At 74.8% G+C, this 43442-nt stretch carries 44 protein-coding genes and 3 pseudogenes; 19 read left to right on the top strand and 28 right to left on the bottom strand.

Features of this window, described 5'->3' with window-relative positions; translation table 11 throughout:
* The first annotated feature begins 99 nt into the window (after positions 1-99).
* A complete protein-coding gene (locus OO57_RS32020; RefSeq protein WP_033256243.1) occupies positions 100-1029 on the top strand; it encodes a DMT family transporter in 930 nt (309 codons plus the stop codon).
* Between the two features lie 294 nt (positions 1030-1323).
* On the opposite strand, the gene OO57_RS32015 is transcribed toward OO57_RS32020, so the two are convergent.
* Complete coding sequence (locus OO57_RS32015; protein ID WP_033256242.1) at positions 1324-1749, bottom strand: arsenate reductase ArsC; 426 nt, start codon at positions 1747-1749, stop codon at positions 1324-1326.
* A gap of 74 nt (positions 1750-1823) precedes the next feature.
* Between OO57_RS32015 and OO57_RS32010 the strand changes: the two genes are divergently transcribed.
* Together OO57_RS32010 and arsB are read left to right on the top strand one after the other, a co-directional pair.
* Positions 1824-2129, top strand: a complete 306-nt coding sequence (locus OO57_RS32010; protein ID WP_033256241.1) for an ArsR/SmtB family transcription factor — start codon at positions 1824-1826, stop codon at positions 2127-2129.
* Positions 2129-3232: an ACR3 family arsenite efflux transporter gene (gene arsB, locus OO57_RS32005; protein ID WP_033256240.1), complete on the top strand. Its 1104-nt coding sequence runs from the start codon at positions 2129-2131 to the stop codon at positions 3230-3232. Before OO57_RS32010 ends, arsB begins: the two co-directional genes overlap by 1 nt.
* On the opposite strand, the gene OO57_RS32000 is transcribed toward arsB, so the two are convergent.
* Positions 3222-3581, bottom strand: a complete 360-nt coding sequence (locus tag OO57_RS32000) for an ArsR/SmtB family transcription factor (protein WP_033256239.1) — start codon at positions 3579-3581, stop codon at positions 3222-3224. The two genes, arsB and OO57_RS32000, sit on opposite strands and share 11 nt — an antisense overlap.
* Positions 3582-3704: 123 nt before the next feature.
* On the opposite strand from OO57_RS32000, the gene OO57_RS31995 reads away from it, so the two are divergent.
* Positions 3705-5081 (top strand): NAD(P)-binding domain-containing protein, encoded by a 1377-nt coding sequence (locus tag OO57_RS31995; protein ID WP_033256238.1) that lies wholly within the window; start codon positions 3705-3707, stop codon positions 5079-5081.
* Between the two features lie 227 nt (positions 5082-5308).
* Here the strand turns inward: OO57_RS31995 and OO57_RS31990 are convergent, their stop codons facing one another.
* Complete coding sequence (locus tag OO57_RS31990) at positions 5309-7234, bottom strand: NAD-binding protein (RefSeq protein ID WP_324606810.1); 1926 nt, start codon at positions 7232-7234, stop codon at positions 5309-5311.
* 671 nt (positions 7235-7905) lie between these two features.
* Between OO57_RS31990 and OO57_RS31985 the strand changes: the two genes are divergently transcribed.
* The 3 genes from OO57_RS31985 to OO57_RS31975 are packed head-to-tail and all read left to right on the top strand — an operon-like array spanning position 7906 to position 10902.
* Positions 7906-9147: a cation:proton antiporter gene (locus OO57_RS31985; RefSeq protein WP_051778515.1), complete on the top strand. Its 1242-nt coding sequence runs from the start codon at positions 7906-7908 to the stop codon at positions 9145-9147.
* Positions 9134-9607: a CBS domain-containing protein gene (locus OO57_RS31980; protein ID WP_033256237.1), complete on the top strand. Its 474-nt coding sequence runs from the start codon at positions 9134-9136 to the stop codon at positions 9605-9607. Before OO57_RS31985 ends, OO57_RS31980 begins: the two co-directional genes overlap by 14 nt.
* A complete protein-coding gene (locus tag OO57_RS31975) occupies positions 9604-10902 on the top strand; it encodes an ArsB/NhaD family transporter (protein ID WP_033256236.1) in 1299 nt (432 codons plus the stop codon). Before OO57_RS31980 ends, OO57_RS31975 begins: the two co-directional genes overlap by 4 nt.
* 35 nt (positions 10903-10937) lie before the next feature.
* Here OO57_RS31975 and OO57_RS31970 read toward each other — a convergent pair whose 3' ends face one another.
* Positions 10938-11450: a MarR family winged helix-turn-helix transcriptional regulator gene (locus tag OO57_RS31970; RefSeq protein WP_033256235.1), complete on the bottom strand. Its 513-nt coding sequence runs from the start codon at positions 11448-11450 to the stop codon at positions 10938-10940.
* A 157-nt stretch (positions 11451-11607) separates the two neighbouring features.
* Here OO57_RS31970 and OO57_RS40000 point away from each other — a divergent pair, with 157 nt between their 5' ends.
* The gene (locus OO57_RS40000) at positions 11608-11928 is read left to right on the top strand and encodes an STAS domain-containing protein (RefSeq protein ID WP_051778514.1); all 321 of its coding nucleotides are present in this window, start codon (positions 11608-11610) and stop codon (positions 11926-11928) included.
* Positions 11929-11940: 12 nt separating this feature from the next.
* Here OO57_RS40000 and OO57_RS47470 read toward each other — a convergent pair.
* Together OO57_RS47470 and OO57_RS31960 are read right to left on the bottom strand one after the other, a co-directional pair.
* Positions 11941-12289 (bottom strand): annotated as a pseudogene (locus OO57_RS47470) (PP2C family protein-serine/threonine phosphatase).
* 667 nt (positions 12290-12956) lie between these two features.
* Positions 12957-13871: an AraC family transcriptional regulator gene (locus OO57_RS31960; protein ID WP_033256234.1), complete on the bottom strand. Its 915-nt coding sequence runs from the start codon at positions 13869-13871 to the stop codon at positions 12957-12959.
* Between the two features lie 142 nt (positions 13872-14013).
* Here OO57_RS31960 and OO57_RS31955 point away from each other — a divergent pair, with 142 nt between their 5' ends.
* A complete protein-coding gene (locus OO57_RS31955) occupies positions 14014-14424 on the top strand; it encodes an organic hydroperoxide resistance protein (RefSeq protein ID WP_033256233.1) in 411 nt (136 codons plus the stop codon).
* A gap of 362 nt (positions 14425-14786) precedes the next feature.
* Here OO57_RS31955 and OO57_RS38760 read toward each other — a convergent pair.
* Positions 14787-16011 (bottom strand): annotated as a pseudogene (locus OO57_RS38760) (SulP family inorganic anion transporter).
* A 420-nt stretch (positions 16012-16431) separates the two neighbouring features.
* Between OO57_RS38760 and OO57_RS31945 the strand changes: the two are divergent.
* Entirely contained in the window at positions 16432-16842 is a 411-nt protein-coding gene (locus OO57_RS31945) for a MerR family transcriptional regulator (RefSeq protein WP_199811368.1), read from the top strand.
* 19 nt (positions 16843-16861) lie between these two features.
* Here OO57_RS31945 and OO57_RS31940 read toward each other — a convergent pair whose 3' ends face one another.
* The 6 genes from OO57_RS31940 to OO57_RS47045 form a co-directional block, all read right to left on the bottom strand.
* Positions 16862-17695 carry a hypothetical protein gene (locus OO57_RS31940; RefSeq protein WP_033256231.1) on the bottom strand — a complete coding sequence of 278 codons (834 nt, stop codon included), beginning with the start codon at positions 17693-17695 and terminating at the stop codon, positions 16862-16864.
* Between the two features lie 46 nt (positions 17696-17741).
* Positions 17742-18254, bottom strand: a complete 513-nt coding sequence (locus OO57_RS31935) for a SigE family RNA polymerase sigma factor (protein ID WP_033256230.1) — start codon at positions 18252-18254, stop codon at positions 17742-17744.
* A gap of 242 nt (positions 18255-18496) precedes the next feature.
* Positions 18497-18718 carry a hypothetical protein gene (locus tag OO57_RS31930; protein ID WP_033256229.1) on the bottom strand — a complete coding sequence of 74 codons (222 nt, stop codon included), beginning with the start codon at positions 18716-18718 and terminating at the stop codon, positions 18497-18499.
* A gap of 421 nt (positions 18719-19139) precedes the next feature.
* On the bottom strand, positions 19140-19520 hold the full coding sequence (locus OO57_RS31925) for a hypothetical protein (RefSeq protein ID WP_158715300.1): 381 nt from the start codon (positions 19518-19520) through the stop codon (positions 19140-19142).
* A 96-nt stretch (positions 19521-19616) separates the two neighbouring features.
* Positions 19617-20390, bottom strand: coding sequence for a peptidyl-tRNA hydrolase (locus OO57_RS31920; RefSeq protein ID WP_033256227.1), 774 nt, complete (start codon positions 20388-20390; stop codon positions 19617-19619).
* Between the two features lie 17 nt (positions 20391-20407).
* Positions 20408-21325, bottom strand: coding sequence for a hypothetical protein (locus tag OO57_RS47045; protein WP_158715299.1), 918 nt, complete (start codon positions 21323-21325; stop codon positions 20408-20410).
* 143 nt (positions 21326-21468) lie between these two features.
* Here OO57_RS47045 and OO57_RS31910 point away from each other — a divergent pair, with 143 nt between their 5' ends.
* Positions 21469-21840 carry a YbjQ family protein gene (locus OO57_RS31910; RefSeq protein WP_033256226.1) on the top strand — a complete coding sequence of 124 codons (372 nt, stop codon included), beginning with the start codon at positions 21469-21471 and terminating at the stop codon, positions 21838-21840.
* 70 nt (positions 21841-21910) lie between these two features.
* Here OO57_RS31910 and OO57_RS31905 read toward each other — a convergent pair whose 3' ends face one another.
* Complete coding sequence (locus tag OO57_RS31905) at positions 21911-23014, bottom strand: vWA domain-containing protein (RefSeq protein ID WP_033256225.1); 1104 nt, start codon at positions 23012-23014, stop codon at positions 21911-21913.
* A gap of 338 nt (positions 23015-23352) precedes the next feature.
* Entirely contained in the window at positions 23353-24696 is a 1344-nt protein-coding gene (locus tag OO57_RS31900; RefSeq protein ID WP_106974159.1) for an MFS transporter, read from the bottom strand.
* Between the two features lie 217 nt (positions 24697-24913).
* Here OO57_RS31900 and OO57_RS31895 point away from each other — a divergent pair, with 217 nt between their 5' ends.
* A complete protein-coding gene (locus OO57_RS31895) occupies positions 24914-25822 on the top strand; it encodes an ATP-grasp domain-containing protein (RefSeq protein WP_051778512.1) in 909 nt (302 codons plus the stop codon).
* 80 nt (positions 25823-25902) lie between these two features.
* Complete coding sequence (locus OO57_RS31890; RefSeq protein ID WP_033256224.1) at positions 25903-26979, top strand: NAD(P)-binding domain-containing protein; 1077 nt, start codon at positions 25903-25905, stop codon at positions 26977-26979.
* 98 nt (positions 26980-27077) lie between these two features.
* On the opposite strand, the gene OO57_RS31885 is transcribed toward OO57_RS31890, so the two are convergent.
* Positions 27078-28052, bottom strand: coding sequence for a helix-turn-helix transcriptional regulator (locus tag OO57_RS31885; protein WP_033256223.1), 975 nt, complete (start codon positions 28050-28052; stop codon positions 27078-27080).
* 202 nt (positions 28053-28254) lie between these two features.
* Here OO57_RS31885 and OO57_RS31880 point away from each other — a divergent pair, with 202 nt between their 5' ends.
* Positions 28255-28944: an alpha/beta hydrolase gene (locus tag OO57_RS31880; protein WP_033256222.1), complete on the top strand. Its 690-nt coding sequence runs from the start codon at positions 28255-28257 to the stop codon at positions 28942-28944.
* Between the two features lie 12 nt (positions 28945-28956).
* Here OO57_RS31880 and paaE read toward each other — a convergent pair whose 3' ends face one another.
* The 6 genes from paaE to OO57_RS31850 form a co-directional block, all read right to left on the bottom strand.
* Positions 28957-30024, bottom strand: a complete 1068-nt coding sequence (gene paaE, locus OO57_RS31875; protein WP_033256221.1) for a 1,2-phenylacetyl-CoA epoxidase subunit PaaE — start codon at positions 30022-30024, stop codon at positions 28957-28959.
* A complete protein-coding gene (gene paaD / locus OO57_RS31870) occupies positions 30024-30515 on the bottom strand; it encodes a 1,2-phenylacetyl-CoA epoxidase subunit PaaD (protein WP_033256220.1) in 492 nt (163 codons plus the stop codon). Before paaD ends, paaE begins: the two co-directional genes overlap by 1 nt.
* The gene (paaC, locus tag OO57_RS31865) at positions 30509-31390 is read right to left on the bottom strand and encodes a 1,2-phenylacetyl-CoA epoxidase subunit PaaC (RefSeq protein ID WP_033256219.1); all 882 of its coding nucleotides are present in this window, start codon (positions 31388-31390) and stop codon (positions 30509-30511) included. The genes paaD and paaC overlap by 7 nt, the downstream gene beginning before the upstream one ends.
* Positions 31391-31433: 43 nt before the next feature.
* Complete coding sequence (paaB, locus tag OO57_RS31860; protein WP_030913761.1) at positions 31434-31727, bottom strand: 1,2-phenylacetyl-CoA epoxidase subunit PaaB; 294 nt, start codon at positions 31725-31727, stop codon at positions 31434-31436.
* Positions 31724-32719, bottom strand: coding sequence for a 1,2-phenylacetyl-CoA epoxidase subunit PaaA (gene paaA / locus OO57_RS31855; RefSeq protein WP_051778511.1), 996 nt, complete (start codon positions 32717-32719; stop codon positions 31724-31726). Before paaA ends, paaB begins: the two co-directional genes overlap by 4 nt.
* Before the next feature lie 233 nt (positions 32720-32952).
* Positions 32953-34263, bottom strand: a complete 1311-nt coding sequence (locus OO57_RS31850; protein ID WP_158715298.1) for a M20 family metallopeptidase — start codon at positions 34261-34263, stop codon at positions 32953-32955.
* 711 nt (positions 34264-34974) lie between these two features.
* On the opposite strand from OO57_RS31850, the gene OO57_RS31845 reads away from it, so the two are divergent.
* On the top strand, positions 34975-35892 hold the full coding sequence (locus OO57_RS31845) for an ADP-ribosylglycohydrolase family protein (protein ID WP_033256217.1): 918 nt from the start codon (positions 34975-34977) through the stop codon (positions 35890-35892).
* Between the two features lie 44 nt (positions 35893-35936).
* On the opposite strand, the gene OO57_RS31840 is transcribed toward OO57_RS31845, so the two are convergent.
* The 4 genes from OO57_RS31840 to OO57_RS31820 form a co-directional block, all read right to left on the bottom strand.
* Entirely contained in the window at positions 35937-36941 is a 1005-nt protein-coding gene (locus OO57_RS31840; RefSeq protein ID WP_158715297.1) for a terpene synthase family protein, read from the bottom strand.
* Positions 36942-37287: 346 nt separating this feature from the next.
* A complete protein-coding gene (locus OO57_RS31830; RefSeq protein WP_081974106.1) occupies positions 37288-37614 on the bottom strand; it encodes a hypothetical protein in 327 nt (108 codons plus the stop codon).
* Positions 37615-37646: 32 nt separating this feature from the next.
* Positions 37647-38207, bottom strand: coding sequence for an RNA polymerase sigma factor (locus tag OO57_RS31825; RefSeq protein ID WP_033256214.1), 561 nt, complete (start codon positions 38205-38207; stop codon positions 37647-37649).
* 288 nt (positions 38208-38495) lie between these two features.
* Complete coding sequence (locus tag OO57_RS31820; RefSeq protein ID WP_033256213.1) at positions 38496-38864, bottom strand: VOC family protein; 369 nt, start codon at positions 38862-38864, stop codon at positions 38496-38498.
* A 100-nt stretch (positions 38865-38964) separates the two neighbouring features.
* Between OO57_RS31820 and OO57_RS31815 the strand changes: the two genes are divergently transcribed.
* The 3 genes from OO57_RS31815 (at position 38965) to OO57_RS31805 (ending at position 41876) form a co-directional block, all read left to right on the top strand.
* Positions 38965-39381 (top strand): DUF4440 domain-containing protein, encoded by a 417-nt coding sequence (locus OO57_RS31815; RefSeq protein ID WP_033256212.1) that lies wholly within the window; start codon positions 38965-38967, stop codon positions 39379-39381.
* 306 nt (positions 39382-39687) lie between these two features.
* Positions 39688-40395, top strand: coding sequence for a response regulator transcription factor (locus OO57_RS31810; protein ID WP_033256211.1), 708 nt, complete (start codon positions 39688-39690; stop codon positions 40393-40395).
* On the top strand, positions 40392-41876 hold the full coding sequence (locus OO57_RS31805; RefSeq protein WP_033256210.1) for a sensor histidine kinase: 1485 nt from the start codon (positions 40392-40394) through the stop codon (positions 41874-41876). The genes OO57_RS31810 and OO57_RS31805 overlap by 4 nt, the downstream gene beginning before the upstream one ends.
* Here OO57_RS31805 and OO57_RS46215 read toward each other — a convergent pair.
* The gene (locus tag OO57_RS46215; protein WP_418909932.1) at positions 41873-42175 is read right to left on the bottom strand and encodes a transposase; all 303 of its coding nucleotides are present in this window, start codon (positions 42173-42175) and stop codon (positions 41873-41875) included. The two genes, OO57_RS31805 and OO57_RS46215, sit on opposite strands and share 4 nt — an antisense overlap.
* Before the next feature lie 181 nt (positions 42176-42356).
* Positions 42357-42623, bottom strand: a pseudogene (locus OO57_RS47465) (transposase); the annotation flags it as partial.
* Positions 42624-42949: 326 nt separating this feature from the next.
* Between OO57_RS47465 and OO57_RS31795 the strand changes: the two are divergent.
* Positions 42950-43348, top strand: a complete 399-nt coding sequence (locus tag OO57_RS31795) for a hypothetical protein (RefSeq protein WP_033256209.1) — start codon at positions 42950-42952, stop codon at positions 43346-43348.
* Positions 43349-43442 lie beyond the last annotated feature (94 nt).

The following is a 43442-nucleotide window of genomic DNA, read 5'->3' as shown; positions in this document are numbered from 1 at the left end:
AGGCAAATGCACGGCCGAGCCAGGTTCCCTCTGCTCCGCCACCGCATCCTCCTCCAGTGACCACCACAGAGCGCTACCACCGATTACGGGACAGAGCCCGTGTTCTCGTTGCGTTCCTCCGCCCTGCCCGCGCGGCGGGGCCTGCTGTACGTCGCCCTCGCCGCCACCGCCTGGGGCACCGCCGGGGCGGCGGCCGCGCTGCTGTTCCAGCGCAGCGGCCTGGGCCCGCTCGCCCTGACCTTCTGGCGCTCGGTCGGCGGCGCGGCGGTGCTGCTGGCCCTGCGCCCGTTCACCGGCCGGGCGGCGCGGCCCGCGCGGCCGTCCGTGCCGCGGATCCTGCTCAACGGCCTGGGGCTGACGCTGTTCCAGGCCGCGTACTTCCTGGCGGTCCGGCACACCGGGCTGGCCGTCGCCACCGTCGTGACGCTCGGGTCGGCGCCGGTGCTGGTGGCGCTCGGCGGGCGGCTGCTGATGGGTGAGCGGCTGGGCCGGGCCGGGCTGGCCGCGGTGGCCGGGGCGGTGCTCGGCCTGGGCGTGCTGGTGCTCGGCGGTGCTGCCGCGGGCTCCGGCGGCGGGGTCGAACCGGTGGGCCTGGCCTGGGCGTCGGCCTCGGCGGCGGGCTACGCGGCGATCACCGTCGCCACCCGCCACCGGGCCTCGCGCACCGGCGCCGCCGACGATCCGGCGGCCACCACCCTGTGGTCGTTCGGGGTCTGCGCGGTCTGCCTGTTCCCGTTCGCGCTGGCCGAGGGCCCGCTGCCGTCCACCGGTTCGCTCCCCGCGACGCTGCTGCTGCTCGGCTACCTGGCGACCGTCCCGACCGCGTTCGCCTACGCGCTGTACTTCGCGGGCGCGGCCGTGGTCCGGGCGGCGACGGCCTCCGTGGTGGCGCTGATCGAGCCGCTCAGCGCCACCGCGTTCGCGGCGGCGGTGCTGGACGAACCGCTGACCCCGGCGGCCCTGTTGGGCACCGCGGTGCTGCTGCTCTCGGTGACGGCCCTGGCCCGGTCCGAACTGCGCACGTCCTGACCGCCGGTGGTGGGCCGCTGCTTCAGCGACGGGCCGCCCCGGGCCGGGGCCGATCCGTCGGCGCAGCAGCCGCGCGCCGTCGGGCTGGACGAGTTCCCGCCCCGTGCGGTGGCGGTGGGTCGGGCGGAAGCCCGGGAGCGCGGCGAGGCGGGCGCCGTCCGCGGGGTCCCGGACCTCCGGGCCGTGCGGGGACGCCGAGAGGAGCGGGCCGTCGGCGCCGGAGAACCGGCCGTCGGGTCCGCCGGACGCGGCGGTCCCGGCGGCCCGCCCGCGGCCCACGCCGCCGGACCGGGCTCAGCCCTCCCGTCCGGCGGCGGCGTCGATCTCGGCGATCAGGCCTTCGATGCGGGTGCGGATGGCGTCGCGGATCGGGCGGACGGCGTCGACGCCCTGGCCTGCCGGGTCCTCCAGGGTCCAGTCGCGGTAGTGCTTGCCGGGGAAGTAGGGGCAGGCGTCGCCGCAGCCCATGGTGATGACGTAGTCGGAGGACTCGACGGCCTCGGTGGTGAGGATCTTCGGCTGCTGGTCGGAGATGTCGATGCCGACCTCGGCCATCGCGGCGACGGCGGCCGGGTTGACCTCGCGGCCGGGCGCGGAGCCCGCGGAGCGGACCTCGACGCGGTCCCCGGCCAGGTGGGCGAGGAAGCCGGCGGCCATCTGGGAGCGGCCGGCGTTGTGGACGCAGACGAAGAGCACGGAGGCGAGCGGCGCGGCGGTCATCGGGGATGCTCTTCCTGGGGAGGGGTGGGCCGACACGGTCGCACCGGCCCCGGCTGACGTGAAAGTATCAGCCCATGGTGATGTCAGTCGACACTGAACTGTTGCGCGTGCTGTCCGACCCGCTCAGGCTGCGGATCGTGACCCTGCTGGCCCGCGAGACCCTGTGCACCACGCACCTGGTGGAGGAGACCGGCGCCCGCCAGACCAACCTCTCCAACCACCTGAAGGTGCTCCGGGACGCGGGCGTCGTGGACACCGAGCCGTGCGGGCGCTTCACGTACTACCGGCTGCGCCCGGAGGTGCTGGAGTCGCTGTCCGCGCAGTTCGCCGACCTCGCCGCCACCGCCCGCGCCAACGCCGACACCAAGAGGTCCTGCTGATGCCCCGCACCGTCCCCGTCCCCGACCCCGCGACCGGACCCGAAGCGGCGTCGGTCGCCGGGAAGCTGTCCTTCGTCGACCGCTACCTGGCGGTGTGGATCCTGGTCGCGATGGCCCTCGGCCTCGGGCTGGGCCGCCTGGTCCCCGGACTGGACGACGCCCTCGCCGAGGTCGAGATCGGCGGGATCTCGCTGCCCATCGCGCTCGGCCTGCTGGTCATGATGTACCCGGTGCTGGCGAAGGTCCGCTACGACCGGCTCGACACCGTCACCGGCGACCGCCGCCTGATGGCCTCCTCGCTGGTGATCAACTGGCTGGTCGGGCCCGCGGTGATGTTCGCCCTCGCCTGGCTCTTCCTGGCCGACCTTCCCGAGTACCGCACCGGCCTGATCATCGTCGGCCTGGCCCGCTGCATCGCCATGGTCATCATCTGGAACGACCTCGCCTGCGGCGACCGCGAGGCCGCCGCCGTCCTCGTCGCGCTGAACAGCGTCTTCCAGGTCGTGATGTTCGGCGTGCTGGGCTGGTTCTACCTCGACCTGCTCCCGGGCTGGCTGGGCCTGGGCGAGGGCGAGCACCTCGACGTCTCGATGGGGAAGATCGCCCTCAACGTCGTCGTCTTCCTCGGCATCCCGCTGATCGCCGGATTCCTCACCCGCCGCCTGGGCGAGAAGAAGCTCGGCCGCGAACGCTACGAGAGCGACCTGCTGCCGAAGATCGGCCCCTGGGCCCTGTACGGCCTGCTGTTCACCATCGTGATCCTGTTCGCCCTCCAGGGGAGGACGATCACCTCGCAGCCCCTGGACGTCGCCCGCATCGCCCTCCCCCTGCTCGCCTACTTCGCGCTCACGTGGTTCGGCACCTTCGCCCTCGGCAAGGGCCTCGGCCTCGGCTACGACCGCACCGCCACGCTCGCGTTCACCGCCGCGGGCAACAACTTCGAACTCGCCATCGCGGTGGCCATCGGCACCTTCGGCGTCACCTCCGGCCAGGCCCTCGCGGGCGTCGTCGGCCCGCTGATCGAAGTCCCGGTGCTGATCGCCCTGGTGTACGTCTCCCTCGCCTGGCGCAGGAAGTTCGCCGCGGGGCGGGTCAGCGGTTGAGGTCGAGGAGCTGGGCCAGGCCCGCGAGGACGGACGGCTCGACGCGGTAGTACACCCAGGTGCCGCGCCGTTCGGAGGCGAGCAGTCCGGCCTCGCGGAGCTTCTTCAGGTGGTGGGAGACGGTCGGCTGGGAGACGCCGACGTCCTGGATGTCGCAGACGCACGCCTCGCCGCCCTCGTGCGAGGCGACCTTCGAGAACAGCCGCAGCCGCACCGGGTCGCCGAGCGCCTTGAACATCGCGGCCATCGTGACCGCGTCCGCCTCGGAGAGTTCCGCCGAGGTCAGCGGCGGGCAGCACGGCACCGCCTCCGGCGCGAGCACCGGCAACTCCATCCTCGAATTCGACATACGTCTATGTTGACATCCATCGATCCAGCGGGCAAGGTCGGAGCCGACAGCACATCGACGTCCGTCGAATCAGGCGGGTCGCGGCGAGGCCGCACCGCCCAGCGCGAAGAGGAGAGAACCGCCATGACCTCCGACACCACCGGCCTGCCCGTCCTCGTGATCGGCGCCGGACCGATCGGCCTGGCCGCCGCCGCCCACCTGCTGGAGCGCGGCCTCGAACCGCTCGTGCTCGAAGCCGGGCCGTCGGCCGCCACCGCCGTCCGCGGCTGGTCGCACGTGCGGCTGTTCTCCCCGTGGGCCGAGGTCGTCGACCCCGCCGCCGAGAAGCTGCTCACCCCCACCGGCTGGACCCGGCCCGACGGCGCCGCGTACCCGACCGGCGGCGACTGGGTCGCCCGCTACCTCCAGCCGCTCGCCGACGCCCTCGGCCGCCACGTCCGCTACGACGCCCGCGTCACCGGCGTCGCCCGCGCCGGGCGCGACCGCATCGTCGACGCCGACCGCGAGCAGCAGCCCTTCACCGTCCACGTCACCCGCGCCGACGGCACCGAGGAACGCCTCCTCGCCCGCGCCGTCGTCGACGCCTCCGGCACCTGGTCCACCCCCAACCCGCTCGGCGCCGACGGCCTGCCCGCCCTCGGCGAGCGCGCCGCCGCCGACCGCATCTCCTACCGCGTCCCCGACCTGCGCGACCCCGCCGTCCGCGCCCGCCACGCCGGCAAGCGCACCGCCGTCGTCGGCACCGGCGCCTCCGCGTTCACCGCCCTCGCGGCCCTCGCCGACCTGGCGGAGCAGGAGCCCGGCACCCACGCGGTGTGGGTGCTGCGCCGCGGCCTCACCGGCTCCACCTACGGCGGCGGCACCGCCGACCAGCTCCCCGCCCGCGGCGCCCTGGGCCTCGCCGCCAAGGCCGCCGTCGAGCACGGCCACGCCACCGCCCTCACCGGCTTCCGCACCGCCGCCGTCGAACCGTCCGCCGACGGCCGCCTCACCCTCGTCGCCGAGGACGGCACCCGCACCGAAGGCCTGGACGAGGTCGTCGTCCTCACCGGCCTGCGCCCCGACCTGTCCTTCCTCACCGAACTGCGCCTGGGCCTCGACGACCGCCTCCAGGCCCCCGTCGCCCTCGCCCCGCTGATCGACCCCAACCAGCACTCCTGCGGCACCGTCTACCCCCACGGCGCCGCCGAGCTCTCCCACCCCGAGCAGGACGCCTACCTCGTCGGCATGAAGTCCTACGGCCGCGCCCCGACCTTCCTCGCCCTCACCGGCTACGAACAGGCCCGCTCGGTGGCCGCCGCCCTCGCGGGCGACCACGAGGCCGCCGCCCGCGTCGAACTCACCCTCCCCGAGACGGGCGTCTGCGGCGGCGCCGGCCTCTACGACGCACCCGCCGAGGAGCAGAACGACGGCTGCTGCGGCGCCCCCGCCGCCCCCCAGCTGATCACCCTCGGCACCGGCCCCTCCGGCCCGTCCTGCTCCCCCACCGGCGGCTGCTGACCCGGCGCCGACCCTCTCCCCGCCCTGGCCGCACACGCCCTCCTCGCCGGCACGGCGCGGGTGGCCCCGGCCACGAGCAGCGGCACCGGCCCGCCCTCCGCGCTGCTCCGCCGTACGCGCCGCGGCCGGGCCCGGCGCGCCTCGCCCGCCGCGGGTTGCGCTCAGATGTGCCCGGCTGCTTCGGCGGTGCCGGAGAGGACTCGGACGCCCCCGCGGCACGCACGACCTCACCCGGGCCGTCCCGGGTGCCGGTGGGGTGGTCGCTGTCGGCCCACCGCGGGGGTCCGGCCGGTGGTGAGGTGGCTGAGTCCTTCGCGGGTGGTGGCGACGACGACGCGGTCGCCGTCGGCCAGGACGCGGGCGGGGTCGGGGTTCCAGAGGAGTTCGGGCGTGGTGGTGTAGGGGTCGGCGAGGTCGGGGCTGCGCCGGTCGGGGTGGGCGAGGTCGAGGGCCAGGATGCGCCAGGCGCCGGGGCGGTGGGCCCGGGCGACGGTGCGGCCGGACAGGTGGGGGTTGGCGGTGGTGTCGAGGGCGGCGACGAGCAGGACTTCGCGGCCGACGGCGATGGCGCCCAGGACCTGGCGGCCCATCATGGCGGAGGCGAAGGCGGGGGCGGCGAGGAAGGAGACGCTGCGGCTGCGGGTCTCGGCGTGCGGGTAGGAGTCGCGCAGGGCGCGGTAGATGTCGCCGGCGAAGTCGTCGTCGAACAGGCGCAGGACGACGCGCAGGCGGGGGTCGGACTCGCGGGCGGCGAGGGCGGTTTCGAGGTTGGTGCCGTCGTCGCTGGTGAGGGCGAGCAGGGCGCGGGCCCGGCCGGCCTTCGCGGCGTCGAGGACGCCGTCCTGGGTGGCGTCGCCGATCACCACGGGGACGTCGTGGGTGCGGGCGCGGGCGACACCGGCGGCGGTGGGGTCGCGGTCGACGCAGACGACGGGGACGTCGAGTTCGCGCAGCCGGTCCAGGACGCGGCTGCCGACCCGGCCGAGGCCGACCAGGACGACGTGGCCGGACAGGTTGCGCGGGGGGCGGCGCAGGGCGGTGGCGGTGCGGAAGGTGCCGAGGGCCTCCAGGGCCAGGGCGATCAGGAACGGCATCAGGAGCATCCCGGCGACCGCGGAGGCGATCTGCAGGGTCTTGCCGGTCGGTCCGGCGTCCTCGGCGGGGTCGGCGATGCCCAGGACGTCGAGGACGACGAGCCAGGCGGCGTGCAGCGGGGGCCGGCCGGTGAGCCGCCAGCTCGCGGTGGTCAGGGCGAGGACCAGGGCGGTGAGGGCGGCCAGCGCCCAGCGCAGGCGCGGGGTGAACAGGTCGGCCAGGGGCAGGCCCGCGAGGGCGGGACGGCGGCGGGGCCGGGGCGGCGGTTCGGCGCGGCCGAGGAGTTCCAGGACGGCGCGGGGCCGGTCGGCCCCGACGGTGCCGGGGTCGGGCAGCAGGTGGTCGGCGGGGTCGGCGCCGGGGTGGGGCGGGGCGGCGAGGACGGCGAGTTCGGTGCCCTCGGGGCGGGCGCCGGGGTCGAGTTCGGCGACGCGCAGCAGGCGGCCGTCGATGTGCAGGGCGTGGGAGCGGCCGCCGAGCGCGGCGGCGACCAGGGCGGGGGTGGCCGTGGCGGAGGCCGACAGCACGGTGGTGGACGCCTCCAGCGCGGCGGCGGACAGGCCGGGGTGGCGGGCCAGGACGGCGCGGTCGAGGAGCTGTTCGACGCGTCGGCCCAGGCGCCGGTTGAAGACCCGCACCACCAGGCGCAGGTCCGGGTTGAGGCGGCGGGCGCGCAGGGCGGCGTGCAGGTTGGCCTGGTCGTCCTCGGAGGTCAGGGCGAGCGCGGCGGCGCGCTCGACACCGGCCGCGGCCAGGGCCGCCTCGTCGATCTCGCCCGCTTCGACGACCTCCACGGTGCGTTGCGGGTCGGCGGCGAGCGCGGCGATCCTCGGCCCGTGGCCGTGCAGCAGCGAGGGGACGAGCACGACGACGCGCTGCCCGTAGCGGTCGGCGAGTTCGACCGCCAGGCGGTGGGCGAGCGCGTCGCCGCCGCAGACCACCATGTGCCCGCCCGGTGGCGGAGCGGCGCTGGTGGCGCTGGTGGCGCTGGTGGCGGCGCGGGGGCCGGGCCGCGGTGCGGGGCGGGCGTGGCCGGTGGTGCCGGGTGGGGTGCTCACCGGTGCAGTCTCCTCACTCGGCAACCCGGGTGGTCGGCTCCGCCGGGATCGTTGACGACCTGTCACTTCGACGGACGGCGCTCCGAAGCCGCCGCCCGGCCGTAGGCGCGGCCGGGCTCCCGCATCCCGGCGGCGACCGGCACTCCGAGGGCGGTAGGACCTGCCGGACGGCCGGGCGGCGCCGCGGACCACGGTCGGGGTGTGCGCCCGCAGCGCTGCGCGCAGGCCGACAGCGAGTGCCCGGGCCTCGCTCGCAGCAAGCGAGTTCACCCCGGCGAGGTCGACGACGAACCGGCCGGGGCGGCGGTGCAGGGCGGTCGGCAGGCGGTGCGGTGTGCCGGGGCGGTTCACCGGCCACCGGCCGGAAGCCGGCAGCGGAACGGCGGGATGGCAAGGGCGTGGTGAGGGGGCATCGGGTCTCCGGGCATGAGGGGGTCCTCGTGCCGACCAGGCTTCCCGGCTCACCTGGCGGCGATCGTAGCCGGTGGCGGTGACGGCGGCGAGGGGCTGTGCGGGCGGCCGTGCGGGCGGCTGCCCGGCCGTGTTGGCCGCAAAGGGTCTGTCAAGGAGCCGTAAGAGTCGTATAAAGTCACTCCCGGTGTGCCGGGAAGCCTGGTCGGCGAGCAAGGGGACAGCCCTCTTGTTCCCCAGCCGATCCGGGGGTTCCCTTCGTGGTGCTCGTCGTCGTGTTCGGGGCCGCGCTGCTCGTCGCGGTCCTGCTGTCGGGCCTGGCCGCCCGCACCGTGCTCTCCACCTCCCTGCTGTTCCTCGCCGCGGGCGCCCTGGCGGGCGACGGCTTCCTGGGCCTGATCCACGTCGCCCCGAACAGCCCGGTCGTCGCGGTCACCGCGGACCTGGCGCTGTTCGCGGTGCTGTTCACCGACGGCATGCACGTCGCCTTCCCCGCGCTGCGCGCCGCCTGGCGCGACCCCGCCCGGGCGCTGGGCCTGGGCATGCCGCTGGCGTTCGTCGGGATGGCGCTGGTGGCGCACCTGCTGGTCGGGCTGGACTGGACGACGTCGTTCCTGGTGGGTGCGGTGCTGGCACCGACCGACCCGGTGTTCGCCTCGGCGATCGTGGGCCGCAAGGAAGTCCCGGCGCGGCTGCGGCGGTTGCTGAACGTCGAGTCCGGGCTGAACGACGGGCTGGCGCTGCCGGTGGTGCTGGTGCTGATCGCCGCGGCCGGTCCCGCCTCGCCCGACTTCGAGGCGTCGCTGCCCGCCATCGGCCTGGAACTCGTCGGCGGCCTGGCCCTGGGCGTCGTGCTGCCGCTCGCGGTCAACGCCCTGGTGCGGGTGCCCGGGCTGGGCGCGGAGACGAAGCTGCAGCCGCTGCTGCCGCTGGCCTGCGGCGTGATCCTGTACGCGGCCTGCCACCTCACCCACGCCAACCCCTACCTCGCCGCGTTCTCCGCCGGAGCCGTCCTCGCCTCCGTCGCACCCGAGTCGAAGACGTCGTTCGAACCGCTGGGCGAAGCCCTCGCCGAACTGGCGAAGTTCGCCGCCCTGCTGGTCTTCGGCGCCCTGCTCACCCCGCACCTGTTCGGCAGTCTGCCGCCGGGCGGGTACGCGGCGGTGCTGCTGGCGATCGTGCTGATCCGCCCCGCCTCGCTGCTGCTCTCCCTGGTGCGCTCCCGGATCGACCGGCGCGAGCAGCTGGTGGCGGCCTGGTTCGGCCCCAAGGGCTTCGCCTCCGTCGTCTACGGGCTGCTCGTCCTGCAAGCAGGAATCCCGCAGGGCGAGCGGGCCTACACGCTGATCGCGGTGTGCATCGCCGCCTCGATCGTCGTGCACTCCAGCACCGACGTCCCGATCGCCCGCCTCTTCCACGTCGACGAACCCGAGCCCGGAGCGGCCCCGCTCCCGGCACAGCCCCGCACCCGCACCCCGGAGGCGCCCGATGCGCGCACGTGACCTCGCCGAACCCTTCCCCACCGTCGCCCTGGACGACCAGGCCCTGGACGCCGCCCGGCTGCTGGCCGAGCACCGACTGCCCGGCGTGCTGGTCGTCGACGGCCCCGGTGCGCCCCGCGCCGTGCTGCCCGCCTCCCAGCTCGTGCGCCTGCTCGTCCCCGGCTACGTCATCGAGGACCCCTCGCTGGCGGCGGTGATCGACGAGGCGCACGCCGACCGGCTCTGCGAGGAGCTGACCGGGGTGCGGGTGCGCGAGTGCCTGCCCAAGGACGCGCCCGCGCCGCCGGTCGCCGACGCCGAGGACACCGCGGTGGAGGTCGCCGCGCTGATGGCCCGCACCCGCAGCCCGCTGGTCGCCGTCGTGGAGCGGCCCCCCGGCAGCCGGACGGCCGCCACCGGACGGCTGCTCGGCGTGATCACCGCCTCGAACCTGCTGCACCGACTCCTGGGGGCCTCGTGAACGACTGGCACGCCTGGGCGGCGCTGGCGGTCTTCGCCGCCGCCTACGTCCTGATCATCACCGAATGGGTCCACCGCGTCGCCGCCGCCCTCGGCGGCGCCGCCGCGATGCTCGCCCTCCGCGCCACCGACGACGAAGCCGCGTTCTTCTCCACCGACTCCGGCATCGACTGGAACGTCATCTTCCTGCTGATGGGCATGATGATGATCGTCGGTGTCCTCAAGCGCACCGGCCTGTTCGAGTACCTGGCCGTCTGGTCCGTCAAACGCGCCCGTGCCAAACCCTTCCGCGTGATGGCGATGCTGGTGGTCATCACCGCCGCCGCCTCCGCGCTGCTGGACAACGTCACCACCGTGCTCCTCGTCGCCCCCGTCACGCTGCTGGTGTGCCAGCGCCTGGGACTGAAGGCCGCGCCGTTCCTGATCGCCGAGGTCTTCGCCTCGAACATCGGCGGCACCGCCACCCTGGTCGGCGACCCGCCGAACATCATCATCGCCAGCCGGGCCGGGTTGAACTTCAACGACTTCCTGGTCCACCTCGCCCCGCTCGCCGTCGTCCTGACCGCCGTCCTGCTGGTGATGTGCCGCTTCCTGTTCCGCGCGCACTTCACCTACGACGAGCGGCGCGCCGCCGAGGTGATGGCCCTCAACGAGCGCGAGGCGATCCACGACCGCCGCCTGCTCGCCCAGGGCCTGGCCGTCCTCGCCCTCGTCATCGCCGGGTTCGTCCTGCACCCCGTCGTCCACTACGCGCCGTCCGTGGTCGCCCTGCTCGGTGCCGGGATCCTGGTCGCGATCTCGAAGGCCGAGGTCAAGGACGTCCTCGCCGAGGTCGAGTGGCCGACCCTCGCCTTCTTCGCCGGACTGTTCGTCATGGTCGGCGCCCTCATCGAGACCGGCGTCATCGAAACCGTCTCCGAGGCCCTGGCCGACGCCACCGGCGGCAGCCCGCTGGGCGCCGTCATGCTGCTGCTGGTCGCCTCCGCGATCCTGTCCGGCGTCGTCGACAACATCCCCTACGTCGCCACCATGGCCCCCATCACCGCCGACCTCGCCCACACCGTCGGCCAGCCCTACGGCACGGTGCTCTGGTGGGCCCTGGCCCTGGGCGCCGACCTCGGCGGCAACGCCACCGCCATCGGTGCCTCCGCCAACGTCGTCGTCCTCGGCATCGCCGAACGCAACCGACAGCCCATCAGCTTCTGGACCTTCACCCGCTACGGCCTCCCCGTCACCGCCGTCACCGTCGCCGTCTCGGCCCTCTACCTGTGGCTGCGCCACTTCGCCCTCGCGTGAGCGCCTCCGGCCCGCCGGGGGTGGAGGACCGCCGCCTACCAGCCGAGCGGTTCGGGCTGCTTGCTGGGGGCGGCGGGTTCGGCTCCGGCGTCGGCGAAGGCGCGCAGGGCCTGGACGAGGCCGGTGCGCTGGCGGGCGGGCATGGCCTGGACGATGCGGCGGATCTCCTCGCGGCGGCGCTCGGTGGCCTCGACGACGGTGCGGGCGCCCTGCTCGGTGAGGGCGGCGCGCACCTCGCGCCGGTCCTCGGGGCGGGTGTCGCGCACGACCATGCCCGCGGCGGTGAGCCGTTCCAGCATCCGCATCGCGGTGGACGGGTTGACGGCGAGGTGCTCGGCCAGCCGCGAGAGGCTCATCGCACCTCTGGAGTGCAGCAGCACGAGCATCCGGAACTGAGGGAGCGTCAGCGACTCGGCGACCTCGCCGAGCGAGCGCGCCGAGATGGCGACCAGGACCCGGGAAGCGGTCAGGACCGCGGTGACCAGGTCCTCCTCGAGGCCTCCCGGGTGCGGGGCGTCGGGGTCTGATGGCGAGTGATCGTCCGGCATGGGTCCTTTCTACATCCTGACCCCCGGCGTGCGGAGCCCGGAGTGCGCCCCGTGCGCCCTCCCGAAATCCGCCTTTCCGGGTGTCGTGTCTGGTGCGCCCGGCATTTTCTTTGCATAATGCAAAGGTCTTCTTGGCGCCGGCCGTCCGCTCGCACGGGTGCTCCACCGGTCGCGGCCTCGGGGACCGGGCTTCCCCCTGGAGCGGTGCGACGCCGCCGGGTTCGCGGTACTGGTCGCCACCCGCCGCCACCTCGTCTCCCGGAACGGCGAACTGCGCCTGGTCCTGCCCGCCGCGGGCGCCCCGGTGCGCTCGGCGCTGTCCGCGTTCGGCGCGCACCAGGTGTTCGACATCCACCCGAGTGCGCAGGCGGCCGTCCTGGACTCCCGGCCGGCCGCTCCCGTCCAGCGCCGCGCCGCCGCGCGGGAGCACCGGGCCCGGGCCTCCGTACCGGGTGCCATACCCCGCCAGCGCGGCTGAACAGCTCCGCCCTCAGGCCGACTCGTCCGAGCGGCGGCGCAGCAGCATCATCGCGGCGTCGTCCTTGAGCGGTCCGGCCGCGTAGGCGGCCACGTCGCGGCGCAGCGCCTCCAGCGCGCCGTCCGGGTCGTCGACCGCCAGCAGGCCGGCCCGCTCCAGCAGCGGGTAGAACTCGCCGGTGTGGTCGCGGGTCTCGGTGACGCCGTCGGTGTAGAGCAGCAGTTGGGTCGGCGCGCACGACCAGCGGTGGCGGGTGGCCGTAGTTGAGGAGGGTGACGGTGCCGTCGGCGGTGATCTCGGCGAGGATCGCGCTGACGAACTCCTCCCCTTCCAGGCGCCGGTTGAGGGCGGCGCCGAGCACGACGGCGGCGGTCTCCACCGCGTCCGGCGAGGGCGACGGTGGCGCGCCTGCCGCCGAGCATGCCGTCGTAGCAGGCGGCGGCCGTGCACAGGACGAAGGCCAGCGCGCCGACCAGCAGGGCGCGGCGGACGGTGCCGCTGACGCAGGCGAAGGCCGGGCCGATGGAGAACAGGGCGAGGTAGCCGACCTCCGGTCCCGCCGAGAGTTCGACCGCGGCGACCGCCGCCATCGCGGCGAACGGCAGCACGGGCAGCAGCAGGTCCACTCCGGTTCCGCGGGGCTGCATGATCCCCCTTTCCGGCGGCCTGGTTCACCGCCACCGCTACTTTTGCACTATGCAAAGTGACTGCACAAGGCCCGTCGCCGGTTCCCGTGCGTCAGCGCGGGGGCGGTCCCGAGCGGTGGTGGAGGGCTGCCAGGACGGTCCGGCCGGCGACCCGGCCGAGCGCTTCGGCCACCGGTGCGGCGGGGCTGACGGCGGCCATCGGCGACAGGTGTCGGCGTACGGGTCGACGTGCACGAGCGTGTACGGGGACACGTGCACAGCTCCAACGGTCTCGCGCCGTGGGGACCTTCGGATTGCGACCGCGGTGGACATCGAGCGGTCAGCGGGAGATCGGGCTCGCGTCCGACAGGAGGCCGTCGACGTCAAGGTGTGCTGACCGGACTACCTCCGCGACTGTTGGCGGTACCGACCGGGGGCCAAGCCGTACTCCCGTTTGAACGCTTTGGCGAAGGCGAATTCGGAGGTGTATCCGGTGCGCTGCGCGACGGTCTGCACCGGCTTGTCGCTGTCGCGCAGCAGTCGCGCCGCCAGCGTCATCCGCCACCAGGTCAGGTAGCCCAGCGGCGGTTTGCCGACCAGCGAGGTGAACCGGCGGGAGAAGGCCGCCCGCGACAGTCCGGCTTTCGCGCCCAGCGCTTCGACCGTCCACTGTGCGGCGGGTTCCTGGTGGATATGGCGCAGCGCTTCGGTGATCGCTGGATCGCGCAGCGTCGCGGCCCATCCGGTGGCCGGGCCGTCGTCGGTTTGCTCGTCGAGCCAGGCCCGCAGGATGTACAGCAGCATGATGTCCAGCAGGGCCGATACGACCGCTTCGGTTCCGTGGTCGGGGTTGGCGATCTCGTCGCCGAGCAGGTTGACGGCAGCGCGTAGCGGCGTGCGGTGGCCGAGACGTGCCGGAAGGTGGATGACTTCGGGAAGCTCTTCGAACAGCGGATGCGGCCGGGTCCGGTCGAGCGTGTACGCGCCGCACAGCAGGACCGTCGGAGCCCCTTTGCCGTCGTCGGCACTGGGCGCCGTCTCCCCCAGGGACGCCGAGCGTGCGCCGGTCAGGGGCGTCGACGGACTGTCGGCCAGAGCGTGCCCGCAGCCGTGCGGAAGGCACACCACATCGCCCACGCCCAGGGCGATCGCGGCGCCCGTCGGCGGGATCAGCCAGCACGTCCCTTCCAGCACCACGTGGAAGCCGGCCCCGGAGAACGGCTCGGCCCGCACTCCCCACGGAGCGTGCTTGCGGATTTCAGTGGAATGCGGGCGCCCCATACGCATGACGCCGATCGCGTCGCTGAGCACATCCATCGTCAGATCGTATCGCCAGGCCGCTGCACGCAAGACGACCAGACAGGAAACGGAGACGGTGGGCCATGGAGAGCGGCACCTGGCCTCCATACGCTGAGTGCGCCAGACAGATTGACCGATCGGTCTACCAGAAGGGCAGCACATGAGCCTGTACACCGCCGTCGCGACCGCGACCGGCCGCGACGGCCGCGCCGTCAGCTCGGACGGCAAGTTGGACGTCGAGCTGGCCCTCCAGGAGGAGTTGGGCGGGACCGGAGTGGGCACCAACCCCGAGCAGCTCTTCGCGGCGGGCTACGCGGCCTGTTTCGCCACCTCCATGCAGCTGGTGGCGCAACAGAAGGAGATCGACGTCTCGGGCATGTCGGTCACCGCCGAAGTCGGCCTCGTCCCCAACGGGCAGGGCGGCTACCAGCTCGAAGTCAGCCTGCGGACGAAGCTGCCGGACAGCCTGCCCCGAGAAGTCGGTCGCACGCTCATCGAGGCCACCCACCGGGTTTGCCCGTACTCCAACGCCACGCGCGGCAACATCCCGGTCGAGCTGCTCGCCGAGTGACCGCCGCCCGCTGAACGCCACCTGGACCGCAACCGCCGGAGTGCGCGGTCCAGGTGGCGTCGTCCTACCCGCCTGCCCCACGGCGCGGGGCAACGCCCATCGGTCCTGAGACCAGCTCGTTTCGCACCGAGACCCCTGTGTGCGTTCGGGCCCACCCGGCTGTGCACGTTCGCCTGTACGCCGACAGCAGGATGATCGCGGCGGCGGCCGGGGCGCGGGCCGCACCCGCGAAGACCGCGCCCGGCATCGCGCCCATGAACGGGGACGGCGCGAACACGCCCCCGCGGGTGGGAACCGGTCGGACGCGGCCCTCCGTCGCCCCGCGCGGAGGTGCGGTGCGGAAGCGGAGGTGCGGTGCGGAATCAGTGGGCGCCGGCCAGCTCTCCGGAGAGCCTGCCGTGCAGGTCGGCGCTGGGGGTGTTGAGGCCGGTGATCTCCACGGTCTTGCCGCGCTGCCCGTACTTGGTCTCGACGGCGTCGAGGGCGGCCACCGAGGAGGCGTCCCAGACGTGGGCGTCGGTGAGGTCGATGACGACCCTGTCGGGGTCGTTCGCGTAGTCGAACCGGCCGACGAGGTCGTTGCTGGAGGCGAAGAACAGCTCGCCGGTGACCCGGTAGACCACGGTGCCGCCCTCGGGGTCGGCGTGGGCGGTGACGGTGGCGAGCGCCCGCGAGGAAGGTGGACAGGCGGGTGCGGGCGCCGGACACCTTCACGTTGATCATGGTCTGGCCGATCATCGCGCAGCCGCCCATGCCGCCGAAGAAGCCGGTGACGATGTTGGCGATGCCCTGGCCGATCGACTCGCGGGTCTTGTCGGAGCGGGTCTCGGTGATGTCGTCGACCAGCTTGGCAGTCATCAGCGACTCCATCAGGCCCACCAGTGCCATGGCGAGGGCGTAGGGGGCGATGACGGTGAGGGTGTGCAGGGTGAACGGCACGTCGGGCAGGCCGGGCACCGGCAGGGAGGAGGGCAGCTTGCCCTCGTCGCCCACGGTGGGCACCGCGATGCCCGCCCCGACCGTCATGACGGTGAGGACCACGATGGACACCAGCGGCGCCGGAACCACCTTGGTGACCCTCGGGAACAGCACCATCAGGGCCAGGCCGCCGACGACCAGCGGGTAGACCGCCCACGGCACGTCCACCAGGTTGGGGATCTGCGCCATGAAGATCAGGATCGCCAGGGCGTTGACGAAGCCGACCATCACCGAGCGCGGCACGAACCGCATCAGCTTGGCGACGCCGAGCGCACCGAGCACGATCTGGAAGACACCGGCGAGGATGACGGCGGCCACCAGGTAGCCGAGGCCGTGCTCGCGGTTGAGCGGGCCGATGACCAGGGCCACGGCACCGGTCGCGGCGGAGATCATCGCGCGGCGGCCGCCGACGACCGCGATGGTGACGGCCATGGTGAACGAGGCGAACAGACCGACCCTCGGGTCGACCCCGGCGATGATCGAGAACGAGATCGCCTCGGGGATCAGCGCGAGGGCGACGACCAGGCCGGCCAGCACCTCGGTGCGCCAGACCTTCGGGTCGGACAGCCAGTCGGGCTTGAGACCGGCGAGGCGCGCGGCCGGGGACACGGTGGGAGAGGACAAGGACGGTTACCTGTCGTGCTCGGGCACCCCTTCGGACAGGGCCGGGGCGCGAGGAAGGGCGACGCGGAGGGCCGGGCCGGCGCGCCGCGCGCGGCCCCGCGGGGGCGCGGGGCCGGAAGTCTGGAGGGGGAGGAGCCGGTGCCTGCGCGAGCGGGCGCGGCCTCGCCTCAGCGGAGGCGGAGCATCACGGCGGGCAGGCGGCGCCGGGCGGCACGGGCTCGCGCACGCGTCCCTCCTGCGGGGATCGGGTCTTCACCGGGGCGGCGTCGGCCCCGGCACGGCGAACGGCGGGGCAGCGGTCGGCCACCCTCACCACCGGGAACTCTACCCTAACGTTAGAGTAGGAAGCGGGGAGCCGGGTCGGAACCGACCGGCCGCGACGAGAAGGGTCAGGAGACCACGGGCGTGGACGGCACACACATGCAGATCGGCGAGGTCGCCTCACGGACCGGACTGTCCCTGCGCACCATCCGCCACTACGAGGAGACCGGCCTGGTCGTCCCCTCCGCCCGCTCCCAGGGCGGTTTCCGCCTCTACACCGAGAACGACGTCCAGCGCCTCATGGTCGTCCGCCGGATGAAGCCCCTCGGCTTCACCCTCGACCAGATGCGCGACCTGCTGGAAGCCACCGACCGCCTCGACGCCGACGAGACCCTCGACGTCCACGAGCGGCGGGCACTCCTCCAGCGCGTGCGCGGCTACGAACAGGCCGCCACCGAACAGGTCGAGAAGCTCCGCGTCCAGCTGGCCCGCGCCGAGGACTTCGCCCGCACCCTGCGCACCCGGCTGGAGCGCGACACCGCCGTTCGCCCCTGACCCGCGGATCGACGCGCGGTCAGCGCAGGGTGGCCGCCAGGGCAGCGCCGGCTTCGGCGGTGGTGGCGGGGACTTCGTTCTGCCAGGCGGGGTCGCGGACGACGGCCTGCCAGGCAGCCGCGGTGAGCGGAGGGGCGGGGCGGTCGGCCAGGCCGAACGGGTGCTCCTCCGACGGGGCCGGGCCGTTGCTCACGACGAGGTCGACGGACGTCCCGTCGGCTCGCTCCAGGCGGACCTTCCTGAAGTAGTAGCCCCCGTCGGGGCCCACACCGGTGACGGCGCTGACCACGGTTCCTGCGGCATCGGCGGTGCTGGTGCACCCGGCCGGTTCGGCCCCCTCGGGGCGGGTGCCGTAGTCGGTCAGGTCCAGCTGATCGCAGTTCCACGACATGGCCTTCGGATCGGGAGGGCTCACGACGACAAGGATGTGGGCGGCGCCCCGGCCGTCGTCGTACTCCACGCTGAAGGCGGTCGCGACGTCCCGGGTCGCCTCGAACGGGCCCGCCCGGAACTTGCTGAGCTTCCCGCCGGGAGGCAGCAGGCCGGCCAGGATCTGGAGCATCGCTTCGGCGGTGACCGGCACCGTCGCCGGACTCGGCTCCGCGGAAGTCGCGGTAGCGGCGGGCGACGTGCCGGTGACCGCCGGACTGCTGACCGGACGGGGCATCACCACCGCGCCCGTGGTCGCCAGCGCAGCCACCACCACCACGGTGGCGCCGAGGGTCCACAGGCGCCGACGGCGGCGGAGCCGGCGGCCCTGGGCTCCCGCCTCGGCGACGATGGCGCCGATCGGCGAGGCGAGGCCGTCGACGCTCTCGCCGAGCAGGCGGCTCAGATCGTGCTCAAGGTCCATGGCCTGGTTCCTCGTTGTCGGCTCGGGGGGATGGTCGGTCAGTCGGTCAGGGCCGGAAGAGGGTCTCGCGGTCCTCGCCCAGGATCTCCCGCAGCTTGGCCAGCGAACGGAAGTTGAGGCTCTTCACGGCCCCGGGGGACATGCCGAGCATGTCGGCCACGGCCTCGATGCTGTGGTCCTCCAGGTAGCGCAACACCACCACCGCCCGGTTGCGGGGCGGAAGTTGCTTCAGGGCAGCCACCATGACCAGTCGCAGCTCGCCGCCGTCACCCGACGCGGACGCCCGCTCCGGCAGCTCGGCGGTGACGACCTCGGACGACTTCCGCAGCCGCTTCTGCGAGAGGTAGGTGCGCAGCAGCACCTTCCGGGCGTAGGCATCGATCGTGGATCCGTCGTCGCCACCACGCCGCAACCGGCCCCAGACCGAGAACATCTTCGCCAGCGTGGTCTGCACCAGGTCCTGGGCCTGGTGCCAGTCCCCGCACATCAGGTAGGCGACCTGGAAGAGTCGGTGGGCCCGGCTGCTCGCGAACTGCTCGAACTCGAGCCCCTGCTCCATGCCGCCGCTCCCCGTGCCGTAACGATGTCGCCAGTACTACGCACTGACGGCCCGCCAGGTTACGCGGGGGAAGCAACTTTTCGATCACGACGCATCAGCACGCGCGAACATGATCGTTTCGGCTGTCCGGTGCCCCAGGACTCGTCCCGACCGCTCCAGCCGTCCGCACCGACGGGCACCCGTCGGCTCAGGAGCGGCGCTCTCGTGCCCGTCCCGGCGCCCACGGCTTCCGGCTGCCGGCGCTATCCGGATCCTGCCCCTGGAGCGGGGTCCGGCCCCCGCGTCCGTCCGGACGCGGGGCGCTGCGGTCCGGCGGCGAGGGCGCGGTCGATCTCGTTGATGGCCCTGGCCGCTTCGGCCAGGCGGGCCTTGGCGGCGGCGACCTCCGCGAGCAGGCGGGCGGCCACGTGGTCGGCGTCCTCGTACCCGCCCGGCTCCCCAGGGTCCGCGGGTGTGCTCTCCACGCCACCGCTCCTCGCAGTTTCGGCTTCTCCGGGCGGCTCGCCCGTCCCCGGGGAGCGCGGCGCGGGATCTTCGGCTTCCGAGGCGGTCGAGCACGGCCCTGGGGAGGCGCGCCCGACCACCCGGGCTCATTTTATTGCACAGTGCAAAGAATGGACAAGCCCGCACCGGTCGGACACGACTCCTGAAACCCAGCACGGCGGCGGCCGCGGACGATTCTGGCTCGCCCAGCAGCCCTGCGACCTCGCCCGGATCCGCCCCACCGCACAGACCGGCACCACCGTCCGGCTGCACGCCGGACCGCCCGGTTGATCCGGCACTCGAAGCGGGCCGACCGGAACGCCGCCACTGCGCTGCGCGGCAAGGACGACGGCCCCCTGCCGACGGCGCCCTGCCGACGGCGCCCTGCCGACGGGGGCCGCCTCACGGCCGACGGGCCGCGGTGAAGCCGCTCCCGACCGTCCCCCGGCGCTGCGCCTGAGCCGTGGTGAGCGTGCCGCGGAGCTCGGCGAGTTCGAGGAGCCGGGCCTCGGCCTCCTGTCCGAGGGCCTGTGCTTCGGCGCGGTAGCGGTCGGGTGACCAGGGCCTGGAGTCCGGCGGCGAGGGCGTGGAGCGCGGGGGCGGTGCCGAAGGTTGCGCCGGCGCGGCCGAGCGAGCGGGCCCGGACGGTCCGCCGTGCTCGCCGTCGTACCGGCCTTCCCCGTCGCCGAGGCCCCGGCCACCGGCGCCGAAGCCCTCCACGGCGATCGCCCCCGCACCGGGGAAGGTCGAACTCCGTATCGACGGGTTCGCTCCGTCCCGCACGACACGCCCCACCGGAAAGGTCGCCGAAGGCACGCGGCTGCCCGGAGTGCAGGCGCCTCACCTGCTACGTCGCCGTGTCGGGGCCGGCGCAGTGCCTTACGACCGCCGCAGGCGCGGGGCGGGGTGGTCCGCGACGACGGTGGCGCTGCCCGGGGCGATCTCGGTGAAGCCGGCGTCGCGGACGACCGGGAGGCGGCCGTCGGTGAGGGCGGGCCAGGCGGTGGTGGGGGCGGTGCGGACGGCGAGGGGGAAGTCGTCGGCGGCCCACTTCTCGCGTTGGGCCCCGTCCAGTTCCCACCAGGCGAGTTGGGCGGCGTGGCCGGTCTGGGCCATGGTCTTGCCCGCGCTCATCTCGAGGGCGGGGTTGAGCCAGAGCACGGGGACGCCCTCGGGGACGGGGCCGGGCGGTTCGGGGTCGTCGAGGTCGGTGCCGGAGACCTGGAGCTTGGCGAGTTCCTTGGGCCAGCCGTCCAGCGGGATCGGCGGGAAGACCCGGACCTCGGTGCCGCCGGGGCCGGTGACGGTGATGCCGGGCAGTTCGGCGGCCTTGCGCCACTCGCCGCCGCGGGCGCGCCGGACGACCTTGCGGATCCGGGCGTCCTCCCAGGCCGCGACCCGCTCGGCCCACTCGCCGTCGGGGTCGGTGACCCGGGGGTCGGCGAGCAGGGTGAGGACGGCGCGTGCCGAGGTCTCCAGGGCGTCGGTGCGGGCGGGCGGGTCGGCCCGCTCCAGTCGGACCACCAGCGGCAGCACGTACTGCGGGCGGGTGTCGCGGTCCTCGGCGTGCCCGCCCACCGCGGGGGCGGGCACGTCGGCGGCGGGCACGTCGGCGGAGGACGGCCGGGCGGGCGGGTCGAAGGGTGAGCTCACCTTCCCAGGATGCCAGTTCAGCGGCGGTAGCCCCGGCCGGGGTCGCGTTCCTCGGCGTCCTCGTAGCCGAGGAACCAGCCCTCGGGGTGGGTGGCGGCGAGGAGCCGGTCGATCCGCTGGCCGGCGTCGGCCTCGCCGTCCTCCTCGTCGGGGCCGTAGACGCCGAACAGTTCGTCGGTGCAGCCGTCCCAGTCGTAGTCGTACAGGTCGGCGGGCAGGTCGCCCATCATGTCGGCGACGGATTCGGGCTGGGCGCCGAGCAGGGCGCGGGAGTCGGCCAGGGCCAGGCGCAGCGCGACGTCCTCGGCGGGGCAGCGGGGCAGCGGCCACTCGCCGATGGCGAGGTCGTCGGCGAGGTCGTCGAAGGCGCGGGCGAGGGCGCGGCGCCAGCCGCGGTGGAGGTTCCAGGTGCGTTGCGGGAGGCGGCCGAAGACCGTCCACTCGCCCTCGTCGGCGACGGTGACGGGGTCGTCGCCGTGCTCGTCGAGGTCCTCGTAGGCGGCGTCGGAGAGGCCGATCAGCTGGGTGTGGAGCAGGCAGGCGGTGCGGGGGGTGAGGGTCCAGTCGCCGGTGTCGCCGTCGTCGTCGAGCGGGAAGAGCTCGGCGAAGTCGGGGGCGAAGTCGTCGGTGACGCTGATCTCCAGGGTGCCGCCGAGCGCTTCGATGCCGGGCAGGGAGGCGACCAGCCGGTCGGGGTGGAGGAGGGCGCCGAGGGCCGCGTTGGGGTCCTCGGCGACTTCGCGGAGCAGTTGGGCGCGCTGGCCCTCGGGGTCGATGCCGGCGAAGTCCAGGTCTTCGACGGCGGCCCGTGCGGCGGCCCGCAAGGCCGGCCAGTCGGTGATCCGCAGGCCCAGGACCACCGTGGCCTCGATCTCCTGCGCGCCGGATTCCTCCGCCGCGTGCGGCCCGTGTGGATGATCGTTTCGCTCGCCCATGCGACAAGGTTGACAAACCCGGTGCCCGGTGTCCATCAGCTCTTCCGATCCGGTGTCCGGCGCCGGTGGCGCGCGGGCGCGGAACGGGTTTCCCCGGCGCGCCGGGGTGGCCGACGGGCGGACCGGGGCGGGAGGCTGGGGGCATGAGCGAACTGAACGATTTCGGTGGCGGGCCGGACCCGTCCGGCGGTGTGCTGGTGGTGACCACGAACGACGTCCCGGGGCACCGGGTGGTCAAGGTGATCGGCGAGGTGTTCGGGCTGACGGTGCGGTCCCGGCACATCGGGTCGCAGATCGGCGCGGGTCTGAAGTCCCTGATGGGCGGCGAGCTGAAGGGACTGACGAAGACGCTCGTCGAGACCCGCAACCAGGCCATGGAGCGCCTGGTCGAGCAGACCAGGGCCCGGGGCGGCAACGCGGTGCTGATGATGCGCTTCGACGTCACGGAGGCCGCGGACGTCGGCACCGAGGTGTGCGCGTACGGCACGGCCGCCGTGATCGAGCCGGTCGGCTGACCGTCCGTCCACGGCGGCGGCCCCGGAGCGCACCGCTCCGGGGCCGCCGGGCCCCTCCCGGCTACAGCGGCTACAGCATGACGAGCAGCCGGGTGCCGGGCACCAGCTTGCGGTTGACCGAGGTCGACTGGACGAAGACGGTGTACGCCGGGTTGTCGCCCGGCTTGACGGTGGCCTCCGTCGCGGGCAGGCCGAGCAGCCCGCGGGCCGCGGGGCCGGAGAACACCCGGCCGGTGAGCCCGCCGGTGACCGGGTCCTTCTCGGCGACGGCGAGCTGCTTGCCGCCCTGGATCTTCTCCCGCTTGGAGAGCTCGTAGAAGGAGCAGCCCGTCCGGTACGGGTGCCCGGCGCCGGTGACGAACTCGCGCAGCGGGGCCTGCCGGTCGACCGGGACGAGCACGTACTTGTCCGCCTCCAGCGCGTCCAGCTGGGCCTTCACCTCGTCGGCGCTGAGGTCCTGCCCCATCGTGAACAGCGACCTGGTGCCGCGGACGCCCTTCTCGCGGCCGCGCAGGAAGCTGGTGGCGGCGGTCTTGACGGTGTCGATGGCCTCCTCGACGCCGCCGGTGGAGTCGGCGTCCCAGATCGCGATGTTGCCCGCGGGGAAGCCGTACTCCTGGGCGGTGCGCTTGGCCAGCGAGTTGGGAACCAGGATCGCCGACGTCCAGTGCTCGGGGAGGTCGTCCAGGGCGCCGCGGATGCGGTCCATCCAGCCGCGCAGCACGGCGGCGCCCTGGGTCTTCTTCATCCGGGTGTGCATGGTGCCGTGCTCCGAGCAGCCGGAGGCGTTCTCCTCGCCGTCGGTGACGACGACCTGGAGGAAGGAGTGCTCGCCGTAGCCCTCCCACACGTTCTTCAGGTCGTCGACGGATTTCACCGCCGCCTCGATCAGCGCCGTCGCGCCGTTGTCGACCGCGTAGAGGCCCTTGAGGGACGGCAGGTGCTTGACGTCCATGTCCCACACCAGGTTGTGCACCTCGTGGTCGAAGGCGTAGAGGCTGATCCGGGTCTCGTGGCCGAGGCGGTCCGACTCCTCCTGCAGGCCCTTCACGAACTCGTCGACCACGCGGACGAGTTGGGCCTCGTGGCGCCGCATCGAGCCGGACTTGTCGACCACCAGCGAGACGTGGTTGACCTTGTGCGCGATTCGGTTCGCGGAAACGTTCGCGGACATGCTCGACCCCTTTTCCAACGCCATTCCCGACGCCATTTCCCGGCGCCCCCTCCAGCGTTGTTCCCACACTACGGCGGGCCACTGACAATTCCGCCGGGCCTGACGGACCGTCCCCCGCCCGGGAATTCCCGGTGGGGCGGGCCCGCCGCCGTCCGGAGAATTCGGCTGCGGCGAGGTCGGTCGCCAGGGAGTTCCCGCAGTTGTCGGTGAAGGTCGCCGACGGCCGGTCGACGGCGACCTCGACGAGTTCGTCGCACCGCAGGTGCACCGGCCGGCCCAGCTCGCCCCCGGCGCCGATCCGGGCGGAGAACCCGTCCGGCCCGGTCGACCTCGTCGGATCAGCGCGCGGCGTCGGGCGCCCGGCGGGCGGCGGGGTCGGCGGGGGCGTCCGCCCCGGACGGTTGCCCCTCGTTCGGGGAGCCGTCGCCGCCGGGGCGGGGGGTGCGGCGGGGGCCGGTGGCCGGGGAGAGCGCGGCCGCGGTGAGGGCGAGCAGCAGGACGGGGACCATCGCGGCGCGCAGGCCGTGCCGTTCGCCGAGCAGGCCGAGCAGGGGCGGCCCGGCCAGCAGGGCGACGTAGCCGATCCGGGAGGTGAGGGCGATCCGGGCGGTGGTGTCCGGGCCGGACTCGCCCGCGGCGGAGAGGGCCAGCGGGAAGCCGAGCGCGGTGCCCAGGCCCCAGAGCAGGACGGCGCAGCCCGCGGCGGCCGGGGAGTTCGCGAAGGAGACCAGGGCGATGCCCGCGGCGGCGAGCAGCGCGCCGCCGCCGAGCACCGCGGGGCGGCCGAGGCGGGTCACCACGGGGCCGCCCGCGAACCGGCCGACCGCCATGGTGGCGGCGAAGCCCGCGTACACGGCGGAGCCGAGGCCGGCGGGCATGTCGTGGCCGTCGACCATCAGCAGCGGCAGCCAGTCGGTGGCGGCGCCCTCGGCGAGCGTCACGGCGAACACCACGCCGCCGATCAGCAGCAACTTCGGGTCGCGGTACGGTCGGCGCGAGCCGTGCGGTCGGCCTCCGGGCGCCCGCGGCTCGTCCGCGTCCCCGCCCCCGGCCTGCGTCCCGTCCCCGGCCTGCGTCCCGTCCCGCCCCAGGCCGGGGCGCAGGCCCGGCAGCGCCCAGCCGAACAGGCCGGTGACCAGCAGCAGCACCGCCGCCAGGTGCCAGGGCACCGGGAGCCCCGCCGCGGCCCCGGCGACGCCGAGGACGGCGCCGATCACGGTGCCCAGGCTGTAGCAGCCGTGCAGGGCGGGCAGGACGGGGCGGCCGTACTCGCGTTCCACCACGGCGCCGTCGACGTTGCTGGCGACCTCGGACAGGCCCATGCCCGCGCCGATCAGGAACAGGCCGCAGGCCACCAGCGGCGCGGAGGCGGCGGCCGCGCCCAGGGCGGTCACCGCGACGCTCGCCAGGACCGCGCACATGCCCGCGACGACCACGGGGCGGGTCGCGAACCGGGCCACCAGGGCGCCCGCGACCAGGATGCCGAGCATCGAGCCGACCGCCATGCCGGAGAGCACCAGGCCCATCTCGGCGGTGGACGCCCCGAGCCGGTCGCGGACGTCGGGGGTGCGGGTCACCCAGGTGGCGAGCGCCAACCCGGGGATCGCGAAGCACAGTTGCAGGGACAGCCGGTGACGGCGGACCGCCCGGGCCGGGCGTGGGGGCGGGGGCGGGGGCGGCATGGGGCGCGGGTCTCCGAGGCAGGACGGTCCGGGGTCCCACGTACCCTAACCACCGGCCGCGCCGCGGCCGCGGGCGGGGCGGAACCGGGGGTTCCGCGGGTGCCCGGCTCCTCGGCGGCCGCTCCGCCGGTCAGCTGCGGAATAACGATTGACACTGGTCAGGGGCGCGTTGGAGGCTCGCAGCGCACCGCTTCGCCCCGACCCCAGGAGCCCTCCCGTGAGCACCGTCCTGCGCCCGCCCGTCCACCGACCCGCGCGGGTCGCGTACGCCACCTGCCGCGGGGTGGAGGACGTGGAGGCGATCCCGGTGCTGGCGGCGTTCGCGCGGCTCGGGGTGGAGGCGGAGGCCGCGTACTGGAACGACCCGGGGGTGGACTGGGCGGGGTACGACCTGGTGCTGGTGCGCAGCGTCTGGGACTACATCCTGTACCGCGAGGAGTTCCTGGCCTGGACGCGCCGGGTCTCCGCGCTGACCCGGCTGGCCAATCCGGCCCGGGTGCTGGAGCGCAACACCGACAAGACGTACCTGCGCGGCCTGGCGGAGGCCGGGCTGCCGGTGGTGCCGACGCTGTGGGTCGCCCCGGGCGGGCCGGTGGACGCGGCCGCGGCGCTGGGGGCGGTCGACTGGCCGGAGGTGGTGGTGAAGCCGACCGTCTCCTCCGGCGCGCGGGACACCGTCCGCACCGCCGACCGGGCCGCGGCGCTGGCACAGGTCGCCGCGCTGACGGGGGCCGGGCGGACGGCGATGGTGCAGCCGTACCTGGCGATGGTGGAGGACGAGGGGGAGACCTCGCTGCTGTACCTGGGCGGGGAGTTCAGCCACGCGGTGCGCCGCGGGCCGATGCTGGGCGGCGGCTTCGCGGACGTCGCCCGCGAGCCGGACACCGACCAACTGGCGCTGGCCGCCCGGGTGCTGGCGGCGTCCGCGGCGCCGGGCGAGCTGCTGTACGCCCGGGTCGACCTGGTCCGGCTGCCGGACGGTTCGCCCGCGCTGATCGAGCTGGAGCTGACCGAGCCCCGGCTGTTCCTCGACCTGTGCCCGGGCGGCCCGGAGCGGCTGGCCGCGGCGGCCCGCGCCCTGCTGCCGGGGAACAGCCGGCCGCGCCCCGGTGTTTCACCGGTGTGACCGTTGAACGTGCAAGTACCGGGTCCGCGGGCGCCGTCCGGGGCGCCGTCCGGGGCGCTGGCCGGGGCGCCGTCCGCGAGGTGGACGCGCTGGTGATCGGCGCGGGCCAGGCCGGCCTGTCCGCCGCCTACCACCTGCGCCGCCGCGGTTTCGCCCCGCACACCGGCTTCGTGGTGCTGGACGCGGACGACGCCCCCGGCGGCGCCTGGGCGCACCGCTCCCCCTCGCTCACCATGGCGACCGTGCACGGCTTCCACGACCTGCCGGACTTCGAGCTCCCGGCCACCGACCCGGCCACCGAGGCCCGGATCGCCGTCCCCGGCTACTTCGCCGCGTACGAGGCGAAGCACGCGCTGCCGGTGCTGCGGCCGGTGAAGGTGCTCGCCGTGCGCGAGCGGCCGGACGGGCGGGCCGACGGCGGGCCGGACGGGCGGCTGCTGGTGGAGACCGACGCCGGGCGCTGGGCCGCCCGCGCCCTGCTGAACGCCACCGGCACCTGGACGCGGCCCTTCCTCCCCCGCTACCCGGGCCGCTTCGCCGGGCGGCAGCTGCACTACGCCGACTACCGCGGCCCGGCCGGGTTCGCCGGGCAGCGGGTGGTCGTGGTGGGCGGCGGCGCCTCCGCGGTGCAGGTGCTCTCCGAACTCGGCGCGGTCGCCGAGACGGTGTGGGTGACGCGCACCCCGCCGCTGGTCCACGAGGGGCCGTTCACCGAGGAGTTCGGCCGCGGGGTGGTCGCCGAGGTGGACGCGCGGGTGCGGGCCGGGCTGCCGGTGCGCAGCGTCGTCTCGGTGACGGGCCTGGGCCCGAGCGTGGCGTACCGCCGCGCCGAGGAGCTGGGCGTGCTGCACCGCCGCCCGATGTTCGACCGGCTCACCGAGCACGGAGTCGCCTGGGGCGACGAGGAGTTGGCGGTGGACGCGATCGTCTGGGCGACCGGCTTCCGCGCCGAGCTCACCCACCTCGCCCCGCTCGGCCTGCGCACCGCGGGCGGCGGCATCCGGATGGACGGCACCCGGGTCGCCGACGACCCGCGCGTCCACCTGCTCGGCTACGGGCCCTCGGCCTCCACCGTCGGCGCCAACCGCGCGGGCCGCACGGCCGTCAACGAGGTGGTCCGGCTGCTGCGCCCCGCCCCGCAGCCCGCCGCGGTCTGAGGGTCCGCCGCGGCGGGCCTGCGGGCCCGGTGCCGAGGTCGGCCACCGCGGCGGCGTCGAAGCGCACCGTCGGGGCCGCCGACCGCGGCCCGTCCGGCTCAGCCCCGCGCGTCCGGCTCCGCGGCCGCCTCGGTGAACCTGGCCGCCAACTGCGCCACCGCCGCCCGCAGTTCGGGCCCCTCCAGGACCCGGAACGGGAACGGGACGGCCGCCAGCCACTCCCCCGCGTACATCGCCGGGTTGCGGGTGCTGCCCTCCAGCACGCACCCCTCCCCGTCCGGCCGCAACCGCCCCATCGCCGGGCCGACCCAGGGGGCGACCCGTTCCGCCGGGGCGTCGAAGCGCACCCGGGTGCGGAACGCCCAGCCGCTGCCCAGGTGCTCCTCCAGCGCGGCGACGGGGTCGAGGCCGTCCGGCATCGTGAACGGCGTGCCGGACCGCTCGGCGGTCCGGACGCGGTCGATCCGGTAGGTGCGGACGGCGTCCGCCCGGTGCGAGTGGCACAGCAGGTACCAGCGGGCCCGGCGCACCACCACCGCCCACGGGTCGACCTCCGCCCGCCACTCGTCGCCGTCCCCGCTGCGGTAGCCGATCAGCACCCGCCGCCGCGCCGCGATCGCCTCCACCAGCGTGCTGGCCACCGCCGGGTCGGGGTGCGCCGGGTACGGGTCGGGCGCGGCCGCGGCGTGCGCCCGCAGCGCGGCGGCCTGCCGCCCGATCGCCTCCGGCAGCGCGCGCACCACCTTGCCGAGCGCGGCCCCCACCAGGTCCTCCGGGTCGGTGGCGGCGGGCCGCCCGTCCAGCACCGCCATCACCAGCCCCAGCGCCTCCTCCTGCGTGAACGAGACCGGCGCCAGCCGCGCGCCCCGCCCCAGCCGGTAGCCCCCGTACGGCCCCCGCTCCGACTCCACCGGCACCCCGGCCTCCCGCAGCACCGCCACGTACCGCCGCGCGGCCCGGTCCGTCACCCCCAGCCGCTGCGCCAACTGCTCCGACGTGGTCCCCGGCCGTTCCCGCAGGATCTCCAGCGCGCGCAACGCCCGCGCGGTGGGGCTGCTCCCAGTGCTCGACACACCGACAGCGTAGAAGAAACGCCTCCCGGGGCCCGGGGCCCACCGGCGGATCCGTGCTGTGCAGTGGCCCCTGGTCCGTCCCCCTGCGGCTGCCGGAAAGTGCCCGCCGATTCAGGAAGCCGATCGTCCTGAACCCTTCCTAGCATGGGCAGTGACCTGCTCGAACGGGCCGTGCGCGGCCCCGTTGAACGGAGGAGACCCCATGGACGTCCTGCTGATCGGCGGCCTCTGGCTGAACGGCGCCACCGCCTGGGAGGCGGTCGTGCCCGCCCTGGTCGAGCGCGGGCACCGCCCGGTGCCGCTGACCCTGCCCGGGCAGGGGGACGGGCGGGCGGACGCGACGCTGGCGGAGCAGCTCGCCGCGGTGGTGGCCGCGGTGGACGCGGCGGAGGGGAAGCCGCTGGTGGTGGGGCACTCGGCGGCCTGTTCGCTGGGGTGGATGGCGGTGGACGCCCGGCCGGGCGAGGTCGCGGGGCTGGTGCTGGTGGACGGGTTCCCGCACCAGGACGGGCACCCGTACGCGGACCTGTTCCCGGTGGTCGACGGCGCGGTGCCGTTCCCGGGGTGGGAGCCCTTCGCGGGGTCGACCAGTGCGGACCTGGACGAGGGGCTGCGGGCCCGGATCGCGGCGGAGGCCGTCCCCGTCCCGGAGGGTGTCGCGCTGGCCCCGGTCCGGCTGTCGGACGGGCGGCGCCACGGCGTGCCGGTGACGATGCTGTGCGCCGAGGCCTCGCCGGAGCAGGTGCAGGGGTGGGTCGCGCAGGGCGCGGCCCCGGAGGTGTCCCGGATGGAGCGGGTCGAGTACGTCGACCTGGACTCCGGTCACTGGCCGATGTTCAGCCGTCCCGCCGAGCTGGCCGCCCTGATCGACGCGGCGGCCGCCCGGAGTTGAGCCCGGGCCCGCTCAGCGGTCGTAGTCGACGGTGACCCGGTCGGAGACCGGCCGGGCCTGGCAGGTGAGGACGTACCCGGCCGCCAACTCGGCCTCCTCCAGGGCGAAGTTGCGCCGCATCTCGACCTTGCCGTCGCGGACCAGGGCGCGGCAGGTGCCGCAGACGCCGCCCTTGCAGGCGAACGGCAGGTCGGGGCGGGCGCGTTGGGCGCCGTCGAGGATGGAGCGGTCGCGCGGCAGGGCGAGGGTGCTGGAGCGGCCGTCGAGGACGAGGGTGACCTCGCTGGCGGCGGCGTCCGGCCCGGGTTCGGCGTGCCGTTCCTCGGGCCGCTCGTCGTCGGCGTGGAACAGCTCCTGGTGCACCCGCCCGGCGGGGACGCCGAGTTCGGCCAGCAGCTGCTTCGTCCCGAGCACCATCCCGTACGGTCCGCACAGCCACCAGTGGTCGACGGCGGGGGCGTCGACCAGGGCGGTCAGCAGGGCGGTGACCCGCTCGGGGTCGAGGCGGCCGCTGAGCAGTTCGGCGTCGCGGCTCTCCCGGGAGAGCACGTGGACGAGTTGGAAGCGCTCCAGGTAGCGGTCCTTGAGGTCGGCGAGTTCGTCGGCGAACATCACGGTGTCGCTGCGCCGGTTGCCGTACAGCAGGGTGACCCTGGAGTCGGGGTGGCCGGCCAGGACGGAGGCGGCGATGGAGAGCACGGGGGTGATGCCGGAGCCCGCCGCGATCAGCACGTGCTCGCCGGGTTCGGCCGGGTCGGCGGCGAACGCCCCGGCGGGGGGCAGGACTTCGACGACCTCGCCGGGTTCGGCCTCGCTCACCAGCCAGTGCGAGAACAGCCCGCCGGGGACTTCGCGGACCGCGATCCGCAGCGGGCCGCCGACCGGGGAGCAGAGCGAGTAGGAGCGGCGCTCGTCGGCGCCGTCGACCGTCCGGCGCAGGGTGAGGCTCTGGCCGGGGCGGAAGGCGAACTCGGCGGCGAGGTCGGCGGGGACGTCGAAGGTCACCGCGACGGCGTCCTCGCAGAGCCGTTCCAGGGTGCCGATCGGCAGCGGGTGGAACCGCGGGCGGCGGACGGCCATCAGATCTCCTTGATCCGGTCGAAGGGTTCGCGGCAACTGCGGCACCGCCACAGCGACTTGCAGGCGGTGGAGCCGAACCGGGAGAGCTCCTCGGTGTCCGCGGAGCCGCACTGCGGGCAGGCCACCGCCCGCCTGGTCGGGGCGAGTTGCAGCAGCCCGCCGGGGTGCGGGGGCGCGATGCCCGCCGCGGCGAGCTTGCGGCGGCCCTCGGCGCTGATCCGGTCGCTGGACCAGGGCGGGTCGATCCGCAGCCGCACCCGTACGTCGGCGAACCCGGCGGCCCGCAGCCTGCGGGCCACGTCGGCGGCCATCTCGGCGACGGCCGGGCAGCCGGAGTAGGTGGGGGTGAGCCAGGCGGTGACCGCCCCGTCCGCCTCCGCGACGTCCACCTCGGCCAGCACGCCGAGGTCTTCCAGGGTGAGCATGGGCAGTTCGGGGTCGGGCACGGCGGCGGCGACCTCCCGGGCGCGCTCCCGCAGGGTGCTCACCACGTCGCCCCCGGGTGCGCCCGGGCCACCACCTGCAGTTCGGCGAGCAGCGGCCCCATCGCCTCGGTGTGCACCCCGTGCCGCCCGGCCCGCCCGTTCACGTACGCCCGGCCGGGGAGGTCGGGGACGGGCAGCGTGGCCTCGGCCAACACCTGCTCCAGGCTGGCGAGTACGGGCTCGCGCAGCTGCAACGGGTCGACGCCGAGCCGGAGTTCGACCTCGTGCGGGGTGAACAGCTCCTCCAGCCAGGGCCAGAGCGCGTCCAGCGCCGCCCGCATCCGCCGGTGCGACTCCTCGGTGCCGTCGCCGAGCCGCACCGCCCAGGAGGACGCGTACTCGCGGTGGTACGCCAACTCCTTGACGCCGAGCGCCGCGACGGCCGACAGCACCGGGTCGGCGTGGCCGACGAGGCGCCGGTACAGCTCCTCCCGGGCGGTGGCGAACAGCAGCAGCCGCACCACGCACTGCGCGAAGTCGCCGTTCTCCAGCTCCACCAGCCGCACGTTGCGGTACGCGGACTCCTCGCGCCAGTAGGCGAGTTCGTCCTCGCCGCGGCCGCTGCCGTCGAGCTGTCCGGCCCGGGTGAGCAGGCGGCGGGCCTGGCCGAGCAGGTCGAGGCCGAGGTTGGCGAGTGCCACCTCCTCCTCCAACTCCGGTGCGCGGGTGATCCACTGGATCAGCCGCTGGGAGAGCACCAGCACGTCGTCGCCCAGCATCAGGCAGTACGCGGCGAGGTCGGCCGGGTCGATGCCCTTCGGCGCCGCCGCGTCCACCCCCAGCAGCGGGTCGGCGAACCCCGTGCCGTACGCCCAGCGGGCCTCGCCCTCCGGCCCCGGGCCCGCCTCGGTCAGCGAGAGGTACACGTGGTCGTCGCTCATGTCGCCTTCCCTGCCAGTTCCTTGGCGGTTTCCTGACGGTTCGTCAGATGTGCGGGACGTCCTCGGGGATCGGGTAGAACGTCGGGTGCCGGTACACCTTGTCCCCGCTGGGCGCGAAGAACGGGTCCTGCTCGTCCGGGCTGGACGCGGTGATCGCGTCCGAGCGGACCACCCACAGGCTCACCCCCTCGTTGCGCCGGGTGTACAGGTCGCGCGCCGCGAGCAGCGCCATCTTGTCGTCGGCCGCGTGCAGCGACCCGACGTGCACGTGGTTCAGCCCGCGCCGGGGCCGCACGAACACCTCGTACAGCGGCCAGGAGGCCCGTTCCCCGCTCATCCCGAACTCCTTTCCCCGGAGGCTTCCTCGGCAGCTCGCTTGGCGGCGTACGCCGAGGCCGCCTCGCGCACCCAGGCGCCGCCCTCGTGGGCGGCCCGCCGCCGCTCGATCCGCTGCGCGTTGCACGGGCCGTGGCCCTTGATCACCTGCTGCAGCTCGGACCAGTCCGGCTCGCCGAAGTCCCAGCTGCCGCGCTCCGCGTTCCAGGCCAGCTCCGGGTCGGGCAGCAGCACGCCCAGGTGCTCGGCCTGCGGGACGGTCATGTCGACGAAGCGCTGGCGCAGCTCGTCGTTGCTGTGCCGCTTGATCCGCCAGGCCATCGAGCGCTCGCTGTTCGGCGAGGCCCCGTCCGGCGGGCCGAACATCATCAGCGAGGGCCACCACCAGCGGTCCACCGCGTCCTGCACCATGGCGCGCTGCGCGTCCGTCCCGGCCGTCATCGTCATCAGCAACTCGTAGCCCTGCCGCTGGTGGAAGGACTCCTCCTTGCAGATCCGCACCATCGCCCGGGCGTACGGCCCGTAGCTGCACCGGCACAGCGGGACCTGGTTGCAGATGGCCGCGCCGTCCACCAGCCAGCCGATCACGCCGACGTCGGCGAAGGTCAGCGTCGGGTAGTTGAAGATCGAGGAGTACTTCTGCCGGCCGTCGACCAGCTTCTCGGTCAGCTCGGCGCGGTCCACCCCGAGGGTCTCCGCCGCCGCGTACAGGTACAGCCCGTGCCCGGCCTCGTCCTGGGCCTTGGCCAGCAGGATCGCCTTGCGGCGCAGCGAGGGCGCCCGGGTCAGCCAGTTGCCCTCCGGCTGCATGCCGATGATCTCCGAGTGGGCGTGCTGCGCGATCTGCCGCACCAGCGTCGCCCGGTACGCCTCCGGCATCCAGTCCCGCGGCTCCACCCGCTGCTCGGCGGCCACCGCCGCGTCGAACCGCGCCTGCACCTGAGCCTGCGCCTCCACGACCCACCTCCCGACTGACCGTTCGGTCGGTTCCATTCTGTACACAGGGGTCGGGCGGTGGCAAGGAGGTCACGGACAGGAGCGATCAGGGGCCCGGGGAACGGCGGGTCCGAACTGCCGGCGGCGGAGCCCACCGGAGGTCCGTGCTGCTTCGGGCGGTACGAACGGAACCCGGAGCAGCGGCACGCACCGGCAGTGCACCGCCAGCAGCCCCGGGCCCGCCGTCCCCCTGGCCCCTGGCCCCTGGCCCCTGGCCCCTGAAGGACCCGCTACCGCTCGCGCAGCCTGGGCAGCGGCACCGCCAGCAGGGCGGCCAGCAGGGCGATGCGGGGGCCCAGTTGGTCGATCCGCAGGTGCTCGGTGCGGGCGTGCGGGCCGGCGCCGACCGCGCCGAGGCCGTCCAGGGTCGGCAGGCCCCTCGCGCCGGCCAGGTTGGTGTCGCCGGCGCCGCCCGCGGGTGCGCCGTCGAGGTGCTGGCCGAGGGCGGCGGCGAGCGAGCGGACGTGGCGCAGCAGCGGGTTGCCGGCGCGTTCGGGCCAGGCGGGGCGGCTGGAGAGGACCTCGGTGCGGACGTCGGCGCCGGGCCGGTGGGGGGTGAGGTGGGCGAGGGTGTCGAGGGTGCGGTGCTGGGCCTCGGTGGTGGAGAAGCGCAGTCCGAGTTCGGCTTCGGCGCGTCCGGCGATGACGTTGGCGCGGGTGCCGCCGTGGATCCGTCCGGTGTTGAGTTCGGTGCCGGGTTGGCGGGCGAGGCCGCGGACGGCGATCAGCTGGTCGACGAGTTCGTCGATCGCGGAGACCCCGTCGGCGGCGTCGTTGCCCGCGTGGGCCTCGCGCCCGGTGACGGTGAGCCGGACCCGGGTGGAGCCGCGGCGGGCGGTCTTGAGGCGGCCGTCGGGGTGCCCGGGTTCGAGCCCGAGGACGGCGGCGGCGCCCCGCAGGTGGCGTTCGACCTGGCGGCGGCCGTCGGGGCTGCCGACCTCCTCGTCCGAGACGATCACCAGCCGGACGGGCCGGTGCGGCCGCTGCCCGAGGTCGGCGAGGAGCGCGAACGCGCCTTCCAGCAGGGCGAGTCCGCCCTTCATGTCGAGGACGCCGGGGCCGGTGAGCCGCCCGTCGCGCTCCTCGACCGGCCAGTCGGCGAGGGTGCCGACCGGCCAGACGGTGTCGTGGTGGCCGACCACCAGCAGGTGCGGGAGGTCCTCCTGCTGCCCGGGCCAGTCCAGGACGAGGTGGTCGCCGTGGTCGCAGCGCTGCCGGACGGCGGTGGCGCCGGTGGCGGCGTAGCCCGCGGCGAGTTCCTCGGCGAGCGAGTCGAGCCGGACCGCGTCGCCGGAGGGGGACTCGATCCGGGCCAGGTCGGCGCAGCGCTTGCGGACGGCCGCGGCGAGGGTCCGGGCCCGGGTGGTGAGGGTGCGCGGGAGGCCGGGCAGTGCGGCGGTCGGGGTCACCGCCGTTGCGGCGGTGGGCAGTTCGGCGGGGTCCGCGGCCGCGGGTCCGGCGGCCGGGGCAGGTCCGGCGGCGGGTGCAGGTTCGGCGGCGGGTGTTCCGGCCCGCGCTCCGGCGGGTGTTCCGGCCCGCATTCCGGCGGGTGTTCCGGCGGCTGTTTCGGCGGGTGCTTGCAGTGCTTCGGCGGGGTGCGGCTCGGGAGCCACGGTATGGGGACTCACTGTTCACCCCCGGCAGGTCGCGGGGCACCTGACGGTATCGGTGGGGCGAGCGGCCGGGGGGTCCTGCGCGGCGTCTGGCTCGTTCGCGTCGTACGGTGCGACCTGGGGCTGGGCAACACTGCGTCCTCCTCGCTCGGTCCGCGGCTCCGGCTCGGCCCGGAGCCCGGGGACGTCGGTCTCCGTTCCTCGGTGCGGACGGGCACCGAGGCAGGGGACCGATGAGCGAGCCTAGAAGATCGGTTCGCCTCCCTGCGAGGTGGCCTGCCGCTCAGCGCGTCGCGGCGGGTCCGGGGGCGCACGCCCGGCGGACGGCGTCCGCCGGGGCGCGTGCACGGGCCCGGGCCTGGAGCGGCGAGCGGGACGCGATCTTCCGAGTGCGTCCTGCTCCCACCTTGGACCCACGGGGGCGGTTCGGCAGCACGAACCGCCCACGATCGAGCGAACCCCGTCCGATGGGTGACAGCGAATCAGCCTTTGGTACCAGTCGGGTGGCGCCCGGAGTCGTCGACCGGGTGACACCCGGCGTTCAGCTCCCGGACGGAAATCCGTTCGCGAACCTCCCGTTCCGCTCGGCAGGATCAACCCTGCCGATCCCCCCTTCTTCCCCCTCCCCCGGAGCCTCCCGTGTCCGCCCTCCGCCCCGTCCCCCGTCCCGTCCCCCGCCCCGCCTCGGACAGCCTGCACGGGCTGGCCCTGGGCGACGCGTTCGGTGACCGCTGGTTCCACCCGCCGGTGGACCAGGCCTCGGCGGAGTCCGCGGCCCGGATCGTCCGTCCCGCGCCCTGGCACTGGACGGACGACACCGCGATGGCGCTCGTCCTGGCCCGGCACCTGCGGGCCCGCGGCGAGGTCGAACCGGCCGCGCTGGCAAGGGAGTTCGCGGCCGAGTACACGGCCTTCCCGCACCGCAAGTACGGGCCCTCGATGCACCAGGTGCTGCGGGCGGTGCAGGACGGGGCCGACCACGTCGCGGTCACCTCCGCCCTGTTCGGCGGGCAGGGTTCGCACGGCAACGGCGCCGCGATGCGGGTCGCCCCGCTCGGCGCCTGGTTCGCGGACGACCTGGCGGCCGTCGCCGAGCAGGCCGCCCGCTCGGCCGGGACAACGCACGCGCACCCGGAGGCGGTGGCGGGCGCGCAGGCGGTGGCGCTGGCCGCGGCGCTGGCGGTGCGCTCGCGCGGGGCGGCCGCGCCGGGGCGGGCCGAGTTCCTGGCGGAGGTCGCGGGCCTGCTCCCGGAGGGCGACGTGCGCTCCGGGCTGCGGATCGCGGCCCGCTTCCCGGCCGGGACGAGCGTGCGGCACGCCGCGACGGTGCTCGGCTCCGGCTTCCGGGTCTCCGCGCAGGACACCGTCCCGTTCGCGCTCTGGTCCGCGGCCGGGCACCTGGACGACCTCACCGAGGCGCTGTGGCAGACCCTGGCGGGCTGGGGCGACATGGACACCACCTGCGCCGTCGCGGGCGGCGTGGTCGCTGCCCGCACCGGTCTCGCCGACGCCCCGGCGGACTGGCTGGCCGCGCAGGAGCCGCTGCCCCCGCTCTGACCCGGCCGGGCTCCGCCGAGCCCCGCCGGGCCCCGTACCGCGCCCTACTCGCGTCCCCGGGGCGGGGGGACGGGCTGCGGGCGGTAGCGGGCGCTGGTCGCGCTCCAGTGCAGCAGCGCGTGCACGAAGCGGACCAGGGCCCGGACGTAGCAGCGCACTTGGGGCGGCCAGTGGGAGCCGCGGGCGATGCCCTCGGCGAGGAACTCCAGGGTGGTGAGTTCGGCGTCGCAGAGCGCGGCGACCCGGGCCGCGGCGGCGTCCCGGGGCAGCCGCTCGTGCACTTCGAGGGCGCTGAGCAGGTTGTTGCCGTGCCCGGCGGCGGTCTCGACCCGGTAGGAGCAGAGGTCGTTGGCCCAGCCGACCAGGTGGTCGAACCGGGTGCGCAGGTCGACGAGTTGGGGGTGGCCGTGGAACTGTTCGGCCAGGTCGAGGCGGTGCGCGAGCTCGACCGCCCCGGCGGCGCAGCGGGTGGCGCCGTCCTGGTCGCGGTGCGAGAGGTACTGCGGGACGGTGGGGGTGGCGCCGCGCAGGCGCAGGAAGTCGAGTGAACTCTCCAGGTAGCTGCGGAAGTCGGCGGTCTGGCGGGCCCGCCAGGACGGCCCGGCGAGGGCGATGCTGTCCTGCCAGAGGGTGCGGAAGGCCCGGGCCAGCGGGGTGCCGGGGGCGGGCGGGGTGGCGCCGGGGCCGAGCTCCGGGCCGAGCAGGGCGGCGAGTTCGCGGACGGTGCGGTCGGGTTCGTCGGACGGGTCGCCGAGCCAGTGCCGGTCGAACCGGTCGTCGAGGATCCAGCCGAGCAGCAGCCACTGGGTGGCGGCCCGTAGTGCGGGGCCGGGCGGGAGGTCGCCCCAGCAGTGCGCGGCCAGCTCCAAGTGGCCCTGTTCCAGGAGCCGTTCGACGCCCTCCCGGTCGAGCAGCCCGGTGCCGGACAGCCAGTGCACGGCCTCCTCGCGGAGCGCGTCGGCGTGCGGGTGGGGGCCGGGGGCGGGGATCCGTTCGAGCAGCCCGGCGAGCGGTCCGGCCGGGAGGCGGTGCGCGGTGGCGGGGCTCATGGCGGGGTCCTCCTCGGGGGTGCGCATCCGGCGCGCGCGTCGGGCGGGTGCCTCGGTCGGGTCCGCGCGTCGGACGGGTGGGTGCGTCGGACGGGCGCCCGGGGCGTCCGGGTGCCCTGGACGTCCGGGCGGGCCGGGCGACTTCGGAACGGGCGGCCCCGGGCCGGACCCGCCGGTACGGACCCGCGGAACGGGTCCGCCGCAGCGGGCCTGCCGGCACGGGGCCGTCGGAACGGGTCCGCCGCCCGACGGGACGAGTCTGCTGGACCGTCCGGGCCGGGCGGCGCAGAACCGGCGGCCGTTCCCCCACCCGGCGGATCCCCCAGCTCATCCGATGATCCGCCCGCTACTGCCCCGCGTCCTTGGGCCGGGCCGCGATGCTGCACCGGCCGTCCGCGCAAGAACGTTGCAGCCGACCCCGGGAGAGCGTCTGCAGCAACCCGATCGTCCAGCACATCGGGCAGCCCCGCAGGGCGAACAGCCCGACCGGGACCAGCAGCAGGGCGGGCAGCCCCAGCACCGGCAGCAGGGCCAGGCCCGCCCCGATCGCGCCGAACCCGGCCGCACCGCGCAGCAGGTGGCGCGGCAGGGTGGCGCTCGCGTAGTCGGGCCCGCCGACCGGCGACCGCCACCCGCCCGCCGGGCCTCCCCCGCTGCCCCCGCCTCCACCCACCGGGCCGCCCCCGCCGCCCGTGCCGCTCCCGTTCACCGCACGCCGCCCGGGACGCCGCTGAGTTCGGCCCGGACGGCCGCCCGGGCCCGGTGCAGCCGGGACTTCATCGCGGCCGTGCTCAGCCCGAGCGCGTCCGCGACGGCCCGCCCGCCGAGGCCCTGCAGGTCGCGCATGATCAGCACCCGGCGCTGGTCGGCGGGGAGCGCGGCGATCGCGGCGGCGACCCGCTCGGTGTCGAGCCGCCGCAGCGCCTCCTGCTCCGCCGAGTCCGCCACCGCCCCCGTCCCCGTCCCGCCGGGCAGTTCGGCGAGCGGCGGCCGCGTGGCCCGGATCCGGCGCAGGCACTCGTTGCGGACGATCCGGAACAGCCAGGACGCGAGCGCGCCGCTGGCCCGCAGCATGCCGATCCGCCGGTACAGGACGATCAGCGCCTCCTGCGCGGCGTCCTCCGCGTCCTCCGGGCTGGCGCACAGCGAGTGCGCGAACCGGCGGACGTTCGGGTGCGCTTCGGCGACCAGTACGGCCAGCGAGTCCCGGTCGCCGCTGCGCGCCGCGCGGATCACCTCCTCGCCGGGCCAGGCGGTCTCAACCACGGCTCCCCCGCCTCCGCTTGAGCACCAGCACGCAGCTGCAGAGCAGGACCGCACCCGCGCCGACCAGAACGGCGACCACCATGTTTCTCTCCTCCGGGCTGTTCCGTGCCGTCCGGCGCCCCGTGCACCGTCCGGCGTGATGCCCATAAGAGGCACGGGCCGCCGGAAAGGATTCACCCCGGTTCCCGGCGGCCCTCCGAAGGCCGTCCCGCGGCCGCAGACTCAGCCGCAGCCGCAGGCCCAGCCGCAGCCGCAGCCGCAGGCCCAGCCGCAGACTCGGACCCGGCCTCAGGCCGCGCGCTCGGCCGCGCTCCGCTCCACGCAGAACTCGTTGCCCTCGATGTCCGCCAGCACGACCCAGCCGGTGCCGTCCGGGCGCCGCTGGTCGTCCACCCGCACCGCGCCCAGGGCGACCAGCCGCTCGACCTCCTCGTCCCGGGTCCGCCCCTGCGGCTGCAGGTCGAAGTGGATCCGGTTCTTGCCCGCCTTCTCCTCCGGCACGGTCACGAACAGCAGGCCCGCGGCCTCGATCAGCGCCTGCGGGTCGCCGGGGAAGTCCTCCTCGTGCAGCGGCTGGCCGAGCACCTCGGACCAGAACGAGGCGAGGCGGTAGGGGTCGAGGCTGTCGATGGTCACGTGCTTGATCACAGAAGTCATGCCCCGGATTCTCAACCCTGGCGGTAAGGACCGGCAACCGGGTTCCCTCCTGTCACCGCCCCCTCCCGCCCGGCGGGGGCGCGGTGTTACGGTGCGGACCATGTCCGAGACCACCCTCACGGCCAAGGCCGAACTCGACCGGCTGACCAGCGAGTTCTTCGGCGCGTTCGACAACCGGCACGGCGGCCCGGCCGACGTCGGGCGGCTGCGGCGGCTGATGCTGCCCGGCGGCGTGATCGTGGTGACCTCGCCCGCCTACGCCGCGTACGGCGTCGAGGAGTTCATCGCCCCGCGCGAACTCCTGCTCTCCGACGGCCGGTTGACCGACTTCCACGAGTGGGAGGTCGACGAGCGCACCGAGATCGCCGACGGGGTGGCCTGCCGGATCGGCACCTACCGCAAGTCCGGCCTGCTGAACGGCGAACCGTACGAGGGCGCCGGCACCAAGACCTTCCAGTTCGCCCGCACCCCGGACGGCTGGCGGATCACCGCCTTCTCCTGGCACGACGAGCCGTGACCCGCCGCCAGGACCGCACCGCCCCTCCGGCCCCCGCCGGGCACGCCGCCTCCACGGGGCCCGGCCGGACGGCCGGGCGGGAGCGCTGAAGGCCGGGCAGCCGAGGACGTACCCGGCCGCGCACAGTTCGGCGCGCCCCGCGGGGGCGACGGCCGGCGGGGCGCACCGGCCCCACCCTCGGCCCGGTCGAACCCGCCGACGCCAGCACCTCCCCGCCCCCGCCCCTCCTCGTCCCCGTCCCTCCCCTCTCCTCCCCTCCCCCGCGTCTTCCCTCGCGACGGTACGGTCTGGGCGGAGGTGCAGCGGATGAGCGGATCGGCCGGGCGGGTGCTGGTGGTGGACGACGACGCGGCGATCCGGCGGAGTCTGGAGCGCGGGCTGCGGTTGAGCGGCTTCCGGGTCGCGGTCGCGGCGGACGGGGCGCAGGCGCTGGCGGCTCTCGCCGCGGATCCGCCGGACGTGCTGGTGCTGGACGTCGGGATGCCGGGCCCCTCCGGGACGGAGGTGTGCCGGACGCTGCGGGCCCGGGCGGACGACACCCCGGTACTGATGCTCTCCGCGCTGGACGAACTCGCCGACCGGATCGCCGGGTTGCAGGCGGGCGCCGACGACTACCTGGTGAAGCCGTTCGCCCTGGAGGAGTTGGTGCTGCGCCTGCACGCGCTGCTGCGCCGCCGCCCGCCGCAGCCCTCGGACCTGATCCGGGTCGGCCCGCTGCGGATCCACCCCGAGACCCGTCAGGCGTTCTGGGAGGGCACCGAACTCCGCCTGACCAGGCGCGAGTTCGAGCTGCTGGCCCAACTCGCCCGGAACACGGGCATCGTGCTCTCCCGGGAGGTGCTGCTGGACCGGGTCTGGGGCTACGACTTCGAGGTGCGCAGCGACGCCGTGGACACCTTCGTCTCGTACCTGCGGCGGAAGTTGGAGGCCGACGGCCGCCCCCGGACGGTGCACACGGTGCGCGGGGTGGGGTTCGTGCTGCGGGCCCCGGACGGGGGCGGGGCGGTCCGGTGAAACTGTCGACCAGGATCGCGATCGGGGCGGCGGCGCTGGTGCCGCTGCTGGTGGTGGCGGCCGGGGTACTGCTGCTGCCGCTGGTCGGCACGGACCTGCACCGGCGCCAGGACGCGCAGTTGAGCGCCCGGGCGGCCGCTCTCCTGCCGAACGCCAGGGGGCTGCTCGCAGCGGACGACCGGGGCCGCCCGAGGGTGGAGCAGAACCAGCAGCGCAAGCTGACGGACGCGGCGCTGGACGCGGGCGTCCGGGTGACCGCCGCCGACGGCACGGTGCTGCTCTCGGCGGGCCCGCAGCCGGACGATCCGCGGCTGCTCCCGCGGACGCCGGGCGGAGGGGCGGTGACGGTCCGCGAAGGCGGCTCCGCCTGGCGGGTGTTGACGGTGAAGGTGATCAGCGGGAGTGCCAGCGGGAGTGCCGGCGGGACGCTGTGGGTACTGGCCCCGGCCGGGGAGCCCGCGGACGAACTGCGGGCGGTGCGACGGCGGGTGCTGCTGGTGGCGCTGTTCGCGGCGCCGCTCTCGGGGCTGGTCGCCTTCGCGCTCGCCGAACGGGCCACCCTGTCGCTGCGCCGACTGGGCCGCCGGGCGGCCGCACTGGACCCGCGCTCCGGGCACACGGCGTTCGCGCACGCCCGGACGGGTACCGCCGAGGTGGACGAACTGTCCGGTACGATCGCCCTGTTGCTCTCCCGGTACGACGAGCAGGCGGCCCGCACCACCCAGGCCCTGGACACCGCACGCTCGTTCTCCTCGGCGGCCTCGCACGAGCTGCGCACCCCGCTGATGAGCCTGCGCACCAACCTGGACGTGCTGGCCGCCCACCCGGGCCTGCCGGAGGACGAACGCGCCGAGGTGCTCGGCGAGTTGAAGCAGGACCACGTCCGGATGCTAGATCTGCTGAGTGCCCTCTCCGCACTGGCCCGGGGCGACCTGGTGGAGGTCTCCGCGTTCGGCCCGGTCGACCTCGCGGAACTGGTGGACACCGCCGTCGCCGAGGCCGCCCGCCGCCACCCCGGCACCGTCTACCGCACCGAACTACCTTCGGAGGCACGAGTGTTCGGCTGGGACGCGGGCCTGCGCATCCTGCTCGCCAACCTACTGGGCAACGCGGCCGTCCACGGCCGCCCCACCGACCGTCCCGCCGACCGCCCCGCCGAGGTGGACGTCCGCCTCAGCGTCGCGGACGGCACCGCCCGCCTGACCGTGGACGACACCGGCCCCGGCGTCCCGCCCGCCGAACGCGCCGCCGTCTTCCACCGCTTCCACCGCCGCCCCGACAGCCCGGGCTCCGGTCTCGGCCTGACCCTGGTCGCCCAACAGGCCGCCCTGCACCGCGGATCGGCCCGCCTCACCGACCGCCCCGACCCCCCGGGCTGCCGGCTGGAGGTCCGCCTCCCCCTCCTCCTCCCCGACACCCCGCCCGCCGCCCGCCTCCCCTCCCCCCGCGACTGGCTGAGCGACCGTCCGGGCAAGGCCTAGAAGACTGATGAAGATCGCAGTCGTCGGTTGCCGTGGGCGACGAGCCAGGCGACGGCGCGTTCGACCGGTGGCCGCCAGCGGCGGTAGGCGGCCTGCCAGTCGGGGTCGGTGGCAGCCCGGCGGGAGGCTGCGAGCAGGTCGTGGTGGGGGCGGATGGTGACGATCCGTCCGGCCTTGGCGGTGCTGCACCGTTCCCGCAGCGGGCAACCGGTGCACTGCCCGGTGAACAGTGCCTTGCGCTGCATCTTGTGTCCGGACGGATCGGACAGGGGGACGGTGCGGCCGGCCGGGCAGGTCACCGTGCTTGCGGCCGTGTCGATGGCGAAGTCGTCGAGGCCGAACCCGCCGGGAACGGCGGTCTTCAGTGGAGCGGGCTTGAGGAACCCCCGGTGCCCGGCGTGCTGTAACGCCTGGTGGGTGGGGCCGGTGGAGTAGGCGGTGTCGCCGAACGCGTCGACCGGCTCGTCCTCGGCGCCGGGGAAGTCGACGCCGGAAGTAGGCCAGCAGCGACGAGTCGAACGCCGTGTCGTGCAGACCCAGCCCGCAGGCAGCCTTCCACCGCAGATCGCAGCGCAGTTCCAGGACGGTCGCGAAGTCCGACAGGCCGTGCAGGGCCTGCAGCGTGATCGCCGCGGCCAGGATCTGCGGCGGCATGCTCGGACGGCCGTTCGCCGACGGGTACATGTCCGCGAACATCCCCGCCGGGAACAGTCGGCCCCGGTGCTCGGCCAGGAACGCGAACACACTCCCCCACCGGAATCAACTCCCGGCAGGTCTCCCGCACATCCGGCCCGACCGTCTCCCCGGCCCATTCCCCCATCGCCACGAAACGAGTCCGGCCCCACCACTCACACGGCGGAGCCAGAACCCAACGTCTTCATCAGTCTTCCAGTGCCAGGTCGGGGCAAGGCTGGGACACGGTGCGGGCGCCGTCGGGCGCCGGTTTCGGCCGGCGCGGCCGAGCGGGACCGAGTGGCCGAAACGCGACCTCAGTCGCCCGAAGTAGCAGGCTTTGCAAGGTAGTTCAGGATGAAAGATGGCTCCGCGAAAGCGTCGCTGCTACCGTTCGATCCATGATGGTCAACATGCCCCCCGGGCTCGGCAGGCCAGCGCGGGACAACTGGCTCATGCTGCTGTCGTCGGTCGACCCATCGGAGAGCGGCAGGCGAGCCTTCGACGGCTTGTACACCAACTTCGGTGCTCGCGTGGACCTTTCGCCCGGCGATTGGGTTCTTTCGGTCGTCGGAGAATCGGACCCCGTCGTCCAGGTCCGCCTGTACGAGGTGTCCGCCAGTGGTCGTCTCGCGGAGCGTGGTTACTGGGCCGCGTCCGCCCAGCCCAATTGGATCCTTGAGGTGCGGGACAGCATCGCGGCTCTCGTCAATCCGAGCTATGAGGCGCTCATGCGGGCATACGAGAGCCCTGAAGGACGGGCGGCGATGGAGCAGGTCCGCAAGCGCCTCAACCCCTAGAAGACTGATGAAGATGTTGGGTTCTGGCTCCGCCGCGTGAGTGGTGGGGCCAGACTCGTTTTGTGGCGATGGGGGAATGGGCCGGGGAGACGGT

Source organism: Kitasatospora phosalacinea (assembly GCF_000717185.1).
Classification (GTDB): domain Bacteria; phylum Actinomycetota; class Actinomycetes; order Streptomycetales; family Streptomycetaceae; genus Kitasatospora; species Kitasatospora phosalacinea_A.
The sequence above is the reverse complement of the archived record's forward strand: the minus strand, read 5'-3'. Positions and strand labels throughout refer to the sequence as shown.

What these genes read in the sequence shown, in the direction of transcription:
- OO57_RS32015 (WP_033256242.1), bottom strand. Translation starts at nt 1,749, where the DNA reads ATGACCGCCGCGCCGCTCGCCTCCGTGCTCTTCGTCTGCGTCCACAAC.
- OO57_RS32010 (WP_033256241.1), top strand. Translation starts at nt 1,824, where the DNA reads ATGGTGATGTCAGTCGACACTGAACTGTTGCGCGTGCTGTCCGACCCG.
- arsB (WP_033256240.1), top strand. Translation starts at nt 2,129, where the DNA reads ATGCCCCGCACCGTCCCCGTCCCCGACCCCGCGACCGGACCCGAAGCG.
- OO57_RS32000 (WP_033256239.1), bottom strand. Translation starts at nt 3,581, where the DNA reads ATGTCGAATTCGAGGATGGAGTTGCCGGTGCTCGCGCCGGAGGCGGTG.
- OO57_RS31995 (WP_033256238.1), top strand. Translation starts at nt 3,705, where the DNA reads ATGACCTCCGACACCACCGGCCTGCCCGTCCTCGTGATCGGCGCCGGA.
- OO57_RS31980 (WP_033256237.1), top strand. Translation starts at nt 9,134, where the DNA reads ATGCGCGCACGTGACCTCGCCGAACCCTTCCCCACCGTCGCCCTGGAC.
- OO57_RS31970 (WP_033256235.1), bottom strand. Translation starts at nt 11,450, where the DNA reads ATGCCGGACGATCACTCGCCATCAGACCCCGACGCCCCGCACCCGGGA.
- OO57_RS31960 (WP_033256234.1), bottom strand. Translation starts at nt 13,871, where the DNA reads ATGGATGTGCTCAGCGACGCGATCGGCGTCATGCGTATGGGGCGCCCG.
- OO57_RS31955 (WP_033256233.1), top strand. Translation starts at nt 14,014, where the DNA reads ATGAGCCTGTACACCGCCGTCGCGACCGCGACCGGCCGCGACGGCCGC.
- OO57_RS31940 (WP_033256231.1), bottom strand. Translation starts at nt 17,695, where the DNA reads ATGGACCTTGAGCACGATCTGAGCCGCCTGCTCGGCGAGAGCGTCGAC.
- OO57_RS31935 (WP_033256230.1), bottom strand. Translation starts at nt 18,254, where the DNA reads ATGGAGCAGGGGCTCGAGTTCGAGCAGTTCGCGAGCAGCCGGGCCCAC.
- OO57_RS47045 (WP_158715299.1), bottom strand. Translation starts at nt 21,325, where the DNA reads ATGGGCGAGCGAAACGATCATCCACACGGGCCGCACGCGGCGGAGGAA.
- OO57_RS31910 (WP_033256226.1), top strand. Translation starts at nt 21,469, where the DNA reads ATGAGCGAACTGAACGATTTCGGTGGCGGGCCGGACCCGTCCGGCGGT.
- OO57_RS31905 (WP_033256225.1), bottom strand. Translation starts at nt 23,014, where the DNA reads ATGTCCGCGAACGTTTCCGCGAACCGAATCGCGCACAAGGTCAACCAC.
- OO57_RS31900 (WP_106974159.1), bottom strand. Translation starts at nt 24,696, where the DNA reads ATGCCGCCCCCGCCCCCGCCCCCACGCCCGGCCCGGGCGGTCCGCCGT.
- OO57_RS31880 (WP_033256222.1), top strand. Translation starts at nt 28,255, where the DNA reads ATGGACGTCCTGCTGATCGGCGGCCTCTGGCTGAACGGCGCCACCGCC.
- paaE (WP_033256221.1), bottom strand. Translation starts at nt 30,024, where the DNA reads ATGGCCGTCCGCCGCCCGCGGTTCCACCCGCTGCCGATCGGCACCCTG.
- paaC (WP_033256219.1), bottom strand. Translation starts at nt 31,390, where the DNA reads ATGAGCGACGACCACGTGTACCTCTCGCTGACCGAGGCGGGCCCGGGG.
- paaB (WP_030913761.1), bottom strand. Translation starts at nt 31,727, where the DNA reads ATGAGCGGGGAACGGGCCTCCTGGCCGCTGTACGAGGTGTTCGTGCGG.
- paaA (WP_051778511.1), bottom strand. Translation starts at nt 32,719, where the DNA reads ATGGAACCGACCGAACGGTCAGTCGGGAGGTGGGTCGTGGAGGCGCAG.
- OO57_RS31850 (WP_158715298.1), bottom strand. Translation starts at nt 34,263, where the DNA reads ATGCGGGCCGGAACACCCGCCGGAGCGCGGGCCGGAACACCCGCCGCC.
- OO57_RS31840 (WP_158715297.1), bottom strand. Translation starts at nt 36,941, where the DNA reads ATGAGCCCCGCCACCGCGCACCGCCTCCCGGCCGGACCGCTCGCCGGG.
- OO57_RS31820 (WP_033256213.1), bottom strand. Translation starts at nt 38,864, where the DNA reads ATGACTTCTGTGATCAAGCACGTGACCATCGACAGCCTCGACCCCTAC.
- OO57_RS31815 (WP_033256212.1), top strand. Translation starts at nt 38,965, where the DNA reads ATGTCCGAGACCACCCTCACGGCCAAGGCCGAACTCGACCGGCTGACC.
- OO57_RS31810 (WP_033256211.1), top strand. Translation starts at nt 39,688, where the DNA reads ATGAGCGGATCGGCCGGGCGGGTGCTGGTGGTGGACGACGACGCGGCG.
- OO57_RS31795 (WP_033256209.1), top strand. Translation starts at nt 42,950, where the DNA reads ATGATGGTCAACATGCCCCCCGGGCTCGGCAGGCCAGCGCGGGACAAC.